The 57,671-nt window shown below is 42.3% G+C and carries 48 protein-coding genes (1 of these 48 running past the window's edge); 25 read left to right on the top strand and 23 right to left on the bottom strand.

Annotation, left to right across the window (positions count from 1 at the left end):
• Together MR764_RS11230 and tgt are read right to left on the bottom strand one after the other, a co-directional pair.
• Nucleotides 1-161: the start of an LptF/LptG family permease gene (locus MR764_RS11230; RefSeq protein ID WP_247979509.1), read on the bottom strand. 916 nt of this gene lie to the left of the window's left edge; 161 of the gene's 1,077 nt are visible here — the first part of the coding sequence; its start codon is at nucleotides 159-161; the stop codon falls past the left edge of the window.
• A gap of 4 nt (nucleotides 162-165) precedes the next feature.
• The gene (gene tgt / locus MR764_RS11225; protein ID WP_247979508.1) at nucleotides 166-1,293 is read right to left on the bottom strand and encodes a tRNA guanosine(34) transglycosylase Tgt; all 1,128 of its coding nucleotides are present in this window, start codon (nucleotides 1,291-1,293) and stop codon (nucleotides 166-168) included.
• 187 nt (nucleotides 1,294-1,480) lie between these two features.
• On the opposite strand from tgt, the gene MR764_RS11220 reads away from it, so the two are divergent.
• Genes MR764_RS11220 through rsmG form a run of 3 tightly spaced genes read left to right on the top strand, consistent with a single transcriptional unit; the run spans nucleotide 1,481 to nucleotide 3,859 of the window.
• Nucleotides 1,481-2,641, top strand: a complete 1,161-nt coding sequence (locus tag MR764_RS11220) for a glycosyltransferase (RefSeq protein WP_247979507.1) — start codon at nucleotides 1,481-1,483, stop codon at nucleotides 2,639-2,641.
• Nucleotides 2,623-3,231 carry a sigma-70 family RNA polymerase sigma factor gene (locus MR764_RS11215; protein ID WP_247979506.1) on the top strand — a complete coding sequence of 203 codons (609 nt, stop codon included), beginning with the start codon at nucleotides 2,623-2,625 and terminating at the stop codon, nucleotides 3,229-3,231. The genes MR764_RS11220 and MR764_RS11215 overlap by 19 nt, the downstream gene beginning before the upstream one ends.
• Nucleotides 3,200-3,859: a 16S rRNA (guanine(527)-N(7))-methyltransferase RsmG gene (gene rsmG, locus MR764_RS11210; protein ID WP_247979505.1), complete on the top strand. Its 660-nt coding sequence runs from the start codon at nucleotides 3,200-3,202 to the stop codon at nucleotides 3,857-3,859. The genes MR764_RS11215 and rsmG overlap by 32 nt, the downstream gene beginning before the upstream one ends.
• 68 nt (nucleotides 3,860-3,927) lie before the next feature.
• Here the strand turns inward: rsmG and MR764_RS11205 are convergent, their stop codons facing one another.
• Entirely contained in the window at nucleotides 3,928-4,971 is a 1,044-nt protein-coding gene (locus MR764_RS11205; RefSeq protein WP_247979504.1) for an ATP-dependent 6-phosphofructokinase, read from the bottom strand.
• 205 nt (nucleotides 4,972-5,176) lie between these two features.
• On the opposite strand from MR764_RS11205, the gene MR764_RS11200 reads away from it, so the two are divergent.
• The gene (locus MR764_RS11200) at nucleotides 5,177-5,935 is read left to right on the top strand and encodes a DUF1080 domain-containing protein (RefSeq protein WP_247979503.1); all 759 of its coding nucleotides are present in this window, start codon (nucleotides 5,177-5,179) and stop codon (nucleotides 5,933-5,935) included.
• Between the two features lie 205 nt (nucleotides 5,936-6,140).
• Nucleotides 6,141-6,554: a hypothetical protein gene (locus MR764_RS11195; RefSeq protein WP_247979502.1), complete on the top strand. Its 414-nt coding sequence runs from the start codon at nucleotides 6,141-6,143 to the stop codon at nucleotides 6,552-6,554.
• Nucleotides 6,555-6,561: 7 nt separating this feature from the next.
• On the opposite strand, the gene MR764_RS11190 is transcribed toward MR764_RS11195, so the two are convergent.
• On the bottom strand, nucleotides 6,562-7,578 hold the full coding sequence (locus MR764_RS11190; protein ID WP_247979501.1) for a hypothetical protein: 1,017 nt from the start codon (nucleotides 7,576-7,578) through the stop codon (nucleotides 6,562-6,564).
• Between the two features lie 139 nt (nucleotides 7,579-7,717).
• Between MR764_RS11190 and MR764_RS11185 the strand changes: the two genes are divergently transcribed.
• Nucleotides 7,718-9,361: an NAD+ synthase gene (locus tag MR764_RS11185; protein WP_247979500.1), complete on the top strand. Its 1,644-nt coding sequence runs from the start codon at nucleotides 7,718-7,720 to the stop codon at nucleotides 9,359-9,361.
• Between the two features lie 37 nt (nucleotides 9,362-9,398).
• Here MR764_RS11185 and MR764_RS11180 read toward each other — a convergent pair whose 3' ends face one another.
• The gene (locus tag MR764_RS11180; RefSeq protein WP_247979499.1) at nucleotides 9,399-10,622 is read right to left on the bottom strand and encodes a DUF6051 family protein; all 1,224 of its coding nucleotides are present in this window, start codon (nucleotides 10,620-10,622) and stop codon (nucleotides 9,399-9,401) included.
• Nucleotides 10,623-11,004: 382 nt separating this feature from the next.
• Here MR764_RS11180 and MR764_RS11175 point away from each other — a divergent pair, with 382 nt between their 5' ends.
• Nucleotides 11,005-11,706, top strand: a complete 702-nt coding sequence (locus MR764_RS11175) for a Crp/Fnr family transcriptional regulator (protein ID WP_247979498.1) — start codon at nucleotides 11,005-11,007, stop codon at nucleotides 11,704-11,706.
• Nucleotides 11,707-11,761: 55 nt separating this feature from the next.
• On the opposite strand, the gene MR764_RS11170 is transcribed toward MR764_RS11175, so the two are convergent.
• Together MR764_RS11170 and MR764_RS11165 are read right to left on the bottom strand one after the other, a co-directional pair.
• Nucleotides 11,762-14,233 carry a bifunctional UDP-N-acetylmuramoyl-tripeptide:D-alanyl-D-alanine ligase/alanine racemase gene (locus MR764_RS11170; protein ID WP_247979497.1) on the bottom strand — a complete coding sequence of 824 codons (2,472 nt, stop codon included), beginning with the start codon at nucleotides 14,231-14,233 and terminating at the stop codon, nucleotides 11,762-11,764.
• A complete protein-coding gene (locus MR764_RS11165) occupies nucleotides 14,233-14,811 on the bottom strand; it encodes a thymidine kinase (RefSeq protein ID WP_247979496.1) in 579 nt (192 codons plus the stop codon). Before MR764_RS11165 ends, MR764_RS11170 begins: the two co-directional genes overlap by 1 nt.
• A gap of 65 nt (nucleotides 14,812-14,876) precedes the next feature.
• Here MR764_RS11165 and MR764_RS11160 point away from each other — a divergent pair, with 65 nt between their 5' ends.
• The 9 genes from MR764_RS11160 to MR764_RS11120 all read left to right on the top strand — a co-directional run bounded on the left by MR764_RS11160 (nucleotide 14,877) and on the right by MR764_RS11120 (nucleotide 29,932).
• Complete coding sequence (locus MR764_RS11160; RefSeq protein WP_247979495.1) at nucleotides 14,877-15,695, top strand: hypothetical protein; 819 nt, start codon at nucleotides 14,877-14,879, stop codon at nucleotides 15,693-15,695.
• Complete coding sequence (gene rsmI, locus MR764_RS11155; protein WP_247979494.1) at nucleotides 15,688-16,368, top strand: 16S rRNA (cytidine(1402)-2'-O)-methyltransferase; 681 nt, start codon at nucleotides 15,688-15,690, stop codon at nucleotides 16,366-16,368. Before MR764_RS11160 ends, rsmI begins: the two co-directional genes overlap by 8 nt.
• Nucleotides 16,369-16,415: 47 nt before the next feature.
• The gene (locus tag MR764_RS11150) at nucleotides 16,416-17,135 is read left to right on the top strand and encodes a YjjG family noncanonical pyrimidine nucleotidase (protein ID WP_247979493.1); all 720 of its coding nucleotides are present in this window, start codon (nucleotides 16,416-16,418) and stop codon (nucleotides 17,133-17,135) included.
• 822 nt (nucleotides 17,136-17,957) lie between these two features.
• Nucleotides 17,958-21,218 (top strand): SusC/RagA family TonB-linked outer membrane protein, encoded by a 3,261-nt coding sequence (locus tag MR764_RS11145; protein WP_247979492.1) that lies wholly within the window; start codon nucleotides 17,958-17,960, stop codon nucleotides 21,216-21,218.
• Nucleotides 21,219-21,230: 12 nt separating this feature from the next.
• Entirely contained in the window at nucleotides 21,231-22,676 is a 1,446-nt protein-coding gene (locus MR764_RS11140; protein ID WP_247979491.1) for a SusD/RagB family nutrient-binding outer membrane lipoprotein, read from the top strand.
• A 499-nt stretch (nucleotides 22,677-23,175) separates the two neighbouring features.
• Nucleotides 23,176-23,538: a hypothetical protein gene (locus MR764_RS11135; protein ID WP_247979490.1), complete on the top strand. Its 363-nt coding sequence runs from the start codon at nucleotides 23,176-23,178 to the stop codon at nucleotides 23,536-23,538.
• Nucleotides 23,539-24,273: 735 nt separating this feature from the next.
• Nucleotides 24,274-27,396, top strand: coding sequence for a SusC/RagA family TonB-linked outer membrane protein (locus MR764_RS11130; protein WP_247979489.1), 3,123 nt, complete (start codon nucleotides 24,274-24,276; stop codon nucleotides 27,394-27,396).
• A 30-nt stretch (nucleotides 27,397-27,426) separates the two neighbouring features.
• A complete protein-coding gene (locus MR764_RS11125; RefSeq protein ID WP_247979488.1) occupies nucleotides 27,427-28,941 on the top strand; it encodes a SusD/RagB family nutrient-binding outer membrane lipoprotein in 1,515 nt (504 codons plus the stop codon).
• 25 nt (nucleotides 28,942-28,966) lie between these two features.
• Nucleotides 28,967-29,932: a hypothetical protein gene (locus tag MR764_RS11120; protein WP_247979487.1), complete on the top strand. Its 966-nt coding sequence runs from the start codon at nucleotides 28,967-28,969 to the stop codon at nucleotides 29,930-29,932.
• A gap of 558 nt (nucleotides 29,933-30,490) precedes the next feature.
• Here the strand turns inward: MR764_RS11120 and MR764_RS11115 are convergent.
• The 9 genes from MR764_RS11115 to MR764_RS11075 form a co-directional block, all read right to left on the bottom strand.
• On the bottom strand, nucleotides 30,491-31,756 hold the full coding sequence (locus tag MR764_RS11115; protein WP_247979486.1) for a hypothetical protein: 1,266 nt from the start codon (nucleotides 31,754-31,756) through the stop codon (nucleotides 30,491-30,493).
• Nucleotides 31,757-31,802: 46 nt separating this feature from the next.
• Nucleotides 31,803-33,332, bottom strand: coding sequence for a replicative DNA helicase (gene dnaB, locus MR764_RS11110; RefSeq protein WP_247979485.1), 1,530 nt, complete (start codon nucleotides 33,330-33,332; stop codon nucleotides 31,803-31,805).
• Nucleotides 33,333-33,457: 125 nt separating this feature from the next.
• Nucleotides 33,458-34,450 carry a D-alanine--D-alanine ligase gene (locus MR764_RS11105; protein ID WP_247979484.1) on the bottom strand — a complete coding sequence of 331 codons (993 nt, stop codon included), beginning with the start codon at nucleotides 34,448-34,450 and terminating at the stop codon, nucleotides 33,458-33,460.
• Nucleotides 34,443-35,489 carry an RluA family pseudouridine synthase gene (locus MR764_RS11100; RefSeq protein WP_247979483.1) on the bottom strand — a complete coding sequence of 349 codons (1,047 nt, stop codon included), beginning with the start codon at nucleotides 35,487-35,489 and terminating at the stop codon, nucleotides 34,443-34,445. The genes MR764_RS11105 and MR764_RS11100 overlap by 8 nt, the downstream gene beginning before the upstream one ends.
• A gap of 6 nt (nucleotides 35,490-35,495) precedes the next feature.
• On the bottom strand, nucleotides 35,496-36,302 hold the full coding sequence (locus MR764_RS11095) for a PASTA domain-containing protein (RefSeq protein ID WP_247979482.1): 807 nt from the start codon (nucleotides 36,300-36,302) through the stop codon (nucleotides 35,496-35,498).
• A gap of 207 nt (nucleotides 36,303-36,509) precedes the next feature.
• Entirely contained in the window at nucleotides 36,510-36,668 is a 159-nt protein-coding gene (rpmH, locus tag MR764_RS11090; RefSeq protein ID WP_247979481.1) for a 50S ribosomal protein L34, read from the bottom strand.
• Between the two features lie 137 nt (nucleotides 36,669-36,805).
• On the bottom strand, nucleotides 36,806-37,174 hold the full coding sequence (locus MR764_RS11085) for a sulfite exporter TauE/SafE family protein (RefSeq protein WP_247979480.1): 369 nt from the start codon (nucleotides 37,172-37,174) through the stop codon (nucleotides 36,806-36,808).
• A 10-nt stretch (nucleotides 37,175-37,184) separates the two neighbouring features.
• Nucleotides 37,185-37,898, bottom strand: a complete 714-nt coding sequence (locus tag MR764_RS11080; RefSeq protein WP_247979479.1) for a response regulator transcription factor — start codon at nucleotides 37,896-37,898, stop codon at nucleotides 37,185-37,187.
• Nucleotide 37,899: 1 nt separating this feature from the next.
• Nucleotides 37,900-39,165, bottom strand: coding sequence for a HAMP domain-containing sensor histidine kinase (locus MR764_RS11075; protein WP_247979478.1), 1,266 nt, complete (start codon nucleotides 39,163-39,165; stop codon nucleotides 37,900-37,902).
• A gap of 168 nt (nucleotides 39,166-39,333) precedes the next feature.
• Between MR764_RS11075 and MR764_RS11070 the strand changes: the two genes are divergently transcribed.
• The 4 genes from MR764_RS11070 to MR764_RS11055 all read left to right on the top strand — a co-directional run bounded on the left by MR764_RS11070 (nucleotide 39,334) and on the right by MR764_RS11055 (nucleotide 45,206).
• Entirely contained in the window at nucleotides 39,334-40,422 is a 1,089-nt protein-coding gene (locus tag MR764_RS11070; RefSeq protein WP_247979477.1) for a DUF1573 domain-containing protein, read from the top strand.
• 128 nt (nucleotides 40,423-40,550) lie between these two features.
• A complete protein-coding gene (gene meaB / locus MR764_RS11065; protein WP_247979476.1) occupies nucleotides 40,551-41,669 on the top strand; it encodes a methylmalonyl Co-A mutase-associated GTPase MeaB in 1,119 nt (372 codons plus the stop codon).
• 264 nt (nucleotides 41,670-41,933) lie between these two features.
• Nucleotides 41,934-43,325 (top strand): dihydrolipoyl dehydrogenase, encoded by a 1,392-nt coding sequence (lpdA, locus tag MR764_RS11060; protein WP_247979475.1) that lies wholly within the window; start codon nucleotides 41,934-41,936, stop codon nucleotides 43,323-43,325.
• A 240-nt stretch (nucleotides 43,326-43,565) separates the two neighbouring features.
• Nucleotides 43,566-45,206, top strand: a complete 1,641-nt coding sequence (locus MR764_RS11055) for a hypothetical protein (protein ID WP_247979474.1) — start codon at nucleotides 43,566-43,568, stop codon at nucleotides 45,204-45,206.
• A gap of 80 nt (nucleotides 45,207-45,286) precedes the next feature.
• Here MR764_RS11055 and MR764_RS11050 read toward each other — a convergent pair whose 3' ends face one another.
• The gene (locus tag MR764_RS11050) at nucleotides 45,287-45,832 is read right to left on the bottom strand and encodes a hypothetical protein (RefSeq protein ID WP_247979473.1); all 546 of its coding nucleotides are present in this window, start codon (nucleotides 45,830-45,832) and stop codon (nucleotides 45,287-45,289) included.
• Nucleotides 45,833-45,997: 165 nt separating this feature from the next.
• Nucleotides 45,998-46,651, bottom strand: coding sequence for a NigD-like C-terminal domain-containing protein (locus tag MR764_RS11045; protein ID WP_247979472.1), 654 nt, complete (start codon nucleotides 46,649-46,651; stop codon nucleotides 45,998-46,000).
• 386 nt (nucleotides 46,652-47,037) lie between these two features.
• Between MR764_RS11045 and MR764_RS11040 the strand changes: the two genes are divergently transcribed.
• The 5 genes from MR764_RS11040 (at nucleotide 47,038) to MR764_RS11020 (ending at nucleotide 50,840) form a co-directional block, all read left to right on the top strand.
• Nucleotides 47,038-47,616: a sigma-70 family RNA polymerase sigma factor gene (locus MR764_RS11040; RefSeq protein ID WP_247979471.1), complete on the top strand. Its 579-nt coding sequence runs from the start codon at nucleotides 47,038-47,040 to the stop codon at nucleotides 47,614-47,616.
• Complete coding sequence (locus tag MR764_RS11035) at nucleotides 47,616-49,052, top strand: outer membrane beta-barrel protein (RefSeq protein ID WP_247979470.1); 1,437 nt, start codon at nucleotides 47,616-47,618, stop codon at nucleotides 49,050-49,052. Before MR764_RS11040 ends, MR764_RS11035 begins: the two co-directional genes overlap by 1 nt.
• A 144-nt stretch (nucleotides 49,053-49,196) precedes the next feature.
• Nucleotides 49,197-49,754 (top strand): hypothetical protein, encoded by a 558-nt coding sequence (locus MR764_RS11030; protein ID WP_247979469.1) that lies wholly within the window; start codon nucleotides 49,197-49,199, stop codon nucleotides 49,752-49,754.
• Nucleotides 49,755-49,779: 25 nt separating this feature from the next.
• Nucleotides 49,780-50,292, top strand: coding sequence for a hypothetical protein (locus MR764_RS11025; RefSeq protein ID WP_247979468.1), 513 nt, complete (start codon nucleotides 49,780-49,782; stop codon nucleotides 50,290-50,292).
• 119 nt (nucleotides 50,293-50,411) lie between these two features.
• Nucleotides 50,412-50,840 carry a VOC family protein gene (locus MR764_RS11020; protein WP_247979467.1) on the top strand — a complete coding sequence of 143 codons (429 nt, stop codon included), beginning with the start codon at nucleotides 50,412-50,414 and terminating at the stop codon, nucleotides 50,838-50,840.
• A gap of 277 nt (nucleotides 50,841-51,117) precedes the next feature.
• Here the strand turns inward: MR764_RS11020 and MR764_RS11015 are convergent, their stop codons facing one another.
• From MR764_RS11015 to MR764_RS10995, 5 genes are all read right to left on the bottom strand, one after another.
• Nucleotides 51,118-53,148 carry a transketolase gene (locus tag MR764_RS11015; protein WP_247979466.1) on the bottom strand — a complete coding sequence of 677 codons (2,031 nt, stop codon included), beginning with the start codon at nucleotides 53,146-53,148 and terminating at the stop codon, nucleotides 51,118-51,120.
• A gap of 220 nt (nucleotides 53,149-53,368) precedes the next feature.
• The gene (locus tag MR764_RS11010; protein WP_247979465.1) at nucleotides 53,369-54,541 is read right to left on the bottom strand and encodes a 3-phosphoglycerate dehydrogenase family protein; all 1,173 of its coding nucleotides are present in this window, start codon (nucleotides 54,539-54,541) and stop codon (nucleotides 53,369-53,371) included.
• A gap of 283 nt (nucleotides 54,542-54,824) precedes the next feature.
• The gene (locus MR764_RS11005; RefSeq protein WP_247979464.1) at nucleotides 54,825-55,454 is read right to left on the bottom strand and encodes a Crp/Fnr family transcriptional regulator; all 630 of its coding nucleotides are present in this window, start codon (nucleotides 55,452-55,454) and stop codon (nucleotides 54,825-54,827) included.
• A gap of 170 nt (nucleotides 55,455-55,624) precedes the next feature.
• The gene (gene dnaJ / locus MR764_RS11000) at nucleotides 55,625-56,785 is read right to left on the bottom strand and encodes a molecular chaperone DnaJ (protein WP_247979463.1); all 1,161 of its coding nucleotides are present in this window, start codon (nucleotides 56,783-56,785) and stop codon (nucleotides 55,625-55,627) included.
• Between the two features lie 18 nt (nucleotides 56,786-56,803).
• The gene (locus MR764_RS10995; protein WP_247979462.1) at nucleotides 56,804-57,400 is read right to left on the bottom strand and encodes a nucleotide exchange factor GrpE; all 597 of its coding nucleotides are present in this window, start codon (nucleotides 57,398-57,400) and stop codon (nucleotides 56,804-56,806) included.
• Nucleotides 57,401-57,671: the final 271 nt, after the last annotated feature.

Raw genomic sequence — 57,671 nt, 5'->3', positions numbered from 1 at the left:
AAAATGATATCACTTGTCGGAATTTCCTTCGAGAGAAATTCATCCAGGTTTTCAGAAATATCAAAAACAATGGCGATACTAAGAATTAGCGCAATGGCATAAAAAAATGTACCCAGGTATTTCCGGGTAATGTAAAAATCGATTGTTTTATACCACTTCATCTAACTACAGTCTGTGTTTCAGTTTTACTACCATTTCGTTTTTCCAGCTCACAAATCCGCCGCTCAATATTTTTTCGCGGGCTGTTTTTACCAGCCACAGGTAAAAGGCCAGATTGTGTTGGCTGGCAATTTGCGCTCCCAGCATTTCTTTCGAAATAACAAGGTGGCGAAGATATGCTTTTGAATATTGATCAACAAAAGATGTCCCGTTTTCATCAATCGGAGAGTGATCGTTCTCCCATTTTTGGTTGCGGATATTAATGATGCCTTCGCTGGTAAAGAGCATGCCATTTCGTCCGTTTCGAGTGGGCATTACGCAGTCGAACATATCTATTCCCCGGTGTATTCCTTCCAGGATATTGACTGGTGTTCCTACGCCCATCAGGTAACGCGGCTTGTTCTCGGGCAGTTCCGCAGTCACCACTTCTGTCATTTCGTACATTTCCTGTTCGGTTTCACCTACCGAAAGCCCGCCGATGGCATATCCGTCAGCGTTGAAGGTTTGTACATGTGCAGCTGCCTGTTTGCGTAAGTCGGCATAAGTTGCTCCCTGAACAATTGGGAAAAGCGATTGTGAGTATCCGTATTTGGGTTCGGTACTGTTAAATTGTTTAAAACAGCGCTCAAGCCAGCGTTTGGTAAGCTCCAGCGACTTTTGGGCATAAGCATAATCTGCGTCGCCCGGTGTGCATTCATCAAAAGCCATGATAATATCGGCGCCGATGGAACGCTGGATATCCATTACATTCTCGGGAGTGAACTGATGATACGAACCATCGATATGCGATCGGAAACGTGCGCCCTCTTCGGTGAGTTTTCTGAGATCGCCCAACGAAAAAACCTGGAATCCTCCGCTGTCGGTCAAAATTGGCCGGTCCCAGCGGTTAAACTTGTGCAAGCCACCTGCTTTTTCAATCACATCGATTCCCGGGCGTAGGTACAAATGATAGGTATTGCCCAGTATGATTTCGGCTTTTATGTCATCGCGGATGTCGCGTGTATGTATTCCTTTTACCGATCCGGCTGTTCCAACCGGCATAAAAATCGGAGTTTCGATTTTTCCATGGTCAGTTGTTATTACACCGGCTCGGGCTCGTGAGTTTTCAGTCGTTTTTTCTAACAGAAAGTTCATGCACCTTAAATTGATGGGCAAATATAGATATTTAACTTTAATTCAGGGGGCATGCCCAATGGCGGTCTTGTTAATAAAAACTAATTCATGTAAATAAATATTGGGCCGAATTCAGAGGTGATTATTATTTAATTCCCACATTTGCCATGGCAATGATTTTTAATTTGCCGAATTAATTTTCTGAAACATGCAAACCATTCTGGATAGCCTGAAAGAGATGTCAGTGGCAGACTGGATCTTTACCGGCATTTTTTTGTTTATTTTTCTTTTTCGGCTGTACTACCTGTTGCTTTTTTCAGGGAGGGTGGTTTTTCGTAGTCGCAAAGAAGTAATTATTAATCAGAAAGCAAATCAGCCCATCACTGTATTTTTGACGGTTCGGAATGAAGAAGATAGCCTGCGCCGCTTATTGCCCCAGCTGCTTTCGGTTAAAGATGTAAATTACGATGTGGTAGTTGTCGATGATTATTCGCTCGATAATACATTTACGGTGCTCGGAAGTTTTAAACAATGTCCGAATTTTCGGTTTTCATCGCTAAATGAAGAAACGCGGTTTTCAGTTAAACTGGCACAAAATATTGCGCTGAAAGCTGCTCAAAACGATTGGGTGCTCTCATTGCCCATCGAAACAACCGAGGTTGACAAAGACTGGCTCAACGGCTTTTCGATAAATACGACTACCGACAACCGAAATGTGATGATGGGGTACTCGGGCATAAAAAATAAACCCGGGTATTATAATCTGCTTTGCCGAACCGAGAACTTTCTGCAGCAGCTGAAAAGCCTTGGCTATGTCGCTAACGGTATTCCTTTTGTTTATTTTGAAGACAACGTAGCTTTTCGAAAGGAAGAGTATTTTAAACTGGGCGGTTATGGGCAATTGACAAAAGAAGCTTATGCCAACCTGGAGTTGATTATTAATCAGTTTATCACAAAGAAAAAGACGGTTTTACTGTTTAATGAGCATGCCCGCATTACCAAAGATGTAGAGACAAATCGCGACGATTTTTACAATTTGCTTAACCGAAGTTTCCGAATTGAAAAGTATTTGCCTGCCTGGAAGAGGACCTTTATGGGGTTCGATACCTTTACCAATGTGTTGTACTCTCCATTACTTATTGTAATGTTTGTTTTGTATTTTAAGCTTTGCCCGCTGTTGACGTTGCTGGCCGGGTTTAAAATTATGTTGCATATCATCCTTCTGAAAATCACCTTAAACCGTTTGAGAGAACGCAAAATATTCCTATCTTCGTTAGTGTACGGTTGGTTAATACCTTATTTTAAACCAATTTACAAATGGTATTTTAACCAGTCTGCACATCGAAACAGATGGAAGATAAAGGTTTAATATTATCGGAAAAAGCTCGTCAGGATTACGAATTGGTCAAAACGGCTTTAACGGGTGATGAAAAAGCTTTTGCCCGCTTGTTAAACCGATACAAAGACGCCATTTATTTTATGCTGCTCAAGATGGTGAACAACCGAAGCGATGCAGAGGATTTGACCTTGGAAGCTTTTGGTAAAGCCTTTAAAAGTCTGCATCAATATTCTCCGACTTACGCATTCAGTACCTGGTTGTTTAAAATTGCTTCCAATAATTGCATTGATTTTCTTCGGAAGAAAAAAGGTGTACAGGTTTCGTTCGAAAACAAGGATCAGAACGAAAACAATGAACCCCTGAAGTTAAAATCGAAAGATCCCAATCCGGAGGAGCGGTTGATTCGCCAGCAAAAAGCCATTTTACTTCGAAATGTGGTGCGGAAATTAAAACCACGTTATCAAATTCTGGTCGAGTTACGTTATTTTAAAGAGTATTCGTACGAAGAAATTGCAAAAGAATTAGCTTTGCCGCTGGGTACGGTGAAGGCGCAGTTATTCAGGGCGCGCGAAATGCTTTTTAAAATGATTGAAAGCACCGAAATCGGCCAAAGAGATTAACGAATTTATGGAGATTCTTCTAAAATATTTTTCCGGACTAAATGATCAGCAGATCACTCTTTTCCGGCAGCTCGAACCTTTGTATGCAGAGTGGAACGCACAGATCAATGTGATTTCAAGAAAAGACTTTGCTGAATTCTACGAACGGCATGTGTTGCATTCGCTTGGGATTGCAAAAATCATCCGGTTTAACAAAGGCACGAAAGTTCTGGATGTTGGAACAGGAGGCGGGTTTCCCGGAATTCCGCTTGCCATTATGTTTCCCGATACGCGATTTCATTTGGTCGATTCGATTGGAAAAAAAATAAAAGTAGTACAAAATGTTGCCGAAGCATTGGGCTTAACGAATGTAACAGCCGAACAAATTCGTGCGGAACAGCTAACCGACAAATATGATTTTGTGGTAAGCAGGGCAGTGACCCGTTTGCCTGAATTTGTACCTTGGGTACAAAAAAACATATCGAAAAAACAAATAAATGCTTTGCCCAACGGCATTCTGTATTTGAAAGGCGGCGATCTGACAGAGGAATTGAAGCCCTTTCGCAAAAGAGTGTTTGTGCAGGAACTTTCGGATTATTTCACAGAAGATTTTTTTGATACCAAAAAAGTGGTGCACTTGCCCTTATAAAAAAAACGTCCTCCGTTATTTCGGAGAACGTTTTTTGGTTCAGTCAATATTGCAGTAAAACCTTTTTACTAGTACTCATCGCCAAACGAAACTCCCATTTTTCGGGCTTTGGTAATCAAAGGGTGCTCTTTTTCCACCAGTCGGAGTTTTCCTCCAACGGCCTCCAACGGAACAGTTGTTAAATCGTTGTCTTTTACGGCCACCATTGTTCCAAATTTTCCTTCAGCAATACATTGGGCGGCAAATGCCCCGTACCGCGTAGCCAGTATCCGGTCCATCGGTGTGGGTGAGCCTCCGCGTTGAATATAACCCAGTACGGTTTCGCGGGTTTCAATGCCGGTATATGTCTGAATGGATTCAGCAATGTGCGATGCAGCCGATTTGTTTTTTGGGTGCTCGATGCCTTCTGCCACAACTACAATAGAGTAAGGTTTGTTGTCTTCGTATCGGCTTTCAATTTTTTTACAAACCGAGCGGATATTGTATTCCAATTCCGGTAGCAGAATAATATCGCCACCACCGGCAACGCCCGAGTACAAAGCCAGCCAGCCGGCATGGTGCCCCATGATTTCGATGATCATTACCCGTTGGTGAGAGTTGGCAGTGGTATGCAGGCGGTCGATGGCATCGGTTGCAATCTGTACCGCCGAATCAAAACCAAAAGTAACATCGGTGCCCCAAACATCGTTGTCAATGGTTTTGGGAATACCGATCACATTCAGCCCTTCTTTCGAAAGCAGGTTGGCCGTTTTCATGGTGCCGTTTCCTCCAATACAAACCACACAGTCGAGGCCCAGATTTTCGTAGGTTTCGATGATTTTATCGGGCTTGTCGTTTTCTCCACCGTCTTCTTTTACCAGTTTATAGGGTTTTTCGCGCGACGTTCCCAATATGGTTCCTCCCAATGTTAATATCCCGGAGAGTTTTGATTCCTTTAATTCGATGTAATCGCTATTGATTAATCCGGTATAGCCGGCGTTAAAACCTAAAACTTCCATACCGTACTCCACGATCGCTGTTTTGCCCACACCCCGAATGGCAGCATTCAGGCCCGGGCAATCTCCTCCGGCAGTCAGGATCCCGATTTTTTTCGGCTTTTTTGAATTACTCATAATGAATTTTTCTGATGGATAATTTTCAATAATACCCGAATTTACGAAAGTTGTTGAGAATATGAGAGGACCAAAAGCCATTAAATCGCTTTTTGATTAAAAATTGGCTTTTTCACACGGGCGAGCTTAGATTTTGATATTTTTGTGCAGTTGCAGAGAAATTTGCAGACGATATTTTAATCTATAACCAATTAAATTGTTAAGAATGAAAAAAGTATTTACACTTTTTATGGCAGCCGCCTTTGTTTTTTCCATCTCCTGTAAAAGTACAAAAACAGGCGGTTCAGCAGGATTAAATCAATTAACCAAGAAAGAAAAAGAAGAAGGTTGGGTGTTATTGTTTGACGGAAAAACAACCAATGGATGGAAAGGAAATAACAAAGACCATTTCCCTACCGCATGGGAAGTCGTTGACGGAACTTTACATTTCAACGGTTCAGGTGCCGGAGAAGCCGGAGCCAAAGATGGCGGGGATATTATCACAACTAAAGAATATTCAAACTTCCGCTTGAAACTGGAATGGAAAATCTCTCCCGGGGGAAATTCAGGTATTTTCTATTTAGGAAAAGAACATGAAGGTTGGCCAATATACAAAACCGCTCCTGAATGTCAGGTACTGGATAACGAAAGACATCCGGATGCACGCGCGGGAAAAGACGGTAACCGCATGGCCAGTTCGTTGTACGACCTGATTCCTGCTAATCCGCAAAATGCCAAACCGGCCGGCGAATGGAACCAGATTGAAATTGAAGTATACAGAGGCAGTGTATGGCACCGTATGAACGGGAAAACAGTAGTTGAATACCATTTGTGGACCGACGACTGGAAAGAACTGGTAAAAGGCTCAAAATTCCCGGGCTTGAATCCTGACTGGGCCAATGTTGCCAAAGAAGGTGTAATCGGCTTGCAAGACCATGGCGATGATGTATGGTTTCGTAACATTAAAATTCTTGTTACTGACTAATTCGTAGAATTACGAAATACAGAACCCGGTAAGTTTGCTTGCCGGGTTTTTTTTGTACTTTTGCTTAGATTAATTAACTAAAAGTATTTCCTAAAAATCAGCGTGTTGGGTTTATTTTTACAAAAAAAGAAACAGACTGACGCAACCTTTTTACAAAAATCAGAATCTAGTAGTAGGATGCTTAGTTTTGCAAAACCCATTTAAAATGAAAATACGTAGATTGAAATCCTCCGTTATTTTTGTGCTCATTCCTCTTATTGCAGGGGCCGTGAGCATCGAGAATTTTTGGGGAAATAACAACGATAACCTGGACGATATCAATGGCCGCTGGGAGTGGGTCGGTTCGTTTGCCGGAGTTCCCCGTTACCAGGTTTTTCCCGAAAAGGGGAAAAAACGCTTTCTGGAAGCCATAAAAGATAATGTGTTGGTGTTTGACGAAGACGGAAGAATAATTTCTAGTGGAGCAGTTTCTGATAACATCGTCACTTTCCAGGAGAAAGATGACGTTCGCCTTCAAAGGGAATATGCAATTCGGAATGATTCCTTGTTTTTTGAAGAATATACCGGCCCGGGTGCTGGCGCTTCTCCGATTGTTTCCATTTATGTGCGAAAAAGATAAACTTATTTTATTCCGGATTATACCCCGAATCGTTTAAAATCTTTTGATAGTCTTTATCATTCATTAACTCGGAAAGTGATATTTCCGGATGGCTTTTCATGTATTGCCTTACAATTTGCCAACCCAGCCATACTCCGCAACGTCCAGGTGATTCGAGCGGGAAACCACTGGTGCTTGGAGAGTCATTAATGTAGCGAACAATATCCATCCGTTTGGTCGAATAAAGCATTTTGTTTTCAATCAGATAGGTCCACATGGCAGTTTCGTTCATTTTGCACCAGTTTAGCTGGTCTGCAGTGTAGCCGATTTTTACCGTGTCGTTCATTTCGGGTAACATCGCATCTACCATGTACATCATTTTTCCTTTTTGAACCATTTGCCCCAGCAGGTTGGTGGCCGAATTCTCATCCTCAAATTCAGTAATGGCCCACGCGTACGCAACGTCCGGAAGAATTCTTTCTTTGTACATATTCATTGCCTTGTAACGCGGCGTGGTTTCTAATTCTTTGTAAAACTGGCACTCTCGCCCCAGGTATTTGTCGAGGCTGATCCCGACGATATTTTCCGCCGTTACCACTGACTGGTTAAAGCCTGATACATAAGTGAAAATGGTTGGAAGTTCTTTTTCCGGAAAATGAAAAGCGTAGTATTTGAACGCTTTTTTTAGTTGCTTCTCCAGTTTTGCGAAATCTTTAAACTCGTTGTCGACGGCCGATTTAACTTCGTTGATCATCGAGTCAGCCAGAAATGTTTTCATGTAATCTTCGAAATATTCATCGCCCATTCCGCCTACCCGAATCACCCGGTAGGTAAAAAGGTTAAAAAAATCAGGGTATTTGTTACTTAATTCCGCAATTGTTGCCAAGGTGTCTTTACCTTCCAGGTTTTGCAACTCATTTTCAAAACGAACAACCTCGACTTCCGAGTCAACCTGCGACAGGTCGACTTTTAACGGATTGCGTTTACAGGCCGCAGAAACAACCAAAATAAGAACGAATAAGCCATAAAATCCGAATCTCTTCATTTTACATGAAATTTAAATCAATACGTGAGTGTTGCTATAATATTGCGAAATTGAACTAAAAATTGAACTTTTGCAATTAACATTGTCGCGGGTTTGAAGATTACGGATGACTTTAAACCTGAAACATTAAACAAGAAGAATGAAAGTCGCACTTGCCCAGTTAAATTATACGATCGGTGATTTTGAGGGAAACTCACAGAAAATAGTGGAAGCCATCAATAAGGCTAAAACATCGGGCGCCGATCTGGTTGTGTTTTCCGAGCTTTCGGTTACCGGTTATTACCCACACGACCTTCTGGAAAAAAAGGAGTTTATCCACAAGGCAGAACTTGCTGTGAATGAAATTGCACGTTATTGCACCGATATTGCAGCAGTGGTGGGAGCGCCGCGAATAAACATCCACGACCGGGGGAAAAATTTATACAATTCGGCGTTTTTTCTTGCTGAAGGAAAGATTCAGAGTGTGCACAATAAAACCTTGTTGCCCACTTATGATATTTTTGACGAGTATCGCCATTTCGAGCCAAACAGCACCTTTGATGTGGTGCACTATAAAGGTGAAAAAATTGCGATTACCATTTGCGAAGATTTGTGGGACGAGCAACCCACTGCCAACGAATTTGGGAAAGACAAACTTTACAATGTTTCTCCCATGCACGAGCTTTCCCGCTTTAACCCCGATTTTGTAGTGAATCTTTCTGCTTCGCCGTTCTCGTACAACCAGGAAGGCTGGCGAAAAAATGTATTGATTTCAAAGGCCCGCGATTATAAGATGCCGATTTTGTATTGCAATCAGGTGGGGGCGCAAACGGAACTGATTTTTGATGGAGGTTCGGTTTTTATCGATGAAGCCGGTGAAATTGTAAAAGAGCTGAAATATTTCGAAGAAGATTTTATGCTGATCGATACCGGAAACAGAGGTGAAAAAAATGTGCAAGGCGAGACCGGTTATATTGAGAAAATTCATGATGCCTTGGTGTTAGGGATTAGGGATTATTTCCGGAAAATGGAATTTAAACAGGCCACGCTCGGTTTGTCGGGCGGAATTGATTCCGCAGTTACTCTGGTTTTGGCAGTTCGTGCGTTGGGGGCGGAAAACGTACGCGTGTTGCTGCTCCCCTCAAAATACTCTTCGGATCACAGTGTGGAAGATGCGCGTATTTTGGCCGAGAACCTTGGAATTCGATACGATATTGTAAATATTCAGACGGCTGTGGATGCTTTTGAAAAAGAACTGACACCACTGTTCGAAGGCCGTTCACCCGATGTTACCGAAGAAAATATTCAGGCAAGGGCACGCGGAGTTTATATGATGGCCATTTCAAATAAATTTGGCAACATCCTTTTAAATACCACCAACAAAAGCGAATGTGCGGTTGGTTATGGCACGTTATACGGCGATATGAACGGCGGGTTGGCCGTGCTTGGTGATGTGTACAAACTTGATGTGTACAAACTTTCGCGCTTTATGAATAAAGACCGCGAAATAATTCCGGAAAATACAATCGTAAAACCACCGTCGGCAGAATTGCGCCCCGATCAGAAAGATTCGGATTCGTTGCCCGACTATGAAGATCTGGACAGGATGCTTTTCAACTATATCGAATTGAATAAATCGCCTTTGGAGATCACTGCGCTGGGATTTGATGAAGCCGTTGTTCGCAGGGTAATCCGCATGGTAAATATGAACGAATACAAACGTTTTCAGGCTGCACCCATTTTGCGGATCAGTTCGAAAGCCTTTGGTTTTGGACGTAAAATGCCATTAGTGGCACGTTACTGATCGTTGCAGCATTTCTTAAGAATGCTTACGGATTATATTATTCGTTAAAAAAACGGCAAACTTTATCAAAAACAAGATTGAAGTTTTTGTCAACTATTTTCGTTTCTTTTCGATTCGACGGGAACGGATTCTCGTGCGTGTATTGGTGCTCAAAGTCCATGTTCTCAACTCGAATGTTGATGTCGCGAAAGGCACCGTTCATCGTATTTATAATTTCAAATGGAGGAATTACATCGTCTTTTTTGAGTGATATGGCGAAGAATTGATCTTCATATTTTTTCAACAAAGCCTCTCTGAAGTCCCGCATTCTCTGAAAGTCGAGCATCGAATAAAATACCGTTCCTTCAGAGTGATTTTCTTTTATGTAGTGGTGAAGAAGTTCATCTTTTTGGACGATTTTATCAAAGTGCTCGACCAGGAATGAATACAAGGCAACGTTTGCTTCGCTGTCGAGGATAAACCGCGAAACCGGTGAGATTCGGTTAAAAGCGGCTCCACTGCAAAACAGCCCCACTTTAGAATGGTCGAAATAGTTTTTGTGGTTGGTCAGTTTTAGGATCTGCGCCAGAAAGCCTCCGATGGAGTAGGCAAAAATGTTAAACTCAAAATCTTTGTCAATATAAGGGTGATTGCCATTCTTGCAATCTTCAATCAGTTGAATAACATCGTAATAGGTTTGCAGGCCCGACCATATAAAACGTTGCGGCATAGAGTGCAATCGCATACTTATGGCTACATTCGACAGCGTAGAATTTACAATATTCGGAAATCTTTCTTTCCGCAATTCACTCAGCCGGTACATTTCCTTTTTGCTGCTCCAGTAAAGCGGCGCACGCTGCATATGAAATGCAATCGGGAAAAGCACAACGGTACTTCCTGTTCCTTCATAAATGGCTTTTGCCCAGGGAAGGTATTTGTCCCATTTCTTTTCGTTAAAACCATGAAAAAGGAAGGTTACTTTTTTGGCTTTTTTACTTCCCTTTGGCGCAAGGATCTGGTAGTTGAATTGTTGGTTTTCTTCCACAAATATATCCTTGATGTGCACATGGTTATCCAATGTTCCGATTTCGGTATAAAACGAAAAATGGCTGCTCAGTTTTTGATCATGAAAGTCGCAGTGATAGTTCTCGGTTCCCGGTAAAATCTGAGAAGAACGGGAAGTGAAATGCGCCTCGTTTAGTTCAATGCTATCATAAGTTTTATCCGGTGCTTTTGATTCAAAAAGCAGTTTCAATGCATGGTAGTCATTTGTATATTGCATATTGGATAGAAGTTTATTTGGCGCAAATTAGCATAATCAAAAGGGCCATCGTGCACTTTATGTTTCATTTTTTTTGCGAAATTCTTAGCAGAATTGAGCCCTTTTATAGGTGTCAATAACTCTGTAAGTACCGGTTTATTCAGGCAAAGGTTTAATAAATGATCAGGGTAATGAATATTGGAGGTGGATGATTGTGTTTTTATCATTCGAGCAATGAAAATTGTTGTCTGTTGAACAGTTTGAGTGGCAGTTCATTTGACATAAATCAGTTAGCAAAGTTCGTTGCTGTACAATTTGGAATGCATATAAAATAAACGATAACGCATATTTAAATCTCACAATTTTTTATAGCTTTGATGCTATAAAACATACAGGCGGTTATATGTTAAATCCAGAAATGGGAGTAAGAGATATTACCGACAATCAAAAGTCGATTTTTTATCTCTTAACTCAAGACGAGAAAGAAGAATTACAGCACCATATTTCTTTGTCTCATTACAAGAAAAATGAGTTCGTATTTAAAGAGGGTGATAAACCCACCGGCTTTATGATTCTTGTAAACGGGAAAGTAAAGATCTTTAAAGAAGGCGTTGGTGGAAGGGAGCAGATTATTCGCATGACAAAACCTCTGGGGCTGATCGGTTATCGGGCTCTTTTGGGAGAAGAAACACATAACGGATCGGCGGTAACACTCGAAGAATCTCTGATCTGTAACATAAGCGCTGAGTTTATTTTTAACCGTGCGCTGAAAAATCCCGACTTTTCGTATCGGATTATTCGAAAACTGTGTCAAGAACTGGGATTTTCGAATGCCCGAACCGTTACCTTAACGCAGAAACATATTCGCGGAAGACTTGCAGAATCGTTGATTCTACTGGCTGATAAATACGGATATGAACACGATGGATTTACGCTGAGGGCTTACCTTTCGAGGGAAGACATTGCCAATCTTTCGAACATGACCACGTCGAATGCAATTCGAACCTTGTCGACGTTTGCCAACGAAAAGGTAATCGCAATCGATGGACGGAAAATCAAGATATTGGATGCCAATCGCCTGGAGCGTATCAGTAAGCTGGGTTAACAACAAATTTCAATACTTATAGAAGATGCCAATTGGTTTTGCCGGTTGGCATTTTTTATTCCTGCAGGTAAATCCGTTTTACGCGTTGCGAGATTCCTGTTAAGATTTCATAGGGAATAGTGTCGATTTTTTCAGCCAGCTCGGTAATGTGAATGTGCGGGCCAAAAAACTCAACCGTATCGCCTACTTCAACCTGCACGTTAGTTACGTCCAGCATCAGCATATCCATGCAAATATTGCCCACAACCGGGACGCGCGATCCGTTAACGAAAGCGCTGCCATTTCGGTTGCCGAGTTTTCGGTTCATTCCATCGGCATAACCGATCGGAACAATGGCGATCCTGCTTTCCTGGTTTAGCTTTCCTTTTCGGTTGTAACCCACTGTTTCGTTGTTCCCCGCTGTTTTTACCTGCGAAATGGTGCTTTTCAGTGTGCCAATGGGTTGCAGCGGGAGTCCGGTTTGTGATACTCCATATAACCCGATGCCCAGACGAACCATTTCATGTTGTTTCTCCGGAAACCGTTCAATCCCCACCGAGTTAAGAATATGACGATCGATGCGGTAGGGAAGACCATCAGAAATTTGCCGGAACGCCTGATCGAATTTTTCGAACTGTGCATGTGTAAAATCGTCCAGCGCGGGTTCATCGCTTCCTGCCAGGTGAGAGAATACCGATTTAATTTTTAACGCATCTGAATCCTTCAGAACTTCAATCGCCTCAGAGATTTCGTCAGATGATTTAAAACCCAGCCGGTTCATTCCGGTGTCGATTTTTAAATGTGCCGGAAAGTTTTGCATCCCGGCTGCCGCTACACTTTGAGTGAAATTTCGCAGGAGATCAATGCTGTAGATGTTGGGTTCCAGGGCAAAATCAATCATGTTCAGAAAACTGTCCTGCTCCGGATTCATAACGATGATCGGTACTGAAATTCCGGCGTTACGCAGACGTACCCCTTCGTCGGCCACAGCAACTGCCAGGTAGTCTACATTTTGGTGTTGAAGTACGCGGGCAACCTCAATATCACCGCTTCCGTATGAAAAGGCTTTTACCATCACCATTATTTTGGTTTCTGGCCGAAGCATTTTTCTGAAAATATTCAGATTTTGAATGAGTGCATTAACGCTTATTTCTAAAATCGTTTGATGTGCTTTTTGTTGCAGTAAGGCGGAGATTCGTTCAAAACGAAAACGCCGGGCACCTTTCAGCAGAATAACCGACGATTGAAAGGCCTGTCGGTCGAAAGCAGCTTCAAACGCTTTGTAATCGCGAAAAACAGTTGTTTTTACCGAGAACAGGTTTTTATGATTTGAAATTTCTGTTCCGATACCGATAAGTTGATCAATACCCCATTCCTCCAGCAGATTATTTACCTTGGAATAAAGTTCCGGTTGCGACCATCCGGTTTGAAGAATATCTGAGAGAATCAGAATTTTTCGTTGCTGAGCAGTGGCTGCCTGCTGTTTTAAAACCGATAATGCAATGGTTAATGAATTAAGATCGGAATTGTAAAAGTCGTTGATAACCGTACAGTTGTTGATTCCCTGTTTGATTTCCAGACGCATGGCAATCGGCTGCAGCTGACAGAAGGCTTCTTTGAAATCAGATGGATCCAGTTTCAAGTTTAATAATGTGGCACAGCAATGGCAGGCATTTTCAATAGCAGAGTCGTCGGTGAAGGGAATCGTAAAATCAAAGTGTTGGTTTTTATATGATCCGCTTACAACGGTTTCATTCGCGTATTTTTTGGTGCTGAAGGTTAAGTTATCTTGCGGCTTGTCCAAACTCCAGAAGAAAGGTTTAACCTTATTAATTTGGCAGAATTCTTCCACTGATTTACGAATCCAGTCTTGATCAGCGCGGCAGATCAAGGTTTTCGATTGGGTAAAAAGCAGAAGTTTTTCCTGGAGTTTTTCTTTCAGCGAAGTAAAGAACTCCTGGTGGGCATCGCCAATATTGGTCAGGATTCCGATTTCAGGAGCAATCACCGGTGCGAGGTGTTGCATTTCTCCGGGTTGTGAAATGCCGGCTTCAAAAATGGCCAGATTAAAACTGTCATCAAGTAAGAGAACAGACAATGGAACTCCCACTTGTGAGTTATAGCTTTTGGGACTTCTCGCGATCTTGTATTTTTCAGAAAGCAAATCGTGCAGCCACTCTTTGATTATCGTTTTCCCGTTGCTTCCCGTAATCCCAATCACGGGGTAGGTAAACTTTTTTCGGTAATAGGCTGCCAGTTTCTGAAGAGCCAGCGTAGTATCTTCTACCCAGATAAAAGTGGCTTCCTGAGTTTGTTCAGGCTTTTCAGAAACCAGAAAAGCACGGATTCCTTTTTTTAGGAGTTCCGGAATATACTGGTGTGCATTGTAAACCGGGCCTTTTAAGGCCACAAACAATGCGTTCTCTCCGCGGTGCACGGTTCGGCTGTCGGTGACTAAAGTTGAAATGTGTGTTGGCTTGTAGGAAGTGTTGATGATGAGCTCGCCATCAACGGCTTGGGCTATCTCCTGAAGTAAAAGTTCCTGCATTACTGTTTTTTTGCTTTGTTGTAGCAACTTCTGCAAAGTGGTTCGTAAATATCTTTTTCGCCCAGCAAAACCACCTGTTCCTTTTCGGAAAGCCGGTGCGAGAATTGCGCAATACTTCCGCACCTGACACAAATGGCGTGAACCTTTGTTACATAATCGGCCACTGCCATCAGTCCCGGGATAGGACCAAAAGGTTTGCCTTTGAAATCCATGTCGAGTCCGGCAATAATAACACGGATTCCCATGTCGGCCAGTTTTACGACTACATCTACCAATCCGTTGTCAAAAAACTGTGCCTCGTCAATGCCGATTACATCCACATCGCCGGATAGCAAAAGAATGTTAGCCGAATTTTCGACCGGTGTTGAACGAATAGAATTTTCATCGTGCGAAACTACTTCCGTTTCGGAGTAACGTATATCCAGTGAAGGTTTAAATATTTCAACCTTCTGCCGGGCTATTTTTGCCCGTTTCAGACGGCGGATCAACTCTTCTGTTTTCCCTGAAAACATTGACCCTGCCACCACTTCGATAGTACCCACTTTTTTGTGGTTGTTTACATCTCTTTCAATAAACATTCAACGTTACTCTTACAGATTTTACTACTTTTACAAAAGTATAATTTAAACCTAGTTCTTCGGGAATGGAAAATAAAAAACTGCTCAAATTTTTGCACAAGGACATCGCAGAAATTGAAGAAATCTTTGCAGAAAAAGGTAAAAGTGGCTTTGATAATTTTGAGATAGAATTCATTCAGAGTCGTTTCAGTGGCGCGAAACAAATCATTCAGATCTTGAGTGAAAAAGAAAATGAGCCGATGAATAAAACGGGGCAGTGGACCGTACAAAACGAGGAACCGGAAGAGGAAATTCCTTCTCCCTTGAGTCGGGAAGAGATTGAAGAAGAGGAGTTTGTTGATGAAGGGGAAGAACTGATAGCCGAAGTTGCTGAAGAACAGCCGGAATCAGAGGAGGAGAAACCAGAGTTTAACATTGAAGCAGAAGTTGAGGTTACAGTTGAACAGAAAGATGCTGCGGAGCCGGTCGTGGAAAATGTGGTTGAAGTGATCGAAGAACCTGCCAGGAATTCCGAAAATGACGAACTGGAATTGGATGAAGAAGTTGAACCTGTAGCCGGTGGACAACGGCTTGGAGATCGCATTTTGAAGGAGAAATCGGTAAATGATCTGGCAGGAACGGGAAGCAATAATCTCGAATATAAAATATCGAACAGTCCGGTTAGTAGTATTCAGTCAGCTATTGGCATCAACGATCGCTACCAGTATATTCGCGAACTTTTTGACGGAAGTGCGGAACGGTTTACTGAAGCAATTACCAGTCTCGATAATATGAAGAATATTCAGGATGCTGTAGCTTATCTGCAGCTCAATTATAAATGGAAAAAAACAGAAACCAGTCTAAAGTTTGTTAATCTGGTAAAACGAAGGTTTGCTAATGGATAAGTCCGGAAAATTGATTTTGGTCCCGACGCCCATCGGCAATTTGCAGGATATTACGTTGAGGGCGGTTACGGTTTTAAAAACGGCTGATTTGATTTTGGCTGAAGATACCCGTGTTTCGGTAAAGTTGCTTAAGCACCTCGAAATTGAGAAACACATGATGTCGCATCATAAGTTCAATGAGCATAAAACACTTACCTCAATTGTTGCTCAAATTGAAATGGGAAATACGGTGGCGCTGATTTCAGATGCCGGGACGCCTGCCATTTCCGATCCTGGTTTTTTGCTGGTCAGAGCCTGCGTGGAAAAAGGGCTTGAAGTGGAATGCCTGCCAGGGCCCACAGCTTTGATTCCGGCGCTGGCCGTTTCAGGCCTGCCGACAGAGAAATTTGTCTTCGAAGGATTTCTGCCTCAAAAGAAAGGGCGCCAAACCCGGTTGAAGTTTTTGGCAGAAGAAACCCGTACCATGCTTTTTTATGAATCGCCTTTTCGACTGGCTAAAACATTGGGGCAATTCTGCGAGTATTTTGGAGCAGAACGCAAAGCCTGCGTTTGTCGCGAACTCAGCAAAATGTTCGAGGAAATTAACAGGGGCGATGTGAAAGAACTCGCAGAATATTACACTGCCCACCCCCCTAAAGGTGAAATTGTTATTGTTGTGGAAGGGAAAGCTTAGTTGTTTTGTTCATTTTGCCTTACAGGGAGCCCTTGTTAATCAAATGTATGAATAAGAAATACACCCATATATTTTTTGATCTCGACAATACGCTTTGGGATTTTAATAAGAATTCCCGGCTGGCCATTCATGAGACTTTTCTACAATTTAAGCTAGATCAGCAGGGGATTGATTTTGACCTTTTTTTTGAGGTTTACACCAGGCATAACGATGGTTTGTGGAGTCTTTATCGCAAAAAGGAAATCCATAAAAACGAGTTGAAACGACAACGGTTTCAAAAAACACTGGACGATATAGGCGTTGTAGGTGTAGATGCGATGGAAATGAACAATCATTACCTGGAGATGATGCCCCAACAAACCATTTTGCATGAGGGAGCGTTGGAGGTGTTGTCGTTGCTGAAGAGTTTGAACTACAAACTTTTTATTATTACAAATGGATTTTCGGAAGTACAGCATCGGAAACTGAAGAGTTCAGGACTGGAGCCTTTTTTCGAGCGGGTGTTTATCTCTGAAGAAGTAAAATGTCCCAAGCCTCAGCGTGAAATCTTTGAATATGCGATTACCTCAACCAATGCCAGGAAATCAAAATCGGTAATGATCGGAGACGATTTTGAGGTTGATGTAAAGGGGGCACTTAACGTAGGAATTTCAGGGATTTATTTCAATCCCAAAAAACTCGATGGTAATAACGACAACGAAGAACGCAGCCACGATGACACTTTTGTTGTGATTCACAAATTGACTGATTTGCTAAAAGTGTTGTAGACTTTTTATCTACTCAAAAAGATTTTTAGATCCTGTCGTTATGGAAATAGGATCACTGTAACTCTAGTCATAAAATTGTAGAAAAAAGTTTCCGTTTTATTTCCATGCGTTAATCCTTAAGTCCAAGTTACTGATGTGTTTGTTATCATAAGAATTAAGATCTCGAAACAGGCTTTAGCCGATTTTGTATTTGTGTCTGGATTTTTTATTTAGAGTCCGGATCCTTTTTTTCTCCTTTTGTCTGCGGTTTTCACGTTGATTTTAAAATAAAATTTGATGATATGGCTGCTTGAGAAAAGACAGATTTATCTTAGTTTATATTATGTAACTATTTGTGCGTGAGTAAATTGTTGGTGCAATGTTTGGTGGTTTAACTTTTTTTTTGGAATTTGTAAATGTTAAAAAAATTAACCATTGAAAATGATTTTTAACAATTGATCTTAGCGTGATAGATGATTAATGGATTTGGGGGAATCCTGATCGAAAAATCAATTTTTATTTAAATGCTGTTTAATTATGATTTAAGCTGTTTCTATGGCGCGATTTGTAAAAAACGTCTTTTGTTTTTCCAGTCTTTTTTTATCGAAAAAACTGCAACTAAAGAGAATAAATGGCCGGGAGGCGCTCACTCTGCATATACTCACTATTACCCTTCGTAGAATTTCTAGCCTCCCGGTTCTGTATTTTATTGTTTCTCATATTCATTGTGTTATCATACTGTGTGTTACCGAAAGTATATTCCTAAAAAGATATTTCAGAAGGTTCTGTTAAGAAAGTTGCTTTAACGTTCTAAGTTGTCTATTAATAACTAAAATTATTTTTATGAAAAAAATTGCGATTCTTTTATCGATTCTCCTTTTCATGGGTAATTTGGTGGTGAATGCTCAGACTAGGAGTATAATCGGTACAGTTACTTCTGGTGAGGATGATATGCCAATACCCGGAGTGTCGGTTTCAGTAAAGGGAACAACCCTTGGAACAGTTACTAATCTGGATGGTCGGTTTGAATTGACTGTTCCGGCTGATGCTAAGTATTTATTATTTAGCTTCATAGGGATGAAGAATCTTGAGGTGGAGATTGGTTCACAGACCAATTTTGCCGTGAAGATGGAAAATGCGATTATTGGAGTTGACGAGGTGGTTGTTACGGCTCTTGGCATTTCCCGGGAAAGGAAATCTTTGGGGTATTCTGTACAACAAGTAGGAGGAGAGGAGATCAGCACAATAAAAGGAGCTGATTTTACCTCAGCACTTTCAGGAAAAGTTGCCGGGCTCGACATAAAAACAAACACAAACTTTGGTGGATCTACAAACGTCATTGTTCGTGGTTCAGCTTCATTAACCGGAAACAACCAGGCCTTGTTTGTTGTTGACGGTGTGCCTATTGACAATACGATTATGAATGACTCGTACCAGAAAAGAGGGGGGCGTGGATACGACTACGGTAGCACCGCTTCTGATATTAATCCTAACGACATTGAGTCGATTTCGGTATTGAAGGGAGCAGCGGCAACCGCGCTTTACGGGTCGAGAGCTGCGAATGGTGTGATTCTTATAACAACTAAAAAGGGAGCTAAAGGGAAAAACCTGGGGATATCTTATGCCGGAAATGTTACCCTTGGGTTTGTGGATAAAAGTACATTTCCTGAGTATCAGAAGGAATACGGTGGCGGTTATGGAATAGACTGGTATAGTGATTCAGATTATCCGGGACTTGAATACTGGGACTGGAACGATGACGGAACTGATGAGTACATCGTTCCTACTTATGAGGATGCATCAATGGGAGAATCTTTCAATGTCGGTTTGAATGTTTACCAATGGAATGCATTCTGGCCCGGTTTAGATACCTATGGTAAAGCTATGCCTTGGGTTGCTGCTAAAAACGATCCGATCGAATTTTTTGAAACAGCGACAACAACGTCTAACTCGATTCAGGTTACTGGTGGCAGCGATAATTTAACCTACCGGTTTTCTTACCAGAATCTGCAGCAAAGTGGTATTATGCCAAACAGTGAGCTGGATAAAAATAACTTTAGCTTTTCCGGCAGTTATGATATTACGTCTAAATTGAAAGTCTCGTCTTTTGCCAATTTCATTAAAACCGAAACGAAAGGAAGAAACATAACCGGTTATTCTGGTAACCTGATTTCCGGTTTTCGCCAGTGGTGGCAAACCAATGTTGATATTCTTGAGCAAAAAAGAGCGTACGAGCAATTGGGGGTAAATGCCACCTGGAACATGAACGAGCCAGGCGATACCAGCCCGGCTTATTGGAATAACCCCTATTGGCAACGTTACAGAAACTACCAAACCGACTCGCGTAGCCGCTTTATCGGTTATACCAAGTTCGATTGGCAAGTTGCCGACTTCCTGTCATTTACGGGGCGTGTATCTGTAGACTATTATTCATTCCTTGAAGAAGAAAGACTTGCTGTGGGGTCTATTGCGGAGGCTTTTGGTGTTGGTTATAACGATACATCGTCGGGTTATTCAGTGAAAAGAGGAGATTTTTCAGAATACAACTTCGATTTGATGGCCAACTTCAATAAAGACATTACTGATAAGTTGAACTTAACAGGCTTGATAGGTACCAACATTCGGAAACAAAACTCTACCGATTTTTGGGCATCCACAAACGGAGGATTGGCAGTTGAAGGAATTTATTCGCTTGCCAATACTGCATCTCCGTTGGAATTGCCGATTGAGCATGCGCCAAAGATCCAGGTGAATGGTTATTTTGCAAATGCATCATTGGGGTACAACGATATTTTATTTCTTGAAGGTTCGGTTCGTGTTGACCAGGCTTCTACTTTGGCTCCAAATAATCGTACTTATGTGTACCCATCTGCTACGGGTAGTTTTATTTTTACGAAGTTCATTGATCAGGAATGGTTTAGCTTTGGTAAAGTGCGTTTAAATTATGCCGAAGTGGGTAATGATGCCCCTTTTGCCAGTTTATATAATACTTATGACCAATACTATCCTTTTAGGGGAAATGGAGTTGCATCAAACGACAACACAATTAATAATGTTGAGTTGAAACCGGAGAGATCAAAAAGTTTGGAAGCAGGTTTAACCCTGAACTTTGTAAAAAACCGTTTGGGTCTCGATGTTGCCGTTTACGATAACAGAACTGTTGATCAAATTATGCCGGCAGCAATTTCTTATGGATCAGGTTCTAGCTTTATATATGTAAATGCCGGAGAAGTTAGTAATAAAGGTGTTGAAATTATGCTCAACGCAACACCGGTAAAACAACGCGGTTTTACATGGGACCTTGTTTTAAACTGGTCGAAAAATAAAAACAAGGTTATTGACATGGCTGAAGGTTTGGAGAAATTGCAACTTGCAGACCTGCAGGGAGGTGTTACCGTTAATGCTGTAAAAGGCTATGCTATGGGAACCATTCATGGTACCGATTTTATGTATTACAATGATATTAAAGATGAAGCACATCGCATTATAACCGATGGTTACTACGATGTTAGCGCATCAGATCAGATTATTGGAGATGTAAATCCAGACTGGATTGGCGGTCTTCGCAATACGTTCAGTTATAAAAATCTTAAGCTTAGTTTCTTAATCGACTGGAAACATGGTGGTGATGTATTCTCGTTAGACCATTGGTACGGTTCATCTACCGGTTTGTATAAGGAGAGCGCCGGTTTGAACGACCTTGGAAACCCTGTGCGTAATTATGTTGCTGGTGGTGGCGGTGTGATACTAAGAGGAGTAACTGCTGACGGTGCGCCCAATACGGTACGTTCGGAAGATATGGGAACGTATTATACTCCGGTTGGGTCGTACTATGCACCCAATGCTTTGTTTATTTACGATGCCAGCTATGTTAAGCTAAGAGAGTTGTCGGTTACTTATAGCTTGCCTAAGTCTCTTTTTGATAACATATTTATTCAGGACGCTTCAATTGCATTGGTGGGTTCAAACTTGTGGATTATTCATAAAAACCTTCCTTATGCCGATCCGGAGACTTCTCAAGGTGCAGGAAATATTCAAGGTTGGCAAAGTGGTGTAATGCCATCAACGCGCAATATTGGTTTTACATTAAATGTTAATTTTTAATACGTTGTAAAAATGAGAAATAGAAAATTATATATAATCGTACTTTTTCTGGGATTTCTGTTTTCATGTACCGATAATTTCACAGAAATGAATGTTGACACAACCCGGCCGGAAAAAGTAAGTGCAAGCGTTTTGCTTACCAATGCACAAATCGAAATTATTGATCAAATATCCAGCACGAACGTTAACTACAACATTTGGAAGCTGATGGCCCAATATTGGACAGAGCGTTCGTACAGGGATGAAGCGAACTATAACATTACGAGCCGTGAAATTCCGGAACAGATTTTCAGGGTGTTTTATGCTGCTTTATACGATTTAAAAGATGCGTATGGAATTATTGAAGCACAGACGCTTACTGAGCCTAACCTGGAGTCGAAGCAAATTGTTAAGGCAAATCAGCTGGCAGTTATTGAATTGGTAAATGTTTTTGTATACCAACGTTTGGTGGATATTTTTGGAGACATTCCTTATAGCGAGGCATTAGACAAGGATAATTACACTCCTGCTTATGATGATGCACAGGCAATCTATACAGATTTAATTGCCCGTGCCGAAGCCGCTGTTGCAGCCCTTGATGTTTCTGATGAAAGTTTTGGCACCGCTGATTTAATTTATAACGGAGACGTTGGATCCTGGATTAAATTCGGACATAGCTTATTGGTGAAGTTGGGTATTGGTATTGCTGATGGTCCATTGTCTGCTTTAGGAAAATCAACCGTTGAAGCACATTATGATGGGGTTTTTGTGAGTCAAAGCGAAAGTGCATTCTTCCCGTACGAAAAGTCACTGCCTTATGTGAATGAGCTATACAATGATTTGGTAGCCAGCGGGCGTCACGATTTTGTAATGGTTAAAGGGATGGTTGATTTAATGACTGATATTGAAGACCCGAGAATTGACAATTACTTTGATGATCTTGACGGAATTACCACCCCTTATGGTGCATCTGGCGGTTCGTACAGTACAAAAGTACATTACGATGCAGCCTTGGAAGAACCCGATTTCCCTGGCTTCTTCATGACTTTTGATGAGGTTCAGTTTTACCTGGCAGAAGCTGCTGCCCGTGGTTGGAGCGTTGGCGCTGATGCTGAAACGTATTATAACGCAGCGGTTACCGCTTCCATTATACAGTGGGGAGGTACTGAGGCCGAAGCTGAGACCTATTTGGCTTCACAGTCTTACTCTTCCTATGATGTATGGAAAGATGCGATTGGTACACAAGCCTGGTTGGCTATGTACACACGGGGCTTTATTGGTTATACCTTCTGGCGGAGATTAGACTACCCGTCCGTATTGGTAATGCCACCAAGTCCACCTACCGGAGTTACATCTATTCCGGTTCGATTCACCTACCCAACTAACGAGCAACAGTACAATTCAACAAATTGGGCTGCTGCAGCTGCTGCTATTGGTGGAGACGAATTGAGTACAAAATTGTTCTGGGATATTTATTAGGAACTAGTAAATATTTTAATTGTTCCAAAATACGCGGACAAACTTAAAAGACATTTATTGAAGCCGTTGAGGTTAGCCTCAGCGGTTTTTTTTATGTACTAGCTAGTCAATCATGAAAAACAGATAATTCTCAAACAGACGATTCTTTAGTAAAATCATTGTTTCCTTTTGCTCCAATTGTACAGTACAAAAATGAACATAAAATGCACTCCTTTTACTGTTTCTGAGCTTTTCATCATATTGTAGCCAGCTGTTGTCAAGGTTGTATTAATATGGTTGCCAACAACCCAATTTTGATTTAATCCGGTCCATTACTGTTTTTCTGCACTTATGGGCCATTGATTTATTGCTGTGGTTGAATGTTATTTTCCGAAGTAAAATTTCGCACGGCTGATGGAGGTGAAAGGATACCATTATAGTCATAACCATTCAAGGGCAAGAAAGCTACTTTTCCAGCGCCGCATTTAACGCTGCAGTGTTTTGTGCTTACAATTCTGATATGGCTTCCGGAAGCTATCATGCTGTAAGCGACAGCTGTGGCTTGGACGGTAATCTTACCATAACCGTAGATCCGGCTGATGAGTATATCGTATATGTATCTGGTCTGGCTGCAATTGAAGGTCATGATGAAGATCACGGACCATTAAAAATGATCATAAACGAACAGGACTACTCTGCAATTGCGGAAAAAACCGTACTTGCTTCTAATTTAATACCATGGGGATACCCCTATACCGCATATAACTACCAAGGATTTGGTGAGCTTAACACCTGTGATGGAACCTACATAATGACATTTACCATCGGTATTGATCAAGGTACCTGGGGGTTTATGATTTTGTACTCACAAAGAATTAATTAAAATTTCACACGATCAGAAGTTTGATATAAAATCGAATGAAAATTAAGAGTGGGCTGATAAATAAGTAAGTCCACTCTTATTTTTTTGGGTAGGGTGAGTACGGGAAAAGCTCCCGATAAACTTCAGGGTAATAGCCACAAATGTTAACAATCATGGTGCTTCTAGACGATTATTTGCTGTTCTTTCGATATTTTTCGTGTATTTAAAAATAAAATACAGTTGGTTTGTATTTCTTATGTATTAGTGAGGATGATTGAAAATTGCTTTCATATTTTTTGGAAGTTTGATTTTTTTTTTCACATTTGTAAGTGTTAAAAAAATTAACCATTAAACAAATGGTTTTTTAACAGTTGATTTTAGGGTAATAGATGATTCATGGATTTGGGGGAATCCTGAAAAAATCAATTTTAATTTATACGCTGTTTAATTATTATTAAAGCTGTTTCTATGAAGGGGTATGTAGGAAACGTCTTTTGTTTTTCCAGATTTTTTTTACTGAAAAAATTGCAACTAAAAAGAATGAATAGCCGGGGGGCACTCACTCTGCATATACTCACTATTACCCTTCGTAGAAATTTTAGCCTCCCGGTTTTTTGTATTCAAAATCCCCCTTATGCATTTGGTAATCGTGCTTCAATGATTTAAGAATGAATTCTGAATGTTAAATTCAGATGATAAGGAAATGAGAGAAACTTTAATGTTTATAGCTGTTTATTAATAACTAAAATTATTTCTATGAAAAAAATTGCGATTCTTTTATCGATTCTCCTTTTCATGGGTAATTTGGTAGCAAATGCTCAAACCAAGACCATAACAGGTACTGTTACGTCTTCAGAGGATAATCTGCCTATACCCGGAGTATCGGTAGCAGTGAAAGGTACTACATTAGGAACTATCACCAACGTTAATGGTGAATATGAACTAAAGGTACCACAGGATGCTACTACACTTGTTTTTAGTTTTGTTGGAATGAAAACTCAAGACGTTTCGATTGCTGGCAAAGATGTAATTGACCTGCTCATGCAGCCGGAGACTATTGGAGTTGACGAAGTTGTTGTTACAGCGTTGGGTATTCAACGACAGAAAAGGGAACTGGGTTACTCTACTGTAAATATTAACAGCGAAGAGTTAACTCAGGCAAAGTCGATGAATGTTGCATCAAGCTTGCAAGGTAAAGTTCCCGGCTTAAATATTTCATCGCTGAATAGTGGTGTTATGGAAGATGTAAAAATCAACCTGCGCGGGATTCGTTCTCTTACCGGAAGTAATAATCCGATGTTGCTTTTAGATGGTGTGCCTGTGGGGCTTGGATTATTGAACACAATAAATCCGAATGATATTGAAAGTATTAACGTCCTTAAAGGAACCTCTGCAGCTGCTGTTTACGGGCCGGATGCACGTAACGGTGTGATTGTTGTTACTACTAAAAGTGGTTCTAAGACAGATATTCCTGACATTGTTATTAGTAATACAACGCAATTTAGCAATGTGTCTTTCTTCCCTAAATTTCAAACCCAGTTTGGCTCAGGCGGTTCTGGCTCATACATTCCTTATGAAAACTGGTCGTGGGGACCTGAATTTGACGGAAGTGATGTTCTCCTTGGCGAAGTACTGGAAAATGGGAACGAGCAAATTGTAAAATACGCTGCTAATAACAGCAGGAAAGAATTCTTTGATACCGGTATCGTAATGCAGAATGATATATCTTACTCTGCCAAGAATTTTTACCTCAGCCTTCAGGATGCGAAGAATAATGGTGTTATGCCGGATGACGAAAACAGAAGGACAGGTGTTAGAATGAACGTTTCTCAGACTTACAAGAAATTTACTGCCACATTTAATACCAATTACATTTACCAGAAGTACGATGTTTTTGACAATACTGCAATGGGCGACTATTATGCAGCAAATAATGTTGGTTTAAATGGCGGTTTGATGAACCTTATTTTCAGTACACCTGCACAGGTTCCGCTGACTTCGTATAAAGATTTCGTTAACAACGAATTTGCACAATATAATAACTATTTCAACCGCTACGGTATTAACCCATATATCGCACTGGATACCTGGCGTAAAGAAGGGAAAAATCAAAACCTGATTAGCAGTCTTGATTTAAAACTCTCTCCGACAGATTGGTTAGACTTAAATTACAGGGCAGCTGTGACTCATCAAAGTATTGTAACGATGGTTACAGGTAAGCGCTTGGTTACCAATTCATACGGAGCTGGTAGAGGGCTGGATAATGTTCCTCAGAGTGTAGAAAACAGCACTTATGTTGGCAATCGTTTTTCTTCAGAGTTTTATGCCAACCTGCATAAAACATTTGGAGACTTTAAAGTGAATGTGCTCGGAGGTACTTATGTGCGTGAAGTCAACTCCAGAACTACCGGAGTAAATGCTAGCAACCTGGTTATCGAAGGATTATTTAATGTGTCGGCACGTCCCGGAGAACTGGGAGGTGAGTCAACAGAATCGCGCTCACGTTTGTTTTCATATTATGGAAGCGCCAGTTTGAATTACAAAAATTTTGCAAACATCGAAGTTACCGGCCGTAATGATAAGACGTCGGTTTTGGATCCAAGCAATAACAGTTACTTCTATCCCGGCGTAAGCGGGTCGTTGGTCTTGACCGATGCTATTCCTGCCCTTAAGTCCGAAGCTTTTGGTTTTATGAAATTGCGGGCTTCCTGGAACAAAACCGGTAACGCAGATATTAATCCCTACTTGTTGAGTGCTACATTCTCACAGGGAGATGGTTTCCCATTCAATGGAATGCCTGGTTATTCTGCCGATGATACTTCATACGACAAATACCTGGAGCCGGAATTTATTGAAAGTACCGAGTTCGGTTTTGAAATCAGCATGCTGAGAGATCGTATTAATCTTGATGCAACTTATTACACCCAGAAAAATACAAACCAGATCGTTAATGTGCGTGTTCCTCGTTCTACTGGTTATACCTTTGCCTATGTTAACGCAGCTTCATTCAAAAACTATGGTTTTGAAACCCAGTTAAAACTGACTCCGCTTGTTCAGTTGGGTGAGTGGAAACTGAATTTTACAGCAAACTATTCGTATAATAACAGTGAAGTGTTAAGTATTTACCAGGATTTACAGGAGCTTTCCATCGGAGGTTATGTAATGGCTGCTAACCAGGCTGTTGTCGGAGAACCTGCATTTATTTTCAACGCTTCGGATTATAAAAGAGACGGTGAAGGACATGTAATTGTGGATGCCGAAACTGGAATGCCTCTTATTGACGAGGTAAACAAAAAATTTGGCCGTACCATGCCTATGCATATTATCGGATTGAATCCGTCGATACACTGGAAAGGCTTAACCTTTTCTGCATTATTTGAATACAAGGGTGGGCACTATAATTTCAACCTGATTGGAAACGAGATGGCCTGGACCGGTACCTCTGAAATTACCGGGGCTAACCACCGTGAACGATTTGTAATCCCTAACTCAGTTTACGAAGATCCGGCAAATCCCGGCCAATATATCACCAATACAAATGTTACCATTACCGATGTGAATGATTTCTTCACCAGCGATAATTACAGGAGTGTGGCATCTAACTTTATTACAAGCGCTGCTGCATGGAGATTCCGGGAATTGGCTATAACTTACGACTTGCCTGCTTCCTTACTGGCGAAACAAGACATTGTGAAAGGTGTAACAGTTGGCTTTGTAGGTCGTAACCTTGCATTGTGGTTGCCCAAAAGTAATGTATACTCTGATCCTGATTACCGCGGAAACAACAGCTTCCTGACAGGAAACATCAGTGGTATTTCAAACGCAACAGTAAATCCTCCTGTTCGTACTTTAGGTGGTACTTTATCTGTTAGATTTTAATTTGTAGTTTAATTTTCAAAAAGAATAGATATGAAAAAGCTATCATATATAATAGTTGCACTGGCTTTCTTATTGAGCGGTTGTGGCGATAATTTTTTCGACATTAACCAGAATCCAAATAAAGCAGTGGAAGAAAATATGACACCGAGCCTGGTCTTCCCCAGGACAGTACACCGCCTCGCTGCAATGTCTGCCACTGATTACGATGTATACAGCAGATGGATGGGGTACTGGGCACGTTGTTCAGGTACATACGGTCCGAATACCGACGAAGAATCTTATGCTATCACTTCTTCATTCAACCGTACTAACTGGTTGAATATGTACGATATTCTGAAAGATCTTGATGTAATTGAAAAGAATGCTGAAGCAAGAAATGAAACAGGATATCAGGCAATCGCCAAAATTCTGAAATCAATTGGGTTTATGCAATTGGTTGACCAGTATAATAATGTTCCGTACTCAAAGGCCTTTAACCTTGGTGAATATATGCTGACTCCATACGATAAAGGTCCTGAAATTTATGCAGCCTTAATTGCGGATCTGGAAGTAGCTGATAATTTATTAAAAGAAGCTTTGGTTGCTGATAATCTGGATATCAGAAGTGCCGATATTGTTTATGGTGGAGACTTTGATTTATGGCGAAAATTGGGCAACACTCAGCGTTTAAGATTAGTCATGCACCAGTCTGAATTGCTCGGAGATTCGGGTTTGAAAACCGAAATTGATAAAATTGTTGCCAATGGGGGAGGTTTCCTTGCTGCGGGTGAAACTGCTGAAGTACAACCTGGCTATGCAAAAGACGTGGATAAGCAGAATCCTTACTGGAATTCATTCAAAATCAACGATGCTGGTGGTTTAGATAACTTTAATCGGGCGAACAATTATTTGTTGGAAATGCTAATGACATATGATGATGTTCGCTATGAGTATTTCTATTCAAAGGCAGCAACGCCAACAAATGGGGAAGACTATGTTGGCTTTGATTACGGCCATGAATATCCTCCAGAAACTCCTGAAAATGAGAAAAAAGCAGCGGCCAATTCATCGGACGTTGCTGGCCCAGGTATTGCTAAAAGTCCTTCAATGGCCCAGTGGTTATTCACTTCTTTTGAAAGTATGTTCCTACAAGCAGAAGCTATTCAGCGCGGTGCATTAAGTGGCAATGCAAAGACCATGTACGAAGATGCTGTAACAGAATCGTATGTTTGGTTAGATGTTGAAGATGCCGAAGATGCTGCCGACGCTTATCTGAATGCACCGCTGAAAACTTTTGCCGTATGGGATCAGAACGAAGATAAACTGAAATTGATTCTTACTCAAAAGTATATTGCTATGTTTGGAATCAACGGACTTGAAACATGGACCGATTATCGTCGCACCGGTATTCCCAATGTGCCACTGTCAATCTATAAAAGCCGTGGATCCAATGTCATACCAAAGCGTATGATTTATCCGCAGGAAGAATATCAATATAATAGTGCCAATGCAACAGCTGAGGGAACAATTAACCCACAGACTGCTACTATTTTTTGGGATAAGTAATTTTAATTAGTTAAAGAAAATAATTATGAAAAGGAATATATATAAACTGCTGATGTCCGCCCTGTTTGTTTCGGCAGGACTGACTTCCTGCTTGAATGACGACAATATCGACAATCAGGACTACGGGCTGATTGATCTTAATGCAAATAAGATTATAGAAATTCCGGCTGGTGCTTCGCACGAAAAGAGCCTGACGCTTTTACCCGAAGGAGTAAAGGAAGTTACGATTGGCGAAGTAAGACTGGCTGCTGAGAAACCTGCATCGGAAGATATTGTAGTTAGTTTAACAACTGCAAATACTGCTGATATTGTTGGTTCTGACTCGGACCTGTTTCCTCTGGATGGAATCACAATACCAGCTTCAGTAACTATTCCGAAAGGAGAACGTTCTGTAGCTTTAATCGCAACAATTAATACTGCTCTATTACAGAGCAATCCTCAGTATGTGGCGATTTCAATTACTTCTGTTGATAAAGAAGGATACATTATCAGTGGTAATTTCGGCTATGTCACCCTTAATATGAAAATTAAGCATAAATATGAGGGACGTTATGTCGTGACCGGAACGATGGATCACCTGCCTAGCCTGGGAGCTTACGTGCATGTTACCACAATATTTGGAGATGAACCATATACTGTACAATTACAGACCTTGGATGGTAGCAGGCTTCTTTTCTACGAAGAAATGGGTTGGGAAGATTACATCTATGGTATGGCTACCGCTTCGGGTGGTTATAGCGGATGGGGATCATTCTGCCCAGTTTTCACTTTCGATGATAATGGAAATATTACAGAAGTAACGAATTATTACGGACAACCTGCCAGCAATACGCGTAGTGCTGTGCTTGATCCAGCAGGAGTTAATAAATATGATCCGGCAACAAAATCATTTCAGGTATCTTACTATATGGTTCAGCCGTCGGTTGTAACAACTCCTCCTCACTATCGTTGTCATATGGTTGAAACGTATACTTTCCTTGAAGATTTATAATGTAAGCTTTAAAGGAATTTAATTCGTAGAATATTGCGTATTCGTTACGCGGAGTTTATTAAAAGCGATGAATCATAGATCTTGGTTCATCGCTTTTTTTATGTGCCGTTTTTGTCACTGGTGTGAGGATAATTGTTGCTTCCGACTAAAAGTCATTTTAGCTGAATCTTCTGTCGGCTCCATTTACTAAAAAAAAAGAAGGATATGTTGCCATTTTAACAAGCCATTGCTCCCGCTTTTGCGTAAGAGCTGCTTTCATGCGGTAAAGTTTACAAGAGCTGTCGGGATTGGTTCGCACTAAGTTTGAAAAATAGCTCTGCCGTTACATGGTATTTTTGTTTTACTATAAAAATCCGTAACACGATAGTCTTGCATACCTTTTATTCTTATGTAAAGCCCCAGAGATGTTATGTTTCGCATCAATATTTTTATGTTGTGATCTTAGAGGTGTACCACAAGTCCCAAGAGACTGTCCAGCCCCCGGAAAATTCTTTTATAATAATGTGTGAGATGAGCAGATGTATCGCAAAAGAGATCTATGTTATAGTAAGTAGTTCGCTACGTCTTTCTTTTCTTCTTTTTGGCTGCCGGGAAAAGAATGTTGTTAAGGATTAAACGATATCCCGGAGAATTGGGGTGCAGATTTAGATCGGTTGGAGGATCTCCGATCAGGTGTTGGTAATCTTCCGGATCATGGCCTCCGTAAAAGGTCCAGAATCCTTTGCCTTTTTCACCGTGAATGTAGCGGGCTTCTTTTGCCGGTTTGTTTTCGCCCATAATTAACACGTTGGGCTTGATCACCTCTTTTCGATAGGCTGTGGTTTGCCCCATAAAACCTTTGATCAGGTTTCGGTGATTCTGACATAACATGGTGGGAATGGGATCCCATTTGGCTGAAAATTCAAACAGGGTAAAATAATCGTTTTCACGGGCAACTATATTTCTACGGGTTTCTGTCGCATCGATGTCGGAAAATTCGTAAACTTCCGGATTCTTTTCCAGGTGGAAATTCTCAAAGGCACAGGTCCTGTGGAAATCAAGTTTCTCGTCAGCATCGGGATCCATCGGATCGCCGTCAAACATGGGCTGGCAAATATCAACGCCTTCCGCAGCCAGCGAAATGTCGTAGGTATCGGTTGCGGCACACATGGCAAACAGAAATCCACCGTTCAACACATATTTGTCGATTTCGCGGCTGACAAACGACTTCATTTCCGAGACTTTTATGAATCCGAGTTTTCGAGCCAGGTCGTTGTTTATTTTTACTTCCTGCTGGTACCAGGGCATGTGCTGATAGGTGCGCCAGAATTTGCCGTGTTGCCCGGTAAAGTCTTCGTGATGGAGGTGAAGCCAGTCGTAGTCTGACAGTTTTCCATCCAGTATTTCTTCGTCGTAAATGACGTCGTAATCGATCTCGGCGTAAGTAAGAACCAGTGTTACCGCGTCATCCCAGGGTTGTTTGTTGGGAGGGGAGTAAACCGCTATTTTAGGCGCCTTTGTCATGCTAATGGCATCCTGGTTAACTTCAGGGCGTGCTATTTCGGCGAGAATTGCATTGGCTTGTGCATCGGCAATAGTTTCAAACGTAACCCCCCGAATAACACATTCATTTTCAATTTCCGGCACATGTTGCATCAGAAAACTACCTCCGCGGTAGTTGAGCAGCCATTTTACTTCCACATCTTTTTGTAGTGTCCAGTAGGCGATTCCGTAGACCTTCAAATGGTCTTTTTGTGTATCGTCCATGGGAATAAGAAGATACAGCGCCCTGGCCTGAAAGACAACCAAAAGAATGAATAGGGTAAGTATAGACTTGAGCTTCATTTTTCTGTTTTCCCAAATATACAACTAACCGGGGATTAAGTTCAATTTAAAACGGAGGAGCATCGGTATTCGAAGCGTGATAGGTGTCGAATCCGCTGTTGCTTTCCATTCCAACTCCCATTGATCCTTCATCCATATTCATGGAAGAGCGAAAGGTTCGTACATCGTTGTTATAGTCGTTACCAAAATGCGGATCAAGATCGGAGAATTTTGCCATTTCTTTCTGGAATTTCAGCGGCACATCGGCTGTGGCGCCGTTACGGTGTTTGGCAATAATAAGCTCTGCAATTCCCAACAGCGAATTTCCGGATTCATCTTCCGTAATCCCAAAATATTCCGGGCGGTGAATAAAGCAAACAATATCGGCATCCTGCTCAATCGCTCCCGATTCACGAAGGTCGGAAAGCTGCGGGCGTTTCCCCTCGCGCGATTCCACGGCACGACTCAGCTGCGACAGTGCAATAATCGGTACGTTCAATTCCTTGGCAATGGCTTTTAGCGAACGCGAGATCATACTTACCTCCTGTTCACGGCTTCCGCGTGTATCAGCCCCGGCGGTCATTAGCTGAAGGTAATCGACGATAATAATGTTAATGTCGTGCTGCATCTTCAGGCGTCGGCATTTGGCCCTGAATTCAAAAATAGAAAGGGCAGGGGTGTCGTCGATAAAAATAGGGGCATCATCCAGTGTTTTAATACGCTGGTTGAGCTGCGCCCATTCGTAATCCTCCAGTTTTCCGGTTTTAATTTTTTCACCTCCCAATTCGGTTTCTGCTGATATTAAACGGTTAACCAACTGTAGCGATGACATCTCAAGCGAGAATATGGCAACTCCTTGCCGGTGATCAACAGCCATGTTACGTGCCATGGAAAGTACAAATGCCGTCTTTCCCATTGCCGGACGTGCAGCCAGGATAATCAGGGCCGATGGTTCCCAGCCCGAAGTAATCCTGTCTACCGCAGTAAAACCTGAGGGAACGCCACTTAACCCGTCGGGTTTGCTCCGTGCGGCTTCAATCTGAAGTACTGCCTGGTTCAGGATGGGTTTGATCGGGACTGTTTCTTTTTTGATGTTCCCTTCGGAAACCTTGAAAAGTGCAGATTCTGAAAAGTCAATCAGGTCATCCACGTCGAGGGTGTCGTCGTAGGCTTTTGTTTGAATCTCACTGGAAACGCGGATCAGTTCGCGTTGAATGTATTTTTGGGCAATAATCCTGGCGTGGAACTCAATGTGAGCGGCCGATGCTACCCGGCGGGTAAGTTGAGTAATGTAGCCGGGGCCACCTACTTCGTCGAGCTGGTTGCGGTCTTTTAATTCCTGTGTAACCATCAAAAGGTCGACAGGTTTTTCTTTTCCGGATAAGGCCTGAATCGCTTCAAAAATTTTGCGGTGCTCGTCTTTGTAAAAGCTTTTGGCTTCAATAATATCGGCTACGGTAACAATAGCATCCCGCTCCAGCATTAAAGCTCCCAAAACCGCTTCTTCCACATCTACTGCCTGGGGTGGGAGTTTGCCATACTGTGCGTTTATCTGGTCGATGGTTGGAGATGGGGTGCCTCTTCTTCGTTCTGCCATGGTTTGCTAAAAAATTAAAATATGTGTGGAATATGAATGTCAAAAATAGGAATAACAAGGTGAGGCAACAAGAGAATCTTGTCACCGTATTTTAACGTCTGTTATTCACAATTGTTAATTGGTATTTACGCTAATTTCGCCTCAATAATTTTTGTAAGGATTTCCTGTAAACTCGATCCCATTGCCTCGATTTGTTGCGGGACAAAGCTGGTTCCGGTCATTCCCGGCGTGGTATTTACTTCCAGGAAATGAAACAACCCGTCTTTTAAAATGTAGTCGACACGCACAATGCCGTCGCACTCGCATAAATCATAGATTTCCGCGGTTAATTCCCGGCACTTTTGCGTTAGGTCTTCCGGAAGACGTGCCGGTGTAATTTCGTCGGTTACACCGGGTGTATATTTTGCTTCGTAATCAAAAAACTCGTTTTTGGGAAGTACTTCCGTAATCGGGAATACAGTCATTTCACCTTTCACTTTCAGTGCTCCGCAGGTGAACTCCTGGCCGTCGATAAATTGCTCGACCAGCGCTTCGTCGCTTTCCTGCCACGCTTTCCGGATGGCGGCTTCCACTTCTTCTTTCGATTTTACTTTTGTGATCCCAAAACTCGAACCTCCGGCATTGGGTTTTACAAACGCAGGCAGCCCCACTTTTTCAATGATAAAATCAGGATCAATAGTGTCACCGACGCTGAATTTCAGCGATTTTGCCATGGGAATACCCATGCTGCGCAGGTAGTTGCTGCAAAACCATTTGTTGAAAGTGAGGGAAGACGAGTGAACATTACAGCTGGAGTAGGGAACTCCCATTAATTCGAAATATGCTTGCAGAATTCCGTCTTCTCCCGGTGTTCCGTGAATGGTGATGTAGGCAAAATCAAATTTGATTTTTTCGCCTTGAAACTGAAAACTAAAATCAGACTTATCGATGTCCGAAATTTTGTAATTGTTTTGAAAAACCTCCCAGCGGTCGTTTTGTATTTCAACCAGCCACGGTGTGAACCGTTGCGTATCGATCGCCTTCATTACATTGGCGCCACTTTTTACTGAAACAACAAACTCCGAAGAGTTACCGCCGGCTACTACAGCCACATTGGGTTTCGAAAATATGTTAGTCATTTCTGTTTGCTATATAATTTTCCCATTTTTCAATTGCCTGTACCATGTCATCTGGCAATTCCGAGTTAAACGACATTTTTTCACCCGTTGTGGGATGGATAAATCCGAGTGTTTTTGCATGGAGCGCCTGTCGCGGAATTACTTTAAAACAGTTTTGTACAAATTGCCTGTATTTGGTAAAGGTTGTTCCCCTAAGGATTTGGTCGCCTCCGTAGTTGGCGTCGTTGAATAGCGGGTGGTTGATGTATTTCATGTGCACCCTGATCTGGTGTGTTCTTCCGGTTTCGAGACGACATTCAACCAGCGAAACGTATCCGATGCGTTTTAGTACCCGGTAGTGTGTAACGGCATGTTTACCGTAATCTTCTTCCGGAAATACCGTGAATACCTGGCGGTTGTTCAAACTGCGGCCAATGTTCCCTGTTATCGTACCTTCATCGTCTTTTACGCTGCCCCATACAATGGCCTGGTACAGACGTTCGCTGGTTTTGTCGAAAAACTGACGGGCCAGGTGGATTTTTGCATGTTCGGTTTTTGCCACCACCAGCAGTCCCGATGTGTCTTTGTCGATGCGGTGAACAAGTCCCGGACGCGGATCTTCGCTGTTAAACAACGGCAGATCTTTAAAGTAATAAGCCAGTGCATTAACCAGTGTTCCCGAGTAGTTGCCATGTCCGGGATGAACCACCAGTCCCGGCGGTTTGTTAATCACGATCAGTTGATCATCTTCGTAAACGATATCGAGCGGAATATCTTCGGGAATGATCTTTAATTCGCGCCGGGGGTAATCCATTACGATTTGAATCTCGTCGTTGGGTTTTACCTTGTAATTCGATTTTACAGCTTCTCCGTTGACCAGAATATTTCCTCCATCGGCTGCTGCCTGAATGCGACTTCTTGATGCATTCTCAATGCGGTTCGACAAAAACTTATCGATGCGTACTGCCGACTGTCCGGCGTCAACCGATAGCCGAAAGTGTTCGTAAAGACCACTTTCCTCTTCTTCCAACTCTTCGTTATCTTCTATGTATTCTGTCATATTTTGCTATTGTTCTGTGGTGTCGCCGGCCGATAGTTTTTCGTTGTCAACGGTTAGCCAAAGATCGACTGAACTTCCGAGATATACTTTTTGCACCTGACGTGTATCCGGCATTTGTTTCCATATTCTGGCATTCAGCGTATCTTCTTTTGTGGTGATGGAAGTGTCGTAAATAACGACTCCCATATTCAGCCGGGCATCGGTAAGAGCTAATCGTGCATCGTCGATAAACATTCCGTTAAGGTTGGGTAAAATGGTTTCCACATTTCCCCGGCTTTGCCCAACTACCAGTGTAACTGAACTTCCTTTTTCAAGTCGGTCTCCCTCATTTATTGCTTTCCCTTCCTGGTAGGCGCTCAGCACCAAATCGGTGTATTCCGATGGCTGGTAAGAAATGCTGTCGATGGTAAGTCCGCAGTTATCGAGCAATACCTGAGCCTGCCTGAATGAAATATCGGTAAGTTTTGGAATGGTCACCATTTCGGCTCCGCTTGCATTGATGGTCAGGTAGATCAAACGGCCTGCTTTTACCTGTTGGTTGGCTGTTGGGACCTGGTCGACCACTGCTCCCGGGCGAGCCGTTTTGTCGTGAACCGAATCAAGTAACTCAACTTTTAACTGATTGGCTTCAGCCAATTCTTTTGCTTCGTTATAGGTCATCCCCGACAGGTCGGGAACATTATACGAAATGCCGTGATGCGTATAGCTTTTGAGGCTGCTAAGCGTAACGGTTATAATCGCTGCAACCAGTGCAATTGCGATAATCAAGTTGATCAAAAAGATCCGGCTGATCAAAAATTTTTTAAGACTCATACCTGTTATTGTCGATCTGTTTAAGGAAACAAAAATAAGTCAAAAAAAGGATGTTGAAAGGAAATAATTCGGGAAAGCTAGGTAAAATGCGATTAAGCTTAAAATGGAGGGAGCGTAGAGGAGTTTGTTGTTCACGAATAGCTATAAGCACGAAAAGGTAAAGAATTAACTTCTTTACCTTCCCGCAAAAATTTTTTAAGATATTAATTATCTTTTGTGTCTCGGTTCGTCCGAAACTGTCAATTTTTTCCGGCCTTTTGCTCTGCGGGCTTTCAATACTTTACGACCATTTGCAGTGGACATTCTTTCTCTGAACCCGTGCTTGTTTCTTCTTTTTCTGTTCGATGGTTGAAATGTACGTTTCATTTCTATAAAGTTTTACTTGTTACTTCTTAAATTTTCGGACTGCAAAAATAGTCTTTTTTTTATTTCTTCCAAAACTAAGGTGTAAATTTAAGCGAAATTCACTTTGTTGCTTTCAAAGTTATCGCACAGATAATTACCTATTTTGAAAAGATGAGTTTGATTGCCATCACAATCATCAACATTCCAAACAGTTTTCGGAGTGTTCTGTCAGATATGTTCAAGGTGAAATGCGAACCGAGATAAGCCCCAACTACAAAGGTGATGGAAAGAATCAACGCGATTTTCCAGTTAACATACCCTTCTTTCCAGTAGTTCCAGGCTGCCAGTATCCCGACTGGCGGAAGCATAAAAGCCAGGCTGGTTCCCTGTGCTTCATGCTGGGATAAGCCGATAATAAAAACCAGGGCAGGAATAACGATAATGGCTCCTCCTATTCCAAAAACACCCGACAAAATTCCCGAAATCAATCCGATTAAAACGAGAATAATTAATTGCCCAACAGTCATAAATATGAATTTACTGATCTTCCTGTTTCACCGAGAAACGAAAACCGATACCGTGCAGATTGGTTATTTTTACTCCCGGATCATCTTTAAAATATTTGCGGAGTCGCGAAATAAAAACATCGAGACTTCGCCCTAAAAAATAATCGTCCGAACCCCAAACCTTTTCCAAAATTTCGTTTCGGCTTAATACCCGGTTGGGGTGCTCGGCAAAGAAGCGAATGAGTTCTGCTTCTTTTAACGTCAGGTTGCGTGATTGGTTCCCGATACTTAACGAAAGGTCTTGTGGCTGAAAACGGAATTTCCCGATGCTCATAAAACCATCTCCTGTTGATTTGGCTACCGGAAGGGACTGGCTGCGTCGAAGAAAAATCCGGATTTTCAGCAAAAGCTCTTCCATGCTGAAGGGCTTGGGAATGTAGTCGTCGCCGCCAATGGTGAGCCCCTTTATCTTGTCTTCCGTCATACTGCGGGCGGTGAGGAAGATAATCGGAACCTGGTCGTTTTTTATGCGAATTTTTTCGGCCACCCGAAATCCGTCAATCTTCGGAAGCATTACATCAAGGATAATCAGGTCGAAGGTTTCCCTTTCAAAAAGCTGAAGGGCGATTTCTCCGTCTTCGGCAGCGGTTACTCTGAATTTGTTTTGTTCCAGGTTGTCTTTAACGATAAAACGTAAAGCTTCATCGTCTTCTACCAACATGATTTTAAATGCTGTTTCGCTCATATTATTCGCTAATAATAATAGTAAAAATACTTCCTCCTTTGGGATTTTCACTTACATGAATTTTCCATCGGTGGGCCTTAACAATTTTGTACACGTAATCGAGTCCAAGTCCAAAGCCTTTTACGTTGTGCACATTGCCTGTAGGGACACGGTAGAATTTTTTAAAGATTTTTTTTCGGTGCTCTTTGGCGATTCCAATGCCGTTGTCCGCGAAATCCAGCGCCAGGTAATTCTTACCTTTCTTCAGTGTTATTTGTATTTGCGGACTTGCCTCGCAATATTTTGCGGCGTTTTCCAGGATATTGCTCAAGAGGTTGGCAAAATGAAATTTATCAGCCGTAATGACGGGCCTTAAATCCTTAAAATCGATCTCAATGTTTAGTTTTTGTCCGTTATCGCTTTGTCTGAAAAGTTCACAGTTTTTCTCGATAAACGATTTCAGATCGATGGATTCGCTGTTAAGTTTTATTCTGCTTTTTTCGAGCGAGGCAAGGTTGAGTACCTTTTCCACATTTTTCGTCAACCGTGCATTTTGGTTCAGGATGATTTGTGCATACTGATGTAAACGTTCCGGTGTTTCGGTAATGTTTTTTTCGGTAAGTACCTTGGCTGATAAGGCGATCGAAGAAATCGGTGTTTTTAATTCGTGAGTAAGGTTGTTGATGAAATTTTTTTGAACTTCGGAAAGTTGCCGTTGACGGATAATAACCGATAGGGTATAACCAAAAAAGAAAACGACCAGGACAAGCAGACCCGTGAGGAAATACCATATCGAAAGCCTGGAGTTGAAATAGGCTCTCCGGTCGGTAAAATGAATGGCAAAATAGTAGGTGTAATCTCCGTTTGTAGGAAAAGAATAAAACGATGGAGTTACTTTTCCGTCGGTGTTTATCAAGGTCCCTTCGTCCATTTGCTCTTCCTGCGGATTAAACATGGCAAATTCGAACCCGTAGTAGATGTCGTGTTTTTTTAGCTGCTCTTCCAGGTTGTTTACCAAAAGTTCCCTGTCGAAAAGTACCCCCACATTTACCAGGTAGGTATTGTCTGAAATTACCTCGACAGGAGTGATGCTTTCAAAGTTGGAAGTGGTGCCGGTGGCGAGCATAATTTGCCAGGCTACTTCTTTCAATGCCACGCTGGCGCTTTCGGTAAATTGTTTTTCTGACAGGCGGTACGAATACCGGATAAAAGCAAATTGAATAAAAAATACGCCGGCTATTGAAATGGTAGCCAAAAGAATAATGTATTTCAGTGTTTTACCTTTCATTTGCTCATCCGGTGTTTTTGGCTATCTAAACTACTCAATTATGCGTCTTGTTTTACAGGTTAACAACTCGTTAACAAAATATAGGCCTTGATTAACAGCCTTTACGCCAAACGCTTCCTACATTTGTTTAGCGAAGTTGATATTACCTACAAATTTAAAATATTTATCATGAAAAGATTTTTTCAATTGCTGACTGTTTTCTCGTTGGTTATTGCCTGCAATTTTGCAATCGCCCAGGGGAAAGCAAAAATTACATTCGATGAGATGGAACATAATTTTGGTTCCTTTAAAGAATCGGATGGTGTTCAAACCACTACATTCAAATTTAAAAACAGCGGGGATGTTCCGTTGGTATTATCCAATGTACGTGCTTCCTGCGGATGCACTACTCCTAAGTGGACCCGCGAACCGGTTGCTCCCGGAGAGAGTGGAACAATCGATGTAAGTTACAATCCACAAAACCGTCCGGGTACTTTCAACAAAACCGTTACTGTTAGTTCAAATGCTGAAAACGCTACTGTAGTTTTGAAGATTTCGGGCACCGTTGCTCCCCGTGAAAAAACACTGGCAGAAGAATATCCAAGAACAATTGGTAACCTGCGTGTAAAAACAAATTACATTTCTTTTGCCAAACTGAAGATGGGAGAAACAGCCACTCAGGAACTCGAGCTGGTTAACGACACTGATAGTCCGATTGAGGTCGGATTTCGTACCGTTCCGGGCCACCTTACAGCAAAAGTTGAACCTTCAACAATTCCTGCTCATGGCCGCGGAAATATGATTGTAACCTACGATTCGAAGAAAGTTGATGAATACGGGTTTACCTCACACCGAATTTACCTGTCGTTAGACGGAAGCAACGATTATAAAAACTCTGTTGGCGTAAGCGCAACCATCGAAGAAGATTTTTCAAATCTTACTCCGGAACAGCTTGCTAAAGCTCCGGTTGCTGATTATAAGCCAACTGAGTTCGATTTTGGCGATATGAAACAAGGCGACAAAAAAACGCATACATTCCAGTTGACCAATAATGGAAAATCAGAGTTGTTTGTTCGTCGCGTCCGTTCTTCATGTGGTTGTACAGCTGTGGCTCCGTCTAAAAAGGTAATTGCGCCCGGAGAAACTGCACCGATTGAAGTTACTTTTGATTCTCGCGGAAAGCGCGGCCGTCAAAGTAAATCGATTACTGTGATTACGAACGATCCCAAAAATCCGACAGCTACCTTGCGGGTTTCAAGTAACGTGCTTGCTGACTAGGTTCAGTCGGATAAGAATAATACAAGAATAGGTGTTGAGGATTAATTCTTCAACACCTTCTTTTTTATGTTATATCTGGAAGGTGTTTTTATTTTGTAGTATTTTTGAAGTCATATTAGACAATACAGATGACAGAGAAGAAAGATGTACATCATCACATCGAAAACGATCCGGCCTTTAAAGGATTAGCCGTTAATGCGGGAATTGAGAAACCCGAAGTGGTGAACGACGAGTCGATTAAGCGTTTTTTGAATAAAAAGCGAAAGTTGCTGCCTGCCGGCGATTACGTTAACGGTATCCTGGAAGGCAATATCACCTTGTTAAGTAAAGCGGTTACGCTTGTTGAGAGTTCAAAACGCGAACATCAGGAAGTGGCCCAGGAAATTATAAAAGAATGTCTGCCTTATAGTGGGAAGTCAATTCGTGTGGGTATAACCGGCGTGCCCGGGGTGGGAAAGAGTACTTTTATTGAAGCCATGGGGAGTTATATTACTTCGCAGGGCGGAAAACTGGCCGTGTTGGCGATTGATCCGAGCAGTGAACGTTCGAAAGGAAGTATTTTGGGAGATAAAACCCGAATGGAGGAACTGTCGGGAGACAAAAATGCCTATATACGTCCCAGCCCATCAGCGGGCTCACTGGGAGGCGTGGCGCGCAAAACCCGCGAAACAATTATTTTATGTGAAGCAGCCGGTTTTGATCATGTTTTTATTGAAACAGTAGGGGTAGGTCAAAGCGAAACAGCCGTTCATTCGATGACCGATTTTTTCCTGCTTTTGATGCTGGCCGGTGCCGGCGACGAACTTCAGGGTATAAAAAGAGGGATTATGGAAATGGCCGACCTGGTTGCTATTAACAAAGCCGACGGGAACAACCTCGAAAGAGCGGAAATAGCGAAAGTGCAATACAAAAACGCGTTACATCTGTTTCCATCCAAAGAATCGCAGTGGGAGCCGGAAGTCCTGACTTGTTCTGCTTTCAATAAAATAGGGATTGAAGCCATCTGGGAGCAGATTGAGAAATATAAGAATCTGACCACAAATTCAGGCTATTTTTATCAGCGAAGAAACGCACAGGCTACCTATTGGATGTATGAAACCATTGAGGAAAACTTAAAACGTAATTTTTACGATCATCCGGAAATAAAAGAAAAACTGAAGGTGATGGAAAATTATGTGCGAAACGACGCGATGAGTTCTTTTGTGGCCGCCGGCGAGTTGCTCGATTTGTATTCGCGATTAAAATAAAAAGCAGCCTTTTCCCTAATGGATATTGTGTTACCGGGCGAAAGGTTTGGTTTGCGGTTTCAAAAGAAAGTGACCCATACAGTACAGGATTCTGGAATGTGTTAAAAGCGCTAATTTTGGAGAACCTTTCTGCTAAAGAGATGTTATTATAACTTAAATCAAAATTCAGTAAACAGACAGAATATAACATCTTTTTTGCGTTGAATCAGGTTCAGACAGAGAAGACGTTTCGTTTGAAAACCATAGAAATAAAAAATAATAAAAATGAATTACGATGTAATAGTTATTGGCAGTGGTCCCGGCGGATATGTGGCTGCCATTCGTGCTTCACAGCTGGGATTGAAAGTAGCTGTTGTCGAAAAAGAAAACCTTGGAGGTATTTGCTTGAACTGGGGATGTATCCCTACAAAATCGTTATTAAAAAGTGCTCAGGCTTTTGAATATGCGAAACACGCAGCCGATTATGGTGTATCTATTTCAGGAGAAGTAAAACCAGATTTCGGTGCAATGGTGCAACGTAGCCGCGGAGTGGCTGACGGAATGAGCAAAGGAATCCAATTCTTGTTCAAAAAAAATAAAGTGGAATCCATTTTTGGATGGGGAAAACTAGCCGGTAAAAACACGGTTGAAGTAACCGATGACGCCGGAAAGAAATCCACATATACGGCAAAACACATTATTTTGGCAACCGGTGCACGTTCGCGCGAATTGCCCAATCTTCCGCAAGACGGTGAAAAAATAATCGGTTACCGCAAAGCGCTTACCCTTGATAAACAACCCGAAAGTATGGTGGTGGTTGGCTCAGGCGCGATTGGTAGCGAATTTGCCTACTTTTATCATACCATCGGAACAAAGGTAACTTTGGTTGAATTTATGCCGACACTGGTTCCCAACGAAGACGAAGAAGTGGCCAAACAATTGGAGCGTAATTTCAAAAAATCGAAGATGGCTGTGATGGTAAGTTCTTCGGTTGAAAGCGTTGATACCTCAGGAGACAAGTGCAAAGTAACCATCAAAACCAAAAAAGGACAGGAAGTAGTGGAAGCCGACATTGTTCTTTCTGCTGTTGGAATTGCACCAAACACCGAAGGAATAGGGCTCGAAGAAATGGGCGTTGAAACCGAGAACGGACGCGTGAAAGTAGATGAATTTTACCGTACCAATGTGGAAGGTGTTTATGCAATTGGCGACATTGTTGCCGGACCTGCCTTGGCACACGTTGCATCGGCTGAAGCGATCACCTGTGTTGAGAAGATTGCCGGAATGAACCCGGAACCAATCGATTACAGTAATATTCCGGGATGTACATACACCAGTCCGGAAGTTTCTTCGGTGGGACTTACCGAGGCAAAAGCAAAAGAAGCCGGTTACGAAATTAAAGTTGGAAAATTCCCTTATTCTGCAAGTGGTAAAGCAAGCGCTGCCGGTCAGAAAGATGGTTTTGTAAAACTTATTTTCGATGCCAAATATGGTGAATTGCTTGGAGCTCATATGATTGGAGGTAATGTAACCGAAATGATTGCTGAAATGGTGGTCGCCAAAAAACTGGAAATTACGGGTCACGAATTGATCAAAACGATTCACCCTCACCCAACCATGAGTGAAGCCGTAATGGAAGCCGCTGCAGCAGCTTACGACGAAGTGATACATATCTAAAATACGATATTAAGTAATGAGATAGCCCGTAGGTTTCTGCGGGCTTTTTTGTTGGTAAATAGTCGACCATTGGACGAATTTGTTCGAAAGAAACATAAGATGTTGTTTATCAGTTTCGAATATTTTGTATAATCGTAATTAATTCTAATTTTGACTCCAAATTCAGCTACTAGTATCGAGTGATTGCCCGGTGTTTTGTATTATTAATAGGGTTAATATCAAAGATTTAAAGTTATTTGTATGAAAAAACTAGCCTTGATGGCCGCGTTAGTTACGCTGCTCCAGACCGCATTCGGTGGAGGTCTACTAACCAACTACAATCAAAGTGCACAATATGTGCGAATGTTATCTCGTAACGCTTCTCTCGACATCGACGGTGTGTTTTATAATCCGGCGGGTTTAACAAGCTTGCAGGATGGATGGCATTTCGCGTTTTACAGTCAAACTATTTTTCAGAAAAGAGAAATAAATTCGGGATTTCCATACCTGAATGATCCGTATTATGAAGGAAAAACAACGATCCCTGTTTATCCTGACTTATATGGTGTTTACAAAAAAGGTAAATGGGCTTTTTCGTTTGGTGTTGGCCCGGCAGCAGGTGGAGGAACCGCTACTTTTGATAATGGATTACCTTCATTTGAAATTCCGATTTCCAAAATAGTACCATCTTTGGCTGGTCTCACACAGATTGATCCGGCGCTTGCGGTAACTAGTTATGACCTGAATATGGAACTGGAAGCTTCTTCTATTTTCTGGGGAATTCAGCTGGGGGCTACTTACGATATTAATAAAGTGATTTCGGTTTACGGAGGTGTTCGCGTGATGCCCGCCATTAATACCTATAAAGGTTCAATTACCAATATAATGGTGAACAATACACCGGCAGCGGCATGGTTAACCGGCGCTGCTACTCAGGTGGGAACTTTCGCAACTGCAATGCAGGCTGCAGCTGATATGCCTCAAACCCTGAGTCCTTATCTGGCTGATGGAGGTGCTTATACTTTAGCTCAGTTGGAAGGAGCAGGAATGCTTACTTCAACACAGAAAGCACAGATCGAAACCGGACTGGTTTATGCCGGAGTTTCACCCGAAATGATCAGTGGCATGAACCTGACACAAATACATACTGCTTATACACAGGCAAGTCCGGCTTTTCAGGATAAAGCCAATCAGTTAAATGCAACTTCTGCTTTGTTGACACAGACTTCCGGTTCGATGAATGACAAAGAAGTGGATGTAAAACAAAAAGGTCTTGGATTTACCCCTATCGTTGCTGTAAATATTGCTCCAAACGACGATTGGAACATTGCGTTGAAATACGAGCACAAAACCTATCTGAAACTGGAGAACGATACCAAAATTGATGAAATGGGATTGTTCCCGGACGGGGCAAAAACACAAAACGATGTTCCCGCCATTTTCGCTGCAGGAGTTGGTTATCGCGGGCTGAAATGGTTGGAAGCACAGCTTTCCTACAACCTTTATTTCGACAAAAATGTAGATTACGGTTACAATGTGCGCGACAAGTCTGCCGGTAAGCTAGTGCATCGCGATATCGACAAAAACTACTATGAACTGGCTTTGGGATTACAGTTTAATTTAAGCGATAAGTTTGCCTTCAGTGTGGGGGGATTGCGATCTGATATGGGCGTTGCTGATTCGTACCAAAGCGATTTTAGTTTTAGCAACCCGTCCCATTCACTGGCCGCTGGTATTTGCTGGAAGTTAACCGATCGTCTTACAATGGATGCCGGTGTTTTGAATACCTTCTACAAAAAGGAAACAGTTACTTTCGAAGATCCAACTTTTGGAAAGTACGACGAGAGCTATAAAAAGACGACCACGAGTATCTCTGCAGGTATTTCATACAGCATTTTTTAAACGAATAGCTTCAGAATAAAAAAATGGGTGTGGAATTTTCCACACCCATTTTTTGTTGAAAGCTTTTCCTGTTTTTCTGATTATTCAAGAGGAGCGGCTACAATATGCAGGTCGAAATAAGTAGTTACATTAAAAGTCATGGGTGCATTGTTTGCCGTTCCTGAGACGGTAAGCTTCAGTTCATTGTTCGCCCTCAATACGTTTCCAATTAGCACGAGTAACGATTTGTTGACTTCGGGTTGTTGATTAAGAGTAGCAGAAGTCACGTTTTCAATAGTCGCAAACAACCCGACACCATCCAGGGAAAAATCTATTCTTTCGATGGTTTGATTTTCCTGCAGTCCGCTAAAAACCACATAAACGTCCTCTACTATCATCGATTTCATTAGATCCAGGTAGCCGGTTAATTTTTCAACTTCTTCAATCGACTGGGTCAACGAATCAGAAAATGAATAGCTGACTTGGGCCGATTTCACAGTAGCAGAGATAGGAGCTTTCACACTAACCGGAATTTCCATCGACATGGTAGTGTTGATATTTACGTTTTTCGTTTCATTGATCTTGTCGCATGACGATAGTACAATCAGAAAAATCAAAATAAGCGTAAATGATAAGTTTTGTTTCATAAAGAAAATGTTTTGGAATTTGTAAGCAAGATAAGTTAAAATGGTGTTCCGAGAAAACGGTTGAGCAATTTATTGCTGGTTTTATATTTTTCATTCAAAAAAAGCTGCTTCCAACGAAGCAGCTTTGTAGAACTAACTGTGCAACAAAATTTAGGAATACCCTTCCTAATTCAATTCAAAAGTTTTATTGTAGACTTCTCCGTTAATCAATTTGGTGGCCAGCGTAAACTTGCTGATTCCTTCCTCGCGCAAGCCACTGATGTTAAACCTGAATTCGCGGGTAAACCAAGCCTCGCAAAGATCGTCGTTGGCATCGTGTCTGATTTCGAATACGGGTACTTTATCGTCGTCGTTAACCGAATGCAGACGGGCCAGAGTTATGGTGTGTTCCTGACAGCCTCCACCATACGAAAGCTTAAAATACAGGCAGTCGCCGTCGAGGTACGCCTCGTGCATATGAACCGGATCACGCGCCAGGCTGTCGTAATTCTCGAAATACAGATCGACATACGGAGCACACGATAATTCTTCTACGTAGCTAATTTCGCAGGGAGTTCCTTCTTCGCAGGCATTCATCACTTTTTTGAGCTTGGTGTATTCCACCAGAACACGCTGTCCTTCGGTAAAAATAAATCCTTCTGGATAGTAAAGAGGTTGAATAACTGTTCCGTTATCGAGTTCAATCACAATTCCGCATCCACCCGTTCCGGCATAATCGAGAACAGTTCCTGTTTCAGCCATCAGCAGAGTATTGTCGTCGTCGTTGCAGCTGGTTAATGCAACTAAAAATAAAATGAAGATAAAAAAGAGTTGTTTCATGGCTTTCTGACTTTTTACCTTAAACGATCAAATCATTGTTTTAGTCTGTTTAATCTTCATATTCCGGGTGTTGGATTTTTCCTGCAAATAGTTTGGCATTTTTATCTGATTCTGTAATCGAAATACATTGCCAAGATGTTTTTTGAGGGCAAAAGGTTGCGTTCGCTGCTTAAGTTTCTGAAAGACAGAAGACGGAAGTTATGAATAGTAGTGTGTGGCGATCGTGAGCGGATGGATCCGTAAAAAACTTACTTTTTTTGACCGCCACGCAACCTTTTTATTTTCGGGTACATCTATGGGTTGAATTAGTAGTAATAACCGTGTAACCGATCTGCAAATGCGAGGTAGTAGAGGCCCGGCACAAGTCGGCAATATTACTTACATTTATGGCACATTTGCAAACGACTTTGGAAGACCTGAAACAAATAATAGCGGAGTGTGCCTCGGGCAAAATGCGTGCCCAGGAAAAGCTGTATCGCATGTTTGCATCGAAGATGTTTGCAGTATGCCTGCGTTATTCGCGTGATAATTCGGAAGCAGAAGATAATTTGCAGGAAGGATTTATTAAGGTATTCTCGAGTATAAAAAATTTCAGGCACGAAGGTTCTTTTGAAGGCTGGGTAAGGAGGATTATGGTAAATGTTTCGCTGGAGAAATTCAGAAAACAGCAAACCATGTATCCGGTTGAAGATGTTTCAATTTACGAAAACCAACAGTACGCTGATGAAATCATGGACGATATATCGGCACAGGAACTTCTTGGTTTAATCCGGGAATTGCCGCCGCGTTATCGTATGGTTTTTAATTTATATGTGATTGAAGGAATGAGTCACGATGAGATCAGCCGCGAAATGAAAATCACGGTGGGCACTTCAAAATCGAACCTGGCGCGTGCCCGAGACATATTGAAAACAAAGGTAAAGGCACTTTACGGTGAAGGTGAAAAAAGTAATAATTCGGCTTGATGAGTAATAAGGGAAATATGGACAAGTTGATCCGTGATAAGTTTGAGAACTTTTCAGTGGAGCCGCCTGCGCATGTCTGGACGAATCTCCAGGAGCAGATGGCTCAGCAGCGCCGGAAAGTTCGGATGATTTATGTCGGATGGATTTCAGCGGCAGCAGTTGTTATTTTTGCTTTTATTGCAGGATGGCTGCTGAATGAGAGATCGGGATCGGTTTCGCGCGACGTTTTGAGTCGTCAGGCGGCTGTACAATCGCCGCAAACAGAGGCAGAAAAAGCATCCGAAGAACAGATGGCATCTCAAAAAGAAGTCGGCAGCGGGAAAGCCAACACCGGTTTTGAGACTCTGCCGGAAACACATAAAAAGCCGACTCAAGCTTTGTGGGTGTCGGAGGCACAAGTGGTTGAAGCAGAAAAACCGTCGGGACTGACAGAAGCAGTTGAACGAATCTCTTACAGCTTGTTGCAAAGTATTCGGGCGTATGCAAAAGTAGATACCGAAACTACATTGGCTGAAAGAAGTGCTTTTTCGTCTGATGCCGAAACCACAAAAACGGTTGACGAAATCACCGAGGCCGACCGTAGACTAATGGCTGCCAATGCAAAGGATTTTAGCAAAAAAGCGGATTCCAAATCCGGATGGATTGTTGGCGCCAATGTTTCGCCCGGGTATGCATCACATTCAGCGTCGCACAGCGATGAGTATTCCCGAAATTTGAATTACAATTCGAGCGACGGTTCCGGGAATGTGGGTGGCGGTTTGTCCATTCAGTATAAAACAAGTAGTCGTTTACGCGTGGAATCGGGGGTGTACTATGCTAAAAACGGAATGAAATCAGGCTCCGGTTCTTCCGATCGTCTTTATGCAGCAAGTCCCTCTTTTGATTTTGCTACTGGCCGGTCCGAATTGGTTACCGGAGATGGCGTTTTCTCAAACGTTGTTGAATTGAGTCAGGGGGAAATCCTGATGAATACCACTGCCGGAGTTGTAAATATTACAAGCACTCCAACGAATGCAACACTTGCGTTAGCCAACACCGCTGAAAGCAAAGACTATGCATCGGTAATGACCGCAGATGGTCGTTTTGCTCAAACGTTTGATTTTGTTGAAATACCGTTGTATCTGCGTTATAATGTCTACGATAAAAAAATTGGCATAGATGTAATGGGTGGTTTTAATGCCGGTTTGGTAGTGGGTAACAATGCCTACATCGAAAGTGGAGGAAGCCGGCAACGTATTGGCAGCACCGAAGACATTTCGACCTTCAATATTTCCGGTACCGTGGGGGTGGGCTTGAGTTACGCGATTAGCAGACACGTTTCGCTAGCCGTCGAACCGCGTTTCAATTACTACCTCAACTCGATCAATACCAATCCCGATGTGGTTTATAAACCTTACCGCCTGGGGCTTTATACCGGGGTGTATTATCAATTTTAACAGTAGGTAATTTTCATTTTCAGGTCGATAAATAAAATTACAAGACTAAAAAGTATTTTGTGATAGCAGGGGTTGGTATTCTCGCCTAATACACTTATTTTTAAAACAATGTAATTCTTGTTGTTGACCAGGTAATATTGTGATATGATACAAAAGACGATGCTGATGTTAGCCTTCAGCTGGTTTGTTTTTACAGACTTTGTTGATGCGCAAATTCCAAAATATCAAGTAAAAGTAGTTACATGTGTTGAATCGCTGGTTCCGGATGGGCTGGGGCGGTCGCGCATGTTTGAGACCGATATGGAAGTAAAATACCTCGATTTTACTTCAACGCAAACCGAAGAAAAAGGTGATCGGAACAAGAGCAACCGGAAGGATATTCGAGTAAAGGATTATGAAGAAACCAAGCTTTTAAATCTGTACAACGAAGGAGGTATCCGGTTTCAAAACGTAGCCACAAACGATGCTCTGATGATGTCGAAAATCAATGAAATGCTGGAACAAGGCTGGGAGCTTTTTTTTGTAGGCGCCGGTGTAGAGAGCAAAATGATTAATGTGAGCGTTAAAAAAGAACTGTTGAAAGCAGGACTTAAAGTTTTGCTGAACGATGACAGTAAGGAGGAAGAAAATAAAAACGATCCCAACGGACTGTTTATGACCCGTTATTATTTCAAGAAAAAAGCAGAACAACTTTCCCAATAAAAACAAATAGAAACACATTTAAGAGATGAAGAAATTAGTATTGGCAGCCATCGTAATTTTGACGCTTTCGTCGCTTGTAAAAGGACAGGATAAACCTGTTTTCGAGGTGAAAATAATTACGAGTATTGAATCGATTGTTCCCAATGGAATTGGGCGTTCGCGATTAATATCGACGGATTCGAATGTGGATTACCGCGATTTTACGACTACGCAAACCGAAGACCACGGCGACCGGAATAAAAGCGAACGGGATGAGATACGGATCAAAGACTACGACGAAACCAAACTACTCAACTTTTTCAATGTTGGCGGAATTCGTTTTCAGAACATCGCATCGAACGATGCTTTGCTTACTTCGAAGATCAACCAGATGCTGCTTGATGGCTGGGATCTGGCCTTTGTGGTAACAGGAGTTGAAAGTTACGGAGGAACCGACGATTCAAACGGTATTTTTATCACCCGTTATATTTTCAAGAGACAAAAATCAGCGGAGACCGAAGCGCCTTCAGAATTGCTTAAGGTGCCGGAACAAAATTAGCATCTCCTTTTTTATTGTCGTGAACCTCTCACCTGTTTTTAGTTTGATTGCCAGAGGGTTTCATAAAACAAAACGATTTTATACCTTGTAAAGGAGTAAAATTTAATAAACGAATCGATATGGCTAAAGTGAATGTCTACCTGCTGTTTAACGGCGACTGCGAAGAAGCCTTCAATTTTTATAAAGATGCGTTTGGTGGTGAATTCCAGATGTTCAGCCGCTACAAGGAAATGCCTAAGGTGGAAGGGTTGCCTTCGATGAACAGTGAACTGGCCGATAGGATTATGCACGTTTCGCTCCCGATAAGCGACGAAACGGTACTGATGGGAAGTGACGGAGGAGGAGACTGGGCTTCGCAGCACCGCGTAGGTAATAATTTCTCGGTTTCGGTTAGTGCAGAATCCAAAAAAGAAGCGGATCGTTTGTTTAATGCATTGTCAGAAGGCGGAATGATTAGCATGCCGATGCAGAAAACATTTTGGGGAGAGTACTTCGGAATGCTGGTTGACAAGTTTGAAATTGGCTGGATGATCGGCTGGAGATCCTGATTTCAAACATGAATTTCAAGGCAAGCAGCAATAATAAAATCACGATTCCGGGGAATCACCAAAAGAAGTGAACGTTAGGATGTTTATACCTATACAGGATCTGTATGAAACTTTCAATGGAGAATATTCAATGTAGATTCCCAATATCCAATTTGCCTCATTTTGTTGGATATTTTACATTCAAAATTGAGAATTGGATATTTTTAAAAATTGACTTTCAGCAATAAAAAAGGTGCTCCCTGTCGGAAGCACCTCTCACTTATAATTATTTTGCCAATTAGGCTAACATTTGTTTTACCTGGTTGTACACGTTTTCGCCGTTGAATCCAAGTTTGTCATCGAGAACTGTGTACGGGGCAGAGAATCCAAACGAATCCAGTCCCCATATTTTTCCGTTTTCACCTACCAGACCTTCTAGTGTTACAGGTAAACCGGCAGTCATCCCAAATCGTGGAATGCCCAGCGGAAGCACACTCTGCTGGTATTCTTTCGGTTGATTGCGGAACACGCCTTCTGATGGAACAGAAACAACCTGTACTTTCAGCCCGTCTTTTTCGGTCAGCAACTCGGCTCCGGCAACAAGTGTTGCAACTTCAGAACCGCTGGCCAAAAGTACTACATCAGGTGTTCCCTCCGGTTTTATTACCACATACGCACCTTTTTCTGCCTGCAGGGCTGCTTCATAAGCGTTGCCGGTTACCGGAAGATTTTTGATGTTCTGACGCGAAAGGATCAGGGCAGAAGGAGTAGACGTATTTTCGAGTGCCATTTTCCAGGCTACTGTAGCTTCGTTGGCATCTGCCGGGCGAAGTACCAGCGTACTGTTGTGGCCGTTGTGGTTTTTCAGTTTTTCCATCAAGCGGATCTGTGCTTCCTGCTCTACCGGCTGGTGTGTCGGACCATCTTCTCCTACGCGGAACGCATCGTGGGTCCAAACAAATTTTACCGGTAATTCCATAAGTGCCGACAAACGAAGCGCCGGTTTCATGTAATCTGAGAAAACAAAGAAAGTACCGCAAACCGGAATTACACCGCCGTGCAGTGCCATACCGTTCATAATGGCTGCCATGGTGAGCTCGCTTACACCTGCCTGGAAGAAAGATCCGCTGAAGTCACCTTTGGTGAATGACGTTGTCTTTTTGAGGAAACCATCTGTTTTATCAGAGTTCGACAAGTCGGCAGAAGATACGATCATGTTCTCGATCTCGTCAGCAAAAGCGGCCAGTACGGTCGACGATGCGGCACGTGTAGCGGTATTGGCTTTTTGTTCCACTTTTGAAAAGTCGAAAGCAGGAGCTTCTTTCGAGAAGAATTTGGCCAGTTTCGCTGCCAGTTCCGGGTTAGCGGCTTCCCATTCAGCCTGTGCTGCTTTTTTTGCCGCAGCGGCTGCAATCAGTTCTGCTTTTCTTGTTTCATAAAGAGCTTTCACATCATCGAAAATCACAAACGGATTTTCCGGATTGCCGCCCAGATTCGCGATGGTTTTTTCGAAAGAAGCACCGGCTTCGCCCAATGGCATCCCGTGGGTAGCACATTTGCGCTCGAAACTACTTCCGTCGCTGGTCAAAGCGCCTTTACCCATGATTGTTTTGCCGATGATCAAGGTAGGTCTTTCGGTTTCTGCATTGGCTTCTTTTAGTGCTGCGCGAATTTGACCAATATCGTTTCCTTCAATGGTAATTACTTTCCAGTTCCAGGCTTCGTATTTTTTTGCCGTGTCCTCCAGCGAAACAGCATCCGTTTCGGTCGATAACTGAATGTCGTTGGAATCGTAGAACATGATCAGATTATTCAGTCCCAGGTAACCAGCAACACGGCCGGCACCCTGAGAAATTTCTTCCTGAACACCTCCATCCGAGATAAAAGCATAGGTTTTGTGGGCCATCCATTCGCCAAAACGGGCTACCAAAAAGCGTTCGGCAATTGCTGCTCCCACAGCCATTACGTGTCCCTGTCCAAGCGGGCCTGAAGTGTTTTCCACGCCGCGGGCTACATCTACTTCAGGGTGTCCCGGAGTAACGCTTCCCCACTGGCGGAAGTTAGCGAGGTCTTCCATCGAGTAGAATCCTCCCAGTGCCAAAACCGAGTACAACATCGGCGACATATGGCCCGGATCAAGGAAAAACCTGTCGCGGTTGGCCCATGTCATATCTGACGGGTCGTAGTTTAAAAATTCGGAATAAAGAATGTGAACAAAATCGGCACCGCCCATTGCTCCTCCGGGGTGTCCTGACTTTGCTTTTTCAACCATTGACGCCGCAAGGATTCGAATGTTGTCGGCTGCTTTTACTTCGATACTTTTACTCATTTTTAATTTTTTAATTCATAAACTATCAGGTATGGACAGGAACGCCAAAAATAACAAAAATGGGGGAGATCAACTGCCTTATATACTGATGTTAATGATAATTTATGATTTTTGTTGCAACTGGCTAAAGATCATCTGATATTGACTGATGCAGGTAACAAAAAAAAGGGAAGCCTTTCTGTAAAAAGGATTCCCTTATCAATAAGATCTGTTATTTTTTTTATCCGTTGATAACGCGGACCATAAATATGCCATCCACTTTCATCAATTCATCTTTCACTTCAGGATCGATGGTTTTTGAGGTTACATCAATGATGTTGTAGGCAATATCCTGATGTTTCCTGTTAAGCATATGATCAATGTTGTGGCCTTTGGCCGCCAAAATACTTGAAATCTGGCTTACCATGTTGGGTACGTTTCTGTTGGCAATCAGAATTCGGGCGCCACCGGCACGTTCCAGTTCGGCTGCGGGAAAATTCACTGAATTCTTAATGTTTCCGTTTTCGAGGTAGTCGCGTACCTGTTCAACGGCCATGATCGCACAGTTGGTTTCCGATTCCTTGGTTGAAGCTCCCAGGTGAGGAATCGAAATCACTTTATCCATTTTCAGTGTTTCTTCATCGGGGAAATCGGTAACATAAGCACCCACTTTTCCTGAAGCAATGGCTTCTTTCAAATCAGCATGGTTCACCAGTCCTCCACGGGCAAAATTCAGGATTTTTACACCGTTCTTCATCATGGCAAACTTGTCTTTGTTCAAGTATCCTTTGGTTTCCGGAGTCAGCGGTACGTTAATGGTTACAAAATCAGCCTGCGACAAAAGCATTTGAATGCCTTCTACCCAGGTAACTTCACGGCTAAGTTTTAGTGCGTGTTGAACCGACATGTAAGGATCGTAACCTACTACTTTCATGCGCAGGGCTGAAGCAGCGTTGGCCACCAGCACTCCAATGGCTCCCAGGCCGATTACTGCCAGTGTTTTTCCTTTGATCTCTTCTCCTGCAAAGTTGTTTTTCCCTTTTTCGACCAGTGCAGGAACATTGTCGCCTTCGCCAATCAGTGTTTTGGCCCAATTAGCCGCTCCAATGTAGTCACGCGAAGTCATCAGCATTCCGGCAATCACCGCTTCTTTTACCCCATTGGCATTGGCCCCGGGAGTATTGAAAACTACAATACCTTTTTCGGTACATTTTTCGATCGGGATGTTGTTCACACCTGCTCCGGCTCTGGCAACTGCCTTTACCGACGATGGAATTTCCATGTCGTGCATTTTGAAACTTCTCAGAACAATGGCGTCCGGGCCCGGGATCTCACTGGCAATTTCGTATTGATCCAATGGAAAAAGCTTTAACCCGTCCGGGTCGATTTTATTCAAAGTCTGAATTTTGAACATGTGGCTAATATTTAAAGTTGATACTTTGTGAAGCTGTAGATGACAAATATCAGCATTTAATCAATAAATCGTAAGTAAAACGATGGATTAGTTTTCAATATGAAATTAACATTAATCGTTTGGAAATAAAAAAAGCCAGACTCTACAGCCTGGCTAATCAACCTTCAACTACTAACCGATTTTATAACCCAAAAAATTATGAAACAATAGTTATGAACAATGTATTCTTGTATTGTTTGTACGCAAAGAAATAAAGACTTTCAGTTCCTGTATGTAATCTAAGTCACACAAGACCAGAAAAATCGATAAAATTTCGGGATTGTTTTATTTTCCCGTCTTTCTCCAGTTTTTTGAGTAAGCGCGAAATAACTTCGCGGGAAGAGTTGAGTTGTAAAGCCAGGGTTTGGTGGGTGCCCGAGAACGTTGTGGCGCCCGATTTTTTGTAGCGATCGACAAAAAATTTCTCCAATCGTTCGTCCAGTTTCATAAAAGCTACTGCGTCGAGTGCATCAATCAGTTCGCGAAAGCGGTTCTGGTAGGTCTGCATCACAAATTGTTTCCAGAGCGGGAAACGGCTGATCCATGAGTCGAGCATTTCGACCGGAACCAGCAATACTTCGGTTTCTTCTTCGGCAACGGCGTTCAGATCGCTTACCTGGCGCGTCATGCAACAAGTGAGCGACATGGCACAAACATCGTTTTCCTTGAGGTAATACAGCAATAATTCGTTGCCGTTGTCGCTGGTGCGCGATACCCGGATCAAACCTTTTAGCACAATCGGAAAGCTGGAGATAAACTGCCCTTCGCGAATCAGTGATTCGTTGGCCTGAAAAGTTTTCCGAACCGCTACTCGTGCGATTTCTTTTTGCAGCTCAGGTTCCAGAAAATTATATCGGTGTATAAATTCTTCCACAGTAGTTGAAACGTTGTCAGCAAATTTAATGGAGATACCGGTTTTTCCAAAAAAAATGATGCTTAAGTATATTAAACAGAATGATTTTAAGGAATAATCTTTATCTCCGAAAATAAAAAAACGATACAGGGGGATGTATCGTTTTTCCAGTTTTGTATTTTGAATGAATTTTATTCAAACATATCCCTCATTTTGGCAAAAAATGATTTCTCGGAATACGACGGCCCTTCCTGAAATCCCGGAGAAGTCTGCAGTTTTTCCAGCATGCGCTTTTCCTCGGCGCTTAATTTTTTCGGAATCCAGACATGCACTCTTACTAAAAGGTCGCCACGTCCGTACCCGTTTACATCCGGAATTCCCTTGCCACGCAGGCGAAGGATTTTTTCAGGCTGGGTGCCGGGTTCTATCTTCACTTTTACTTTCCCTTCAACGGTTGGTATTTCAGCAGTAGTTCCCAGTGTAATATCGGGGAACGAAAGAAAAAGATTGTGAATCAGGTTGTTTCCGTCTCGTACCAGTTCTTCGTGTTCTTCTTCGGTAATGACCACCAGCAAATCGCCGTTTATTCCACCGCGGCGGCCTGTGTTTCCTTTCCCCGAAACATTTAGCTGCATACCTTCTCCCACACCGGCCGGTATTTTGATGCTGATCACTTCTTCGTCGCGCACCACGCCTTCTCCGGCACAATGGTTACATTTATCGGTGATCATTTTTCCGTCGCCCTGACATGTGGGGCAGGTTGACGAAGTTTGCATTTGCCCCAGCAATGTGTGCTGAATACGGGTTACATGTCCGCTTCCGCCGCAGGTGTTACAGGTGGTGTACGACGAAGCGTTTTTCGCGCCGGTGCCGTTACAATGCTGGCAGGCTACGTGTTTTTTTACTTTGATTTTCTTTTCAGCGCCGTTCACAATTTCATTCAGGTTCAGTTTTACTTTTACCCGAAGATCGGAACCGCGGGCTACACGTCGTCCGCTGCGGCCACGGCTGCTGCCGCCAAAACCTCCGAAACCACCAAAATGGCCGCCAAATATATCGCCGAATGCAGAGAAAATGTCTTCAATATCTGAAAAACCTCCGCCACTGAAACCGCCTCCGGCAGCACCGCCCACTCCGGCATGTCCGAATTGGTCGTAACGTTGTTTCTTTTCCGGATTGCTGAGTACCTCGTAGGCCTCGGCTGCTTCCTTGAATTTCTCTTCAGCTTCCTGGTTGCCCGGGTTTTTGTCGGGGTGAAACTGAATCGCCTTTTTCCGGTAAGCTTTTTTTATTTCATCCGCTGTAGCGGATTTGCTGACTTCCAGTACTTCGTAATAATCTCTTTTTGCCATTTCCCTGATTTCTCCAAATTATTCTCCGATTACAACTTTGGCAAACCGGATTACCTTTTCGTTTAAGCAGTAGCCTTTTTGAATAACATCTACCACTTTCCCTTTCAATTCATCATTCGGGGCCGGAATTTTTGTAATGGCCTCGTGCAGATCCACGTCAAACACCTGATTCAGCGCTTCTATTTCCTTGATGTTGTTTTGTTTCAGGAATTCTCTGAACTTGTTGTAGATCAACATTGTTCCTTGTTTTCCTGCATCTTCATCCGAAACTTCTTTCATAGAATCGAGCGCTCTTTCAAAATCGTCGACCACCGGCAGGATATTCACCAACACGGTTTCGCCACCCGATTTAATGAGGTCGGCTTTTTCTTTCAGCGTTCTTTTTCTGAAGTTATCAAACTCAGCCTGCAAACGAAGGTGTTTGTCCTTCATGTCGTCGAGCTTTGCCGACAATTCTTCAATTTCAACCTCGTGCTTGTCTTTCTTGCCTTTTTTCTTTTTGTCGGCTTTCTCGTCGGCAGCATGCTCTTTGGGTGCGCCGGTTTCTTTGCTTTCCTGCTTTGTATCTTTTACTTCTTCCGAAGTGGTTTCATTTGAAATTTTTTCTTCTGCCATTTTTACCCTTTTTTTGAATTTGTGCTTCAAAAATGTCATACATTTTAACGCGGCTGAATTTCTCATCAGTTTTCCATTGTTTATGAAGAAATAAAACAACCACAGCAATCCCGTAATTACCTGCGTTTATCAGCATTCAAAGTAATTACGGGGTAATTTGCTACGCTGACATTGCAAAAATTTTGCCATGCAAATATAAAAGACAAATTGACACCCGGCAGAATCGCCAAGTGTCAATTTGAATGATTTTGTTTAGATTTAAAACAGCCTC

Source organism: Maribellus sp. YY47, assembly GCF_023111095.1.
Taxonomy (GTDB): Bacteria; Bacteroidota; Bacteroidia; order Bacteroidales; family Prolixibacteraceae; genus Draconibacterium.
This window is presented reverse-complemented; position numbering and strand designations above follow the sequence as displayed.

Bases quoted from the DNA above. Each gene is read 5' to 3' on its own strand.
- MR764_RS11150 (WP_247979493.1), top strand. From the start codon at position 16,416: ATGAATAAGAAATACACCCATATATTTTTTGATCTCGACAATACGCTT.
- MR764_RS11200 (WP_247979503.1), top strand. From the start codon at position 5,177: ATGAAAAAAGTATTTACACTTTTTATGGCAGCCGCCTTTGTTTTTTCC.
- MR764_RS11045 (WP_247979472.1), bottom strand. From the start codon at position 46,651: ATGAAACAACTCTTTTTTATCTTCATTTTATTTTTAGTTGCATTAACC.
- MR764_RS11040 (WP_247979471.1), top strand. From the start codon at position 47,038: ATGGCACATTTGCAAACGACTTTGGAAGACCTGAAACAAATAATAGCG.
- MR764_RS10995 (WP_247979462.1), bottom strand. From the start codon at position 57,400: ATGGCAGAAGAAAAAATTTCAAATGAAACCACTTCGGAAGAAGTAAAA.
- MR764_RS11220 (WP_247979507.1), top strand. From the start codon at position 1,481: ATGCAAACCATTCTGGATAGCCTGAAAGAGATGTCAGTGGCAGACTGG.
- MR764_RS11115 (WP_247979486.1), bottom strand. From the start codon at position 31,756: ATGAAGCTCAAGTCTATACTTACCCTATTCATTCTTTTGGTTGTCTTT.
- meaB (WP_247979476.1), top strand. From the start codon at position 40,551: ATGACAGAGAAGAAAGATGTACATCATCACATCGAAAACGATCCGGCC.
- rsmI (WP_247979494.1), top strand. From the start codon at position 15,688: ATGGATAAGTCCGGAAAATTGATTTTGGTCCCGACGCCCATCGGCAAT.
- MR764_RS11015 (WP_247979466.1), bottom strand. From the start codon at position 53,148: ATGAGTAAAAGTATCGAAGTAAAAGCAGCCGACAACATTCGAATCCTT.
- MR764_RS11095 (WP_247979482.1), bottom strand. From the start codon at position 36,302: ATGAGTCTTAAAAAATTTTTGATCAGCCGGATCTTTTTGATCAACTTG.
- MR764_RS11190 (WP_247979501.1), bottom strand. From the start codon at position 7,578: ATGAAGAGATTCGGATTTTATGGCTTATTCGTTCTTATTTTGGTTGTT.
- dnaJ (WP_247979463.1), bottom strand. From the start codon at position 56,785: ATGGCAAAAAGAGATTATTACGAAGTACTGGAAGTCAGCAAATCCGCT.
- MR764_RS11030 (WP_247979469.1), top strand. From the start codon at position 49,197: ATGATACAAAAGACGATGCTGATGTTAGCCTTCAGCTGGTTTGTTTTT.
- MR764_RS11010 (WP_247979465.1), bottom strand. From the start codon at position 54,541: ATGTTCAAAATTCAGACTTTGAATAAAATCGACCCGGACGGGTTAAAG.
- MR764_RS11175 (WP_247979498.1), top strand. From the start codon at position 11,005: ATGTTAAATCCAGAAATGGGAGTAAGAGATATTACCGACAATCAAAAG.
- MR764_RS11215 (WP_247979506.1), top strand. From the start codon at position 2,623: ATGGAAGATAAAGGTTTAATATTATCGGAAAAAGCTCGTCAGGATTAC.
- MR764_RS11160 (WP_247979495.1), top strand. From the start codon at position 14,877: ATGGAAAATAAAAAACTGCTCAAATTTTTGCACAAGGACATCGCAGAA.
- MR764_RS11085 (WP_247979480.1), bottom strand. From the start codon at position 37,174: ATGACTGTTGGGCAATTAATTATTCTCGTTTTAATCGGATTGATTTCG.
- MR764_RS11080 (WP_247979479.1), bottom strand. From the start codon at position 37,898: ATGAGCGAAACAGCATTTAAAATCATGTTGGTAGAAGACGATGAAGCT.
- MR764_RS11100 (WP_247979483.1), bottom strand. From the start codon at position 35,489: ATGACAGAATACATAGAAGATAACGAAGAGTTGGAAGAAGAGGAAAGT.
- MR764_RS11050 (WP_247979473.1), bottom strand. From the start codon at position 45,832: ATGAAACAAAACTTATCATTTACGCTTATTTTGATTTTTCTGATTGTA.
- rpmH (WP_247979481.1), bottom strand. From the start codon at position 36,668: ATGAAACGTACATTTCAACCATCGAACAGAAAAAGAAGAAACAAGCAC.
- MR764_RS11205 (WP_247979504.1), bottom strand. From the start codon at position 4,971: ATGAGTAATTCAAAAAAGCCGAAAAAAATCGGGATCCTGACTGCCGGA.
- MR764_RS11120 (WP_247979487.1), top strand. From the start codon at position 28,967: ATGAAAAGGAATATATATAAACTGCTGATGTCCGCCCTGTTTGTTTCG.
- MR764_RS11070 (WP_247979477.1), top strand. From the start codon at position 39,334: ATGAAAAGATTTTTTCAATTGCTGACTGTTTTCTCGTTGGTTATTGCC.
- MR764_RS11195 (WP_247979502.1), top strand. From the start codon at position 6,141: ATGAAAATACGTAGATTGAAATCCTCCGTTATTTTTGTGCTCATTCCT.
- MR764_RS11075 (WP_247979478.1), bottom strand. From the start codon at position 39,165: ATGAAAGGTAAAACACTGAAATACATTATTCTTTTGGCTACCATTTCA.
- dnaB (WP_247979485.1), bottom strand. From the start codon at position 33,332: ATGGCAGAACGAAGAAGAGGCACCCCATCTCCAACCATCGACCAGATA.
- MR764_RS11130 (WP_247979489.1), top strand. From the start codon at position 24,274: ATGAAAAAAATTGCGATTCTTTTATCGATTCTCCTTTTCATGGGTAAT.
- lpdA (WP_247979475.1), top strand. From the start codon at position 41,934: ATGAATTACGATGTAATAGTTATTGGCAGTGGTCCCGGCGGATATGTG.
- MR764_RS11185 (WP_247979500.1), top strand. From the start codon at position 7,718: ATGAAAGTCGCACTTGCCCAGTTAAATTATACGATCGGTGATTTTGAG.
- MR764_RS11140 (WP_247979491.1), top strand. From the start codon at position 21,231: ATGAGAAATAGAAAATTATATATAATCGTACTTTTTCTGGGATTTCTG.
- MR764_RS11125 (WP_247979488.1), top strand. From the start codon at position 27,427: ATGAAAAAGCTATCATATATAATAGTTGCACTGGCTTTCTTATTGAGC.
- MR764_RS11105 (WP_247979484.1), bottom strand. From the start codon at position 34,450: ATGACTAACATATTTTCGAAACCCAATGTGGCTGTAGTAGCCGGCGGT.
- MR764_RS11165 (WP_247979496.1), bottom strand. From the start codon at position 14,811: ATGTTTATTGAAAGAGATGTAAACAACCACAAAAAAGTGGGTACTATC.
- MR764_RS11020 (WP_247979467.1), top strand. From the start codon at position 50,412: ATGGCTAAAGTGAATGTCTACCTGCTGTTTAACGGCGACTGCGAAGAA.
- MR764_RS11055 (WP_247979474.1), top strand. From the start codon at position 43,566: ATGAAAAAACTAGCCTTGATGGCCGCGTTAGTTACGCTGCTCCAGACC.
- MR764_RS11035 (WP_247979470.1), top strand. From the start codon at position 47,616: ATGAGTAATAAGGGAAATATGGACAAGTTGATCCGTGATAAGTTTGAG.
- tgt (WP_247979508.1), bottom strand. From the start codon at position 1,293: ATGAACTTTCTGTTAGAAAAAACGACTGAAAACTCACGAGCCCGAGCC.
- MR764_RS11180 (WP_247979499.1), bottom strand. From the start codon at position 10,622: ATGCAATATACAAATGACTACCATGCATTGAAACTGCTTTTTGAATCA.
- MR764_RS11170 (WP_247979497.1), bottom strand. From the start codon at position 14,233: ATGCAGGAACTTTTACTTCAGGAGATAGCCCAAGCCGTTGATGGCGAG.
- MR764_RS11025 (WP_247979468.1), top strand. From the start codon at position 49,780: ATGAAGAAATTAGTATTGGCAGCCATCGTAATTTTGACGCTTTCGTCG.
- MR764_RS11135 (WP_247979490.1), top strand. From the start codon at position 23,176: ATGGCTTCCGGAAGCTATCATGCTGTAAGCGACAGCTGTGGCTTGGAC.
- MR764_RS11145 (WP_247979492.1), top strand. From the start codon at position 17,958: ATGAAAAAAATTGCGATTCTTTTATCGATTCTCCTTTTCATGGGTAAT.